Raw genomic sequence first — 54,830 nt, forward strand, 5'->3', positions numbered from 1 at the left:
AGTCCGCCGTGCAGACCCAGGTCTCGCGTCTGCGGTCGGTGGCACCGATGATCGAGACAGGACCGGCCGGGTACCGCCTCTCACTCGATCCGAACGACGTCGACCTGTGGCGAGCCCAGCTGCTCGCCGCGTCGGCATCGTCCCTGGAACCTGCGGAAGCACTCGACACGGTCGCCGACGCGGTCGCGCTGTGGCGAGGCGACCCCGGAGGTGATCTGGGCGACAGCACCGTGGCGGCCGACGTCGCGAAGGCTGCGGCAGACATCCGCGACACGCTGGACTCGATCGCTGTGGCTGCGTCGTCGGATGTCGGTGACCACGCGTCCGCGATCGAGATCGCACGCCGACGCTGGCACCGCGACCGTGCCGACGAGACCGCGGCGTCGTCGATGATGAGCGCGCTGCACGCCGCGGGTCGCACGGCCGATGCGATCGCCGTGTTCGCCGAACTCCGTGAGCTGCTGGCAGATCGGTGGGGCATAGATCCGTCGCCGGTCGTCGCGGCACTGCATGCCGATCTGCTCGGCGCGACAGTTCCGGTCGAGCCGGTCGCGCTGTCGGGCTACCCGGTGGTGGGAGTCCGTCACGCCTCCACCGAGCTCGTGGGCCGGACGGACGACATCGCGGCGGTGGAGAGCCTGCTGTCCCGGGCGCGACTGGTGACCGTCACCGGTCCCGGCGGCAGTGGCAAGACGCGCCTGGCTCACGAGATCGGTCGTCGTGCGACACAACGGGTTCCGGTTGTCGTCGTCGAGTTGGCACCTCTGCGGAGTGGAGACGACGTGGTCGCCGCCATCAGTGGAACCCTGGGACTGAACGAGGCGGACGTCGTGATGGGGTCCTTGCCCATCGGTCCTGTCCATTCCGCGCGTGACCGGCTTCGCGACGCGCTGACATCGCGTCCTCTTCTGATGATCCTGGACAACTGCGAACACGTGTCGACCGATGTTGCCGGCGTGGTGGACGAATTGATCGCCGCGAGCGATCTGGTGCGCATCCTGACCACATCTCGAACGCCGCTGGGTGTCGCTGCCGAGTCGATCTATCCTCTTCCGCCGCTGAATGTCGATGCGGGCGGGTCACCGGCCACCGATCTGTTCATCGCCCGTGCGCGGGCGGTACGACCGACCGTGGTGATCGACCCGGACAGGATCGCACGGTTGTGCACCCGTCTCGACGGTCTTCCGTTGGCCATCGAATTGGCCGCGGCGCGTGCTCGGTCGATGAGCATCGAGGAGATCGACAACGCGTTGGCCGATCGATTCTCGTTGTTGCGCAGCAAGGATCGGACTCGACCGGAGCGGCATCGGACCCTGCATGCCGTCATCGACTGGAGTTGGCAACTGCTCGACGACGGTCAGCGTCGTGCGCTCCGACGGTTGTGCCGCTTTCCTGCCGGCTTCACCTCGCATGCGGCGCGGGCGGTGGCCGAATTCGAGCCGGGCGACCGCATCGACGATGCGGTGGACGGTTTGGTGGAGCACTCGTTGCTCACGGTGGACGAGTCGGACGGGCTGAGGTTCCACATGCTCGAGACCGTCCGTGAATTCGGCGAGGAGCACCTGGCACGCGACCCCGCAGAGCGTGACGCGGTCACCGACTCGATGGTCGCGTGGGCGTCGTCCGTCGCATTACAGGCGCTCGAACTGCATCGGAACGGCAACCGTAACGCGGTCGTTCCGGCGATCGACGCCGAGCACGACAACCTGCTGGCAGTGCTTCGTGTCGCGGCGGTGGAACAACGCTGGTCCGACGTCTTCACGATGTTCCCCGCACTCGCCTACCTGTGGTCTGTGCGGGGTGCGCATTCGGAAGTCGTCAATTGGTCGGTGCGCCTTCTCGGTGCGACCGATGTCGATCCCCGCGGTGTCCCCGACGACATCGTCGTGTTCGCCTACGTCTTCATGGCGTCGCACCTGGGATACGGAGGTTCGCCCCGACAGGCGGCTCGCGCGCGCACCGCGTTGCGACGCGTTCTGCGGGCCAGGCCGGGAACGTCTCCGGCCCTGCGGTTCCCGGCGGTTTTGCTCCTGCACCGGGCCGACGGCAAGGGGCTGGCGAGGGTGCTCGCGGAGGCGGTGAGGTCTGCCGACCCGGAGATTCGAGGTACCGCGCTGATGTTGCGCGGATCGCTGCGCGAGAACCGCGGCGACCTGTACGGCGCGGAACGCGATCTTCGCGCCGCGGCGTCCATCTCGCACGATTCCGACGATCTGTGGGGCATGGCTCAGGCTGCTCAGTCACTGGGAAGTATCCACGGACAGACCGGGAGGCACGAGCAGGCCGCCGAGTTCTATCTCCACGGGGCGCAGTTGCTCTGGCGCCTCCACGCGTACGAGGAGAGTGTCCAGACGCGGACCTTCGCCGCTGCGTCTCTCGTCGCCGCGGACCGTGTCGGTGACGGGTTGGCTCTGCTGTCGGAGTTCGGGCACGGCGATCGCATCACCACGGGGCTTGCTGTGGTCGCGTCCGACGAGGCGATGAGGCATCAGACGCGAGCCACGGTTCTCGGAGCTCGGGCCGAGGCGATGCTGCGTGGAGGAGATGTGTCCACCGGTCTGGCGCTGTATCGGGACGCCGCCGAGCAGTGCCGGTCGGGGTGGGACGACATCGGAGATCCGTACGCCGTGATGTTGGCCTGCGCCTGCGTGGATGCGCATGTGCTGCACGGCGATCACGACAGGGTGGAGGATCTCGTTCGGTGGATCCGCACCCGCGTCTGTGCTCCCCGCAGTGCTCTGGCGCGAGGGGATCTTCCTCAGCTCGGTGCCGTGGCCTGCGCCGTGGGGTCGTATCTGATCGCCCGCGGGCGATCGCCCGAAGGACCGATCCTTCTGGCCGCTGCGACGTCCGTCGCGGCGCGACAAGACTTTCCGTCCATGACGCTCGCCCTGCATCTGGGACTGGCGCGCGGAGTGCTCGGCATCGACGCGGTGGAGACAGCCCTGCTGCGGCGGCCGCGCACCCGGGCCGCCGCAGCGGAGTCGATCCTGGCCGCGCTGACGGCTCAGGCCTTACGCATGTAGGTGCGCACGGTGAGTGGAGCGACGACCAGAACGATGACCGCCGCGCCCAGCAGCGACCACACCACATGGATTCCGGCGTGGCCGGTTCCGGCGAGTTCGCGCACCGCGGTGACCACCTGGGAAACTGGGTTCACGTTCACGAAGGCCTGGAGCCATCCGGGCATGGTGTCCACCGGGACGAAGGCGTTCGACAGGAAGGTCAACGGGAAGAGGATCAACATCGACACGCCCTGCACGGCGGACGCCTTGCTCATCAGGACACCCATCAAGGCGAAGATCCAGCTGATCGACCATGCGCACACGATCACCAGGCCGCCGGCGAGCGCAACTCCTACCGCACCGCCCTCGGGTCGGTAGCCCATGGCGAAACCTGTGGAGAACGTGATGACGGTGGCGATGACGTACCGGACGACATCGGCGAGCAGGGCGCCCGCCAGCGGTGAGATGCGTGCGATCGGAAGGGCTTTGAATCGGTCGAAGACGCCCTTGTCCATGTCCTCACGGAGTTGAGTGCCGGTGACGATCGACGTGGTGATGACCGTCTGGACCAGGATTCCGGGAATGATGACCGGCAGGTAGCTCGCGATGTCGCCGGAGATGGCGCCGCCGAAGATGTAGGTGAACATCAAGGTGAAGACGATCGGAACGAAGACGACGTCGAACAGTTGCTCCGGGTTGTGCTTCAGCTTGAGCAGACCTCGATACGCCATCGTGACGGTGTGGCGAGCGGACATCGAGACGGAGATACGCTCGACCGGGGCGTCGACGAAACTGGGCGCCGAGGTGGGGCTCGTCAGGGTGGTGGTCATGCGGCGTTCTCCTCGGATGTGACGGCCGCGGAGTCGGGCCGACCGGTGATGGACATGAAGACCTCGTCGAGGCTGGGTTTGGCGACGGTGATCTCGGCGACGTCGATCCCGATGTCCCGCAACGAGATCAGGATGTCCGGTGTCGCCGACGCATCTTTCATGGGCGCCGTGACGCGGCCCGATCCGGTGGCAGCGGACGCGTCGAGACCGAGGCGGGTGCTGACCAGGACACGTGCCTCCTCGGTCCGTCCGGGGTCGGCGATCGCCAGAGTCATCGTGGACGTTCCCACCGACGCCTTCAAACTGTCGGCGGTGCCGTCGGCGATGACGCGTCCCCGGTCGATGACGGCGATGCGGTCGCACAGCTGATCGGCCTCGTCGAGGTACTGGGTGGTCAGCAGGACCGTCGTGCCCTCGGACACGAGTCGGCGGATGGTGTCCCACATCTGTACGCGCGTGCGGGGGTCGAGTCCGGTGGTGGGTTCGTCCAGGAACAGCAGCGGAGGTGTCGAGATGAGGCTCGCTGCCAGGTCGAGTCGCCGCCGCATTCCTCCGGAGAAATTCTTCAACGGCTTCGACGCGGCCTCGGTGAGGGCGAACTCCTCGAGAAGGTCGTTCGCACGTCGTCGGCTCTCGGCACGGCCGAGGCCGAGCAGTCGAGAGAACACGACGAGGTTCTCCGTCGCGGTGAGGTCTTCGTCGACCGACGCGTACTGGCCCGTCACGCCGACCAGGGAACGCACGGCCGTGGGCTCCGCGACGACGTCGTGGCCGAACACCCGTGCGCTGCCGCCGTCCGGGCGCAGCAGGGTGGCGAGCATGCGGACGGTGGTGGTCTTTCCCGCTCCGTTGGGTCCGAGAACTCCGTAGACCGCGCCGCGGGGAACGGTCAGGCTGACGCCGTCCACCGCGCGCTGCCGGCCGAAGTTCTTGACGAGGTTGTCTGCTTCGATGGCTGGTTGCATGCGCTCAGCGTGCACCGCCCCGCTGTCACGGCACTGTCGTGCCGGTGTCGTATCAGATCCGTGACGGCTCTTCCCACAGGTTGATGCCGGACTCCTTGGCGTGCTCGTCGATCCGGGCCAATTCGTGGTCGTCGAAACTCAGGGTGTCCAGTGCCCCCACGTTGTCGTCGAGCTGCTCGACGGACGAGGCGCCGATGAGCACCGTCGTGACGCGTGTGTCTCGAAGTGCCCAGGCCAGCGCCATCTGCGCCAGTGACTGCCCGCGTGCCGACGCGATGTCGTTCAGCGCGTTCAGATGTCCGCGCATGTCCTCGGTCAACCAGTCGGGGTCGAGCGACTTACCCTGCGCCGCTCGGGATTCGTCGGGGATGCCTCCGAGGTACTTGCTGGTCAACATGCCCTGGGCAAGAGGCGAGAACGCGATGATGCCGACACCCAACTCGTCGACCGCGGGCAGTAGATCCGACTCGATCCAGCGGTTCAGCATGGAGTAGCTGGGCTGATGGATGAGCAACGGAACCCCGGCGTCGGACAGCAGGGCGGCCATCTGGCGAGTGCGCGCGGCCGAGTAGGAGCTGATGCCGACGTATCGGGCCTTGCCTTGCTGCACGGCGCTGATCAGCGCGCCGGCGGTCTCCTCGACCGGAGTCTCCTTGTCGGGACGGTGACTGTAGAAGATGTCGACGCTGTCGAGGCCCATCCGTTCGAGTGAACGGTCGAGCGAACTCAGCAGGTACTTCCGCGACCCGCCGAAGCCGTACGGGCCGGGCCACATGTCCCAGCCGGCCTTGGTGGAGATCACCAGTTCGTCGCGGTACGGCCCGAAGTCCTCTCGCAGGATGCGGCCGAAGTTGATCTCCGCGCTGCCGTACGGCGGGCCGTAGTTGTTGGCCAGGTCGAAGTGGGTGATGCCCAGGTCGAACGCGCGGCGCAGGACGGCGCGCTGAGTGGCCAAGGGCACGTCGTCTCCGAAGTTGTGCCAGAGCCCGAGTGAGATGGCGGGAAGCTTCAGCCCGCTCGCACCGGTGAGGCGGTACGGCATGGTGTCGTAACGATGAGCGGAGGCGACATAGGGATCCGGCATCGTCCCATCCTGCCGGATGCGTGACGGTCACCAACGCGAAACCGTGCAGCCGGGCGTGCACGTTCGCTAGCGTTTGCGTGTGAGCACTTTCGGCAACTTCCAGAACGAGATCTACCTGACCGGGCTCGGCGGACTCTCGCCCGATCTCCCCATGACGGCCGACGGTCTCGAGGACCGTGCCCGCGAGACGTTGTCCGCGGCATCCTTCGCCTACATCGCCGGAAGTGCGTCCACCGAACGCACCGCTCGGGCCAATGTCGACGCGTTCGCCGCGCACAGGATCGTTCCCCGGATGTGGCGCGGAGCCAGCGCTCCCGACGCCCGGGACCTCTCGGTCACGGTGCTCGGTACCCCCCTGGCGGCGCCGATCCTCACCGCACCGGTAGGTGTGCTCGGCATGGTGCATCCAGCGGCGGAACCTGCAGTCGGTTCTGCCGCAGCCGAACTCGGTATCGGGTCCGTCCTGTCGACGGCGTCGTCGACACCGATGGAGGACGTCGCGGCCGAGTCCGGCGACAACTGGTGGTACCAGCTGTACTGGCCGTCCGACGAGGGCGTGGCCGAATCGCTGGTCCGCCGGGCGACGGCATCCGGAGCGAAGGTCATCGTCGTCACCGCGGACACCCCCGGAATCGGATGGCGTCCTAGGGATCTGACGCTGGGCCACCTCCCGTTCCTGCGCGCCGAGGGCATCGCCAACTACCTGTCCGATCCCGTGTTCCGCTCTCGACTGGCGGCCCCACCCGAGGAGAGCGCGGAAGCTCTGCAGATCGCCGTCCTCACGTGGGTCGGCATGTTCGGCAATCACACTCTGCGCTTCGCGGACATCGCGCGAGTCAAGGAATGGACGCATCTCCCCGTCGTCGTCAAGGGCGTGTTGCACCCTGATGACGCCCGCGCTGCCGTCGACTCCGGTGCCGACGGCGTACTCGTCTCCAATCACGGTGGACGACAGGTGGACAACTCGATCGCCGCACTGGACGCGCTCGAACCTGTCGCTACCGCCGTGGGGGACAGGGCGACGGTGTTGCTGGACTCGGGCATCAGATCGGGCGCCGATGTTCTGGTCGCTCTGGCGCTCGGTGCCGACGCCGTTCTCTACGGCAGGCCCTGGGTCTACGGCCTCGGTCTGGCCGGCCGCGACGGCGTCGTGCACGCGCTGCGGTGCCTCCTCGGCGACCTGGACATCACGATGGGTCTCGCCGGGTTGGCGTCCGTCGCCGACGTCGACCGGTCCATCCTGCATCGCGCCTGACGCCGGGCCCGTGATCGTGGCGGCCGACGTCGACCGCAGCGGGCGGACCACTAGTATGTGATGCGGAAGCGTGGCAGAGCGGCCTAATGCACTCGCCTTGAAAGCGAGAGACGTGTAAAAGCGTCCGTGGGTTCAAATCCCTCCGCTTCCGCCAACGAACGAGCCCCCCACCTGCAGGTGGGGGGCTCGAGTCGTACGTGTTGCCGGTACTGCTACTTCTGCTTCGCGGCGAGTCCGCGCGCCACGATCGCTGCCTGGAGATACCGCAGTCCCGACGGGACGCTCGGATCGATGCCGGTGAGCTGCCCGATGCGCTTGAGGCGGTAGTCGACGGTGTTGGCGTGGACGAACAGATGACGCGCAGTGCGCTGCCTGTTCAGTTCGTGGCCGATGTAGGAGGTGAGCGTGTCCAGCAGTTCCGGTGCGTCGTCCAACGGTCCGAGGGCGCGCAGCAGCTGCTCCCTGCCACGACCGGGCCGTGTCAGCTGGTACTCCAGCACAAGGTCCTCGGTCCGGTACATACCGGACGGTCGACCCAACTGCCGTGTGAGGGAGAGCAGTTCGTAGACGTGCTCCGCCGCGCCGGGGATGTCCTCGCGCTCCGCCGTCGTCACGGTGGCGGTGATGGGGATTTCGCCGGCGCGGGAGAGTCGCTCGATCAGGGTGTCGATCCACTCCCGCTCGCGGGGCGCGGGCAGAAGTACCGTGCCGCCCTCGGTGCTGAGCAGAGCCAGCGGGGACTTGCCGCATGTGGTGGCCAGCTCCGCCTGGATGCGTCGGAGCTTGCGGCGCGCGGAGACCGTGCGGTCGACGACGGGATTCGACTCGTCGGGATGCTGGGGGAAGTGCAAGGCGACGACCAGGTACTCGTCGGCGAGGTCGATCCCGCACTGCTGCGCGGTGGACGTGGCGTTCTGGCCACCGCTGAGCAGTGTGGTGACCAAAGTGTGTGTCGCCGTGTGGTGTTCGGAGGCGACCGACCGGTATTCCTCGACGTAGGCGATGGAGACCTCGGTCGTGACGGCTTCCAGGAGGGTCACCAGCACGAGGGAGTTCTCGGTCAGGTTCTCCGAGTTGTGGGTCTTGGCGTCGCGGCTGACAAGAGTGAGTCCGAATCGGAAACCGTCGTGGTACGCGCGGAGGATCGACCGGAGCGGCACTCCCTCGCGAGCCCAGCGCGCTGCAGCGTCGTGGACGTTCGCCAGGTCCTTGTCGGACGGAGTCTTGCCCGACTCGAGCATGCGCACCGCCAGTCCGAGGCACTTGACCGTCACCTCGGTGACGTCGCCGTGGAGCAGTTCGCCCGGCAATGTCCCGCAGGGGGTGTTGGCCGCGAAGTGATCGACCAGGTGACGAGCCACTCCCCGGAGATCGTTCAGCGCGAGCGTGTTGCCCTTGGTACCGGCGATCAGGCCGGCCTCCACGTGGCCCGGAAGCGGACTCGGAGCTGTCTTCGGTGTGGTCATCGATCCCCCCATGACTGTGTAGTTCATGTCAGTCGTGCATGTTCTCGGGGTACCGTAACAATCATTAACGGGATTCGAGATTGTTTCGAGATACCGAACCGAGAGTGCCGGTATGAGTCGGCACATTGTTCGGTGAGGTTGCCCACCTCGTGCGCACCGACCGTGACCTGCGCTGACATCGGCGCATGACGGATGTTGAGACAAACGCACCCGCCGATTCGTCCGCAATTGTCTTGCTTCCACACAATTGAGTACCGACTGATTCATGAAATATCACAACACTGGTTTCGATCAATGAAGTGTGTTTCGGCGCTGCAAACAGTCTCGCGGTATGATTCAGGGGTTCTTGCGGACCGAACGCAGCAGCTCGACATGCTTTGTGACCGCTGACAAGACCGCAAGCAGTCGATTGGACGTGGAGTCGGCTCTGCCTACCAGCCAGTAGGTTGGTACGGGCTGCGTTCCATGGACGGTCGGTCCGACGCACCGATATTCAGCACGTGTGGCCCTCGGCCACGTTCTTTCCCGAAAGGTTCGGTCGATGCGACGTCCCGCTCTGCTCGCCGCCGGTTGTCTCACGGCGATGGCTGTCCTGGGTGCCGCACCCACCGCGACCGCCGAGCCGAGCGTTCCGGGGTCGTCCTTCCCGAGCCAGCCGGCAGCGTCGTCCGCACCGCGCATCGTCTCGGTCACGATGGAGACCGATCGTCGCGCCGTCCTGTCCGTGTTCTCCCCGGCGATGAGCCGCGAGATCCAGGTTCAGGTGCTGCTGCCCGCGGACCGGTCCGCACCCCGCCCGACGCTGTACATGCTCGACGGCGTCAGTGCCGGCGAGGAGTCGAACTACACCGAGAGCACGTGGACGCAGAAGACCGACGTCGTGTCGTTCTTCGCCGACAAGGCCGTCAACGTGGTCCTGCCCGTCGGCGGCCGAGGCAGCTACTACGCGGACTGGCAGCAGTCCGATCCGATTCTGGGACTCAACAAGTGGGAGACGTTCCTGACGTCCGAGCTCCCTCCTCTCCTCGATGCACGTTTCGACGGCAACGGGATCAACTCGCTGATGGGCTTGTCCATGGGCGCCCAGGGTGCGATGAACCTGCTGACCAAGCATCCGGATCTGTACACCGGAATAGCCGGCTTCAGCGGGTGCTACGACAATCGCTCCAACGAGACGAAGAACGCCGTGCGCGCGACCGTCGGTTCTACCGGCGGTGACGCCACCAACATGTGGGGCCCCAATTCCGACCCCGCGTGGGCGGACAACGACCCCAGCAACCATGTCGAAGCCCTGCGCGGCAAGCAGATCTACCTGTCGACGGGTAACGGCTTCCCCGGCCCCTACGAGGCGGCCGGTGGGTTCGGCGAGAGCGTCATCGAAGCTCTCACCGTCGGCGGACCGCTCGAAGCTGCTGCGAACATCTGCACCACCGGCTTCGCGGAGACACTGCGCACCGCGGGCGTCCCCGCCACCATCGTCTTCAAGCCGTACGGCACGCACTCGTGGAGATACTGGCAGGACGAGATGCACAACTCGTGGCCTGTCGTCTCCAGGGCACTGGGGCTCTAACTCCTCGCGCTGTTGGGGGTGTGTGCACCCCTTCTGGTGACCGCACACCCCTACCTGCCGGCCGTAGAGGGTGTGCGCTTGGTGCTGGGGGTGTGCACACAGGTTGCGGCAGCCATGGCTCCGCGCGGGCGCACTCAGCCGTGCGGCAGCGGGTGTGTGCACCTTTTCTGGTGACCGCACACCCTTGCCTGCCGGCCGTAAAGGGTGTGCGCTTGGCGCTGGGGGTGTGCACACGCGTTGCGGCGGCCGTGGCTTCGCGTCGGCGCACCCAAGCGTGCGGCACTGGGTGTGTGCACCCCTTCCGGTGACCACACACCCTACCCGCCGGCCGCAGAGGGTGTGCGCCCCCCGCTAAAGGTGTGCACCCCCCCAGCAGCAGCCGCGAACCCCAGCGCTACGACGTAACCGGAGCGAACTGCTCAGCGGCCGTCGAGGCGAACTCGAGGAACGCGTCGTTCTCGTGCGGGTCGCCGACGGTGATGCGCACGCCGTCGTCGCCGTAGGCACGTACGATGACGCCGGCCTCGGTCGAGGCAGCCGAGAAGTCGCCGGAGGCTGCGCCGAGCGGTATCCATACGAAGTTCGCGGACGAGTCGGGAACGTGGAACCCGAACCCGCGCAGCGTGTCTCGCAGTCGAGAACGCTCGGACGTCACCGTTGCCGTACGCGCCAGCAACTCGTCCGATGCTGCCAGGGAGGCTATGGCAGCACTCTGCGCGACACTGCTGACACTGAAAGCCGTGTGCACCTTCTTCATCGACGTGATGATCGACGGTGCTCCGACGGCATACCCCACCCGCAGTCCGGCGAGGCCGTAGGCCTTCGAGAACGTCCGCAGCACTACGACGTTGGGGCGGGTTCGACCGATCTCGACCCCGTCGATCGCGCGGTTGGTGTACTCGAAGTACGCCTCGTCGAGCACGATCAGAATGTGATCCGGAACGGCATCGAGGAAGCGGTCCAGTGCGGCTGCATCGACGACGGTGCCGGTCGGGTTGTTGGGATTGCAGACGAACATCAGCCGCGTGCGGTCGGTGACGGCGGCAGCCATCGCGTCGAGGTCGTGGACGTCATCGTCTGTCAACGGCACGCGGACGGCGGTTGCACCCGCGACGAGCGTGACGATGGGGTAGGCCTCGAAGGAGCGCCATCCGAACACGACTTCGTCGCCGGCGTTGCAGGTGATCTGGACGAGCTCCTGGCACAGGGCTACGGATCCGCATCCGGCAGCCACCGAGGCCGACGCGACACCGAGGAAGTCCGCGAGCGCCTCGACCAGCTGAGTCGACTGGTTGTCGGGATAGCGGTTCACACCGGCAGCGGCCTCCGCGATGGCGGCGACCACGCTCGGGAGGGGACCCGCGGTGGTCTCGTTGCTGGCCAGTTTGATCGCGCCGGGGAAGGAGCGCCCGGGGATGTAACCGGGGATGGCGTCGAGGTCGGGGCGGGTGCGTGCGGTCACAACCGTCGATTATGCGCCGGGGTCGGACACAGTGTGGTGTCGGCATCGGCAAGGCCCTCGCTTTAGCCATTGTCTGCCATTACCCTCTATGCATGTCGGGTCTCATCGAGGACACTGCGCCCATCCGCTCTCGCGACGAGGGGGCGGACACCACGACGCTCGATCGCGTGCCGCTCACCGCGTTCGAGCCGGACACAAGGGCCCGCGGCGGCATCGTCGTCCTGCACGAGGCCCGCACCTTCCCGCCGGCGCTCGTCGAATTCATGAAGGCCCTGGCCGCCGACGGTTGGCTCGTGGCGGCACCACACCTGTTCCATCGTGCGGCGGGGGACGACGACGTGTTCGGCACGCCGCTGTTCGAGGACTTCGATGCGACCGTCACGTGGCTGCTCGCGCGTGAGGTGCCCGCGGACTGCATCGGGGTCATCGGTTTCGACGATGCGGGCACCGCAGCTGCTCTCGTCGCCACCGACCGGACGGTGGGCGCCGCGGTGAGCGTCGCGGCCCCCGGAATCGTGGAGCCGTTGACCGCGGATGCGCGTGCCCTCATCGACGCCGCTCCCTCTCTCAAGGCGCCGTGGCTGGCTCTGTACGGCCGCGACGACGCCCGCACGCCCGTCGACCATGTCGAGAGGCTCCAGGACGCCGTAGCGAAGGCTTCGGTGGCGACACTCGTCGTCAGCTATGCGGGCGTCGAGCACCGGGCGGACGAGGAGTCGGCGCCGTACGACGGTTCAGGGAATTCGGTGGGTGACGACGCGATCGACGACGCTCAGCGACGGATCTTCGACTGGTTCGACAGTCATCTCCGATAAGACCGCCCCACCAGCTGTTTTGCGTCTACACCGGGGCGTGTGTAATCTTCCTTCTCGGCGGTTCGCAAGGACCGGTGCCCTCGAAAGAGGTCCAGGAGGCGTGCCAGAGCGGCCGAATGGGAGTCACTGCTAATGACTTGACCCTTCACCGGGTCCGGAGGTTCAAATCCTCTCGCCTCCGCCACTTTCGACTTCGGTCGGAAGACAACTGAACAGTTCTACAGCATGCGCCCGTAGCTCAACGGATAGAGCACCTGACTACGGATCAGGAGGTTAGGGGTTCGAATCCCTTCGGGCGCACCACAGAAAGCCGGTACCAGGATCACCTGGTGCCGGCTTTCTGCATGTGTGGCTCCACCTGTTCCATGTACTATGCGATAGAACATAGAGCGGGGATCCGCCCCGCGTCAGTGGGGAGTGCGTCGTGACCGATTTCCGGACCATCACCGTCGAGCAGCGCGAGCACGTCCTGCACATCGGCCTGAACAGGCCGTCGAAGCGGAACTCCTTCACCACCGACATGATCCGAGAATTGTCGACGGCCTACGGACTTCTGGAGAGGGACGACGACCTCCGTGCCGGAGTGCTCTTCGCCCACGGTGACCATTTCACCGCTGGTCTCGATCTCGTGGACGTCGCCCAGCATCTGACGGGGAACAGTCTGCCGGTAGCCGAGGGTGGGCGGGATCCGTGGCGTCTCGACGGGACGTGGACCACTCCGGTGGTGACGGCGGTGCACGGGTGGTGCATGACCCTGGGCATCGAACTGCTGCTGGCGTCGGATATCCGAGTGGCTGCAACGGGGACCCGCTTCTCACAGATGGAAGTTCAGCGTGGCATCTATCCGTTCGGCGGTGCGACGCTACGATTTCCTCGCGAGACCGGCTGGGGAAATGCCATGCGGTGGATGCTCACCGGCGACGAGTTCGACGCGGAGGAGGCCCGTCGCATCGGGCTCGTGCAGGAGGTCTGCGCGGATCCCGCGGCGGCGATCGATCGCGCGATCGAGCTCGCACACCGCATCGCGGAGACTGCCGCGCCACTCGGTGTGCGGGCGACGCTCGAGTCCGCTCACCGCAGCCTGATCGAAGGGGATGCCGCGGCGGCCGCGCACCTGCTTCCGGGCATCCGCACACTGTTCTCGACGTCCGACGCGGCCGAAGGGATGGCATCGTTCGTCGAGCGTCGGCGGGCGACCTTCACCGGCAGCTGACATGCACGCACACACTACGAACGGAGCCCCGATGACGATGTCGGACGAACGCAGACTCATGGCCCTCGCGGCAGTGGCCGGTATCGCGCAGAACGCGATCGCCCTGCCCTATGTCCGGAAGCACGGGACACGATCGGCCGCCGACTTCTTCGTCGGGAAGATCTGGTCCACCGTGCCCGGACGGTTTGCGATGGTCGACCTGATCCTGGTGGTCGTCGCTTTCCACGTCTGGGCACTGCCGGAGGCGCGGCGACTCGGCATCGTCCGATGGTGGCTGCTCACCGTGGTCCTGACCTTCGGGGTGGGCATCGGCTCCGCCATTCCTTTCTTCCTCGCCGTCCGCGCTCGGACGGTCCGGCTCGCGGGCTGACGTCTCAGCGCACTACGCGCGCTCCTGCAGTGCCGCGGTGACCGACGCGAACATGGTGGTCTTGATCGCGCCGAGAGTGCCGCGATCCTTGCCGGCGATCGGAACGATCCGAGCGATCGCGTCCGACACCACCTCGCCGTCCGGTGCGGTGGCGTCGACGAGTCGGGCGGACAGTGCGTCGGCGCCGCCGTAGCGACGGCCCGTCGTCATCGCCACCAGGGCATCCTGCGGAGACAACTTGGCCTGGATCAACGCGGCCATGCCGGGTGTGAAAGGGATATTGATATCCACCTCCGGGAAGCAGTAGAAGCCCCGGTCCTCGCGCATGACGCGGAAGTCGTGGGCCAGCGCGAACATCGCGCCGGCGCCGAAGGTGTGACCGTTGACGGCGGCGACGGTGGGCAGCGGGAACGTCAGGATCCGTGCGAACAGGTCCTGCACTCGTCCGACATACCAGTCGGCGCGCGTCCCGTTGGCCATCAGCCAGTCCAGGTCGAGCCCGTTGGAGTAGAACTTTCCCGTTCCTACGGTGACGAGCCCGCGGGCGTCGGCTTCCACGCGGTCGAGGTGGGTGCCGACGGTGTCGAGCCACTCCGGCGAGAAGCGGTTCTCGTCGTTGCCGAGAGTGAGAACGGCGATGTCGTCGCGAATGTCCAGGGTGGCGGTCATGGTGAAGCCTTTCCTCGTGAGCGACCGGTGTCGGCCGCAGGTGGTGGGAGAGTCAGGACGCCGCGAACGGCGGCAGCGAGCCGCGCGCGAACGGCTGTGTCCGGAGTTCGGTTGCCGCGCAACAGGAGTGCGGTGGGGAGCTCTACGACGCAATCCTTGATCACGGCGACCGCCTCGCGGTCGACCCGTCCCCACAGCGCATCGGACAACCGCAGGAAGAGGTCGAGGAGGGTGGCGTCGAGGGTGCGGAGATCGTCGGCCGTGTCCGCCGGGATGTCGTCGCTACCCAGGAGGTCGCGGCGGGAGACGGCCAGCAGGAAGCGGCCCGCCATCGGTGCGTCGAGCAGGAAGACAGCCGGAGCATCCGCTGCCGCGACCACTGCGTCGACCGCGGCGTCGTGTCCGGGAGTGCGGTCCAGAGCCGCGTCGACAGCCTCACGCTGCAGGGTGAGCATCCGGCGGGCGTCGCGCACCCACACCCGTCCGAGCAGCCCCGCCCGCGAGCCGAAGGCGTGATAGAAGGCGCCGTTGGAGATCGCGGTCCGCTCGGAGACCGCGCGAACGGTGACGGAGGCAGCGCCGGACTCGACGGCCAGTATTTCGGCCGCGTCCATCACCGCGTCGAGGTCGTGCTGGCGAGGGCGGGGCATGTCGTCACCCTAACAGAGCACTTGCTCTATTAGGGGTTCAGCTACACCCCTCGCTGCGGGGCACTCATGTCTCCGGTGGTCGGAGCGCCGTCCGCGAGTGCGTACTGCAGCAGGACGGTGCCGCCGGGACTCGCCTGCGGAGGCGCCGTCAGTGTCAGATTCGACGGCACGGTGCCCGCGTCGAACACCTTCTTGCCGACACCCAGCAGGATCGGATGAACCCAGAGGTCGAGACGGTCGAACAACCGCTCCCGCACCAGCGTCTGCACCAGGTCCAGGCTGCCCACGACCTTGATGTCGTGATGCCGCTGTCGGATCTCGCGCACGGCGGTCGGCAGATCAGGGCCCAGTACCGAGGATCCGGCCCAGTCGAGCGTGCGCCGGTCGCGCGAGGCGACGTACTTGGGAATTTTGTTGAAGAGTTTCGCTATACCGTCGTCCGGCCCGCCCTGTTGGTGAGGCCAGTACGCAGCGAAGATGTCGTAGGTCCGTCTCCCGAGCAGCAGCGCATCGGTGCCTCGGTAGGCCGCGTCGACCTGTGCTCCGGTGACGTCGTCGATCAGGGGCGCCTGCCAGCCGCCGAACGGGAACCCTTCGGGGTCCTCGTCGGGCCCGCCCGGCGCCTGTCCGACGAGATCGAGCGTCGCGAACATCTCGATCGTGATCGTGCCCATGGTGTTCTCCTCGCGTCACGTGTGTGACGGTATGGACCACCGCACGGTCAGGAAGTCATCGCTGGACGCTGTCGAGGTTCACACGCTCCTCGCCGCCAGGCCACCGTCGACGGGAAGGCAGACCCCGTTGATGTAGGCCGCGTCGTCCGAGGCGAGGAAGACGGCCGCGTTGGCCACGTCCTGTGGCGTGCCCATCCGTCCGGTCGGGCTCGCGGCATGGCGGGCGGCGAGTGCGGTCTCGCGAGACGCGTCGTCCACCAGGGTGTGCGAGACCAGGGGTGTGTCGATCAGCCCCGGCAGGATCGCGTTGACCCGGACACCGAACGCGGCGTACTCCAGCGCCAATGCCACGGTCAGCTGATTCACCCCGGCCTTTCCGGCGGCGTAGGCGGGATAGGAGTACCCGGTGTATCGGACGCTCGCCAGCGAGGAGACGTTCACAATCGCCCCGTGCCCCTCCGAGAGCATCCACGGAATCGTGTACTTGCAGGTGAGGAACACCCCGGTGAGATTGAGCGACAGCGCGGCGTTCCACCGGTCGAGGCTCAGGTCGGTGACCTGTCCGGTGGTCACCGACCCGACGTTGTTGTGCAGGATCGTGGGCGGTCCGACGGAGTGTGCGGCGGCGTCGACGGCGTCGCGTACGCCGTCCTCGTCCGTGATGTCCGCGGCGATTGCCATCGCTCGTCCGCCGGCTTTCACGATCTCCTTTGTCGTCAGCTCGGCCTGGGCGGGATCCCGGTCGATTGCTACCACCGTCGCCCCGGCCCTGGCATAGGCGAGTGCGGCGGCGCGGCCGTTGCTCATGGCCGTACCACTGGACCCAGCGCCGAACACGAGCACGACACGGCCCGACAGTGACGGTGGCATGGCGGCTCCGGATTCCGAGAACGAACGTGACGTCTCGATGGTCGTCGAGTGGTAGGCCCTCGAACCAGGGCGCCGCGTCGAGCGTCGGCGTGAAACTTCCACCATCTGTAGGAAGAACTGCGAGGCTGACATCCATGACGGGCACCCCGAGCGTCGATGCTCGCCTCCTGGAGCTGATCGACGCTCTCGCCGAACATCTCGGCCGGTCGGTCGTGGTCGACGACCCGGCGATCCGGTTGATCTGTGCGAGCAGACATTTCGGCGACGAGGACGCTGTGCGCGTCCGCGCGGTGCTGCAACGCGACGCCGGTGCCGACGTCGGCCGCTACGTTCTGTCGCGCGGCGCAGGGCGGTGGCACGGGGCGCACGTCCTCGAGGCGAGCCCGGACCTGGGCCTGACCGCGCGGCTGTGTGTGCCGCTGCACGGGCCGGGGTGGTTACTCGGTTTCCTCATGGTCATCGATGCCGACGGTTCTCTCACTCCGGAGGAGATCCGGCACATCGAGAAGGTGAGCCGGGACGTCGCATCCGTGATGCATGCGGGCTCCATCGCATCCGGCGAGGCCTCCGTCGAGCGGACGGCAGCGTTGCGCGATCTCCTCGGCAACGACGAGGCCGCTCGGCGCGCCGCCGAGGCGTGGTTCGTGAGGAACGGGGGGCCGGCGGGGTCGGCGTGCGTGACCGCGGTGTCGTTCGTCGTCACCGCGCTGGGCACACCGGACGCCTCGGTCGCGACGGCGCTTCAGGTGGCCGTCGACATGGCGGCACGGACACGCGGCGCCACGGCGCAGCACCTGGTGGACGAAGACCGCGCGCTCCTTCTGCTCACGTCGGATGTGGTTCCGACTCGTGCGGGAATCCTCGAGCACGTCCGCCGGGTGGCGGAGGGCCTCGATCGGGTGCTGGGGGCCGGCTCCTATCGCTGCGCCGTCGGTATCGGCACCTCGACCGAGGGGCGCACCGGCGCGTGGCGTGCTTGCCACCGCGCGGACATCGCGTCACGAGCCCCGTCCGGCGACATCGTCTTCTGGGACGACCTCGGAGTCGACGCGGTGCTTCTCGAGCTCCCCGCCGAGGTGATGGTCCCGGAATCCGTCCCGTTACCGCTGCGCCGCCTCATGGAGAGGGACCCGTCGGGACGGCTGACGTCGACGCTGCGGTCGTTCCTCGACCACGGTGGCTCCGTCGCGAGGACGGCTGCCGAGCTCCACATGCATCGGACGTCGCTGTACTACCGGTTGGACCGCATACGGGAGATCACGTCACTCGATCTCGACTCGGGACGGGACCGGCTGCAGCTTCATCTGGGGCTGCACCTGCATGACCTGACCTCGCAGTTCCGACAGAACGAGGATCGAGGCACCGCGCATCCCGACGGACCGAGGTGGTGACACAGGTCACCACGGCGCGACACTCGCTCAGTCGGTGTCTCCGCCGGCACCGACCCGAGGAGCCGCAACCATGATGGTCACCACCAGCGACGGGTGTCCGCTCGACGTCAGAGACAGCGGTCCCGGATCGACCGGTGACACCCTGGTGCTGATGCACGGATGGTCGCAGTCACGGGCGATGTTCGACCGCGTTATCCCCTTGCTCGCTCCCACTCATCGGGTGGTGTCCTTCGACCTCCGCGGCCACGGGGGGTCGGGCAAGCCGGCTACGGGCGCGCGTGTCGCGCGGCTGGCAGCCGATCTGCACGAGGTACTCGACGCTCTCGACGTGGATCGAGCATGCCTGGTCGGGCATTCGTTGGGCGCCTCGGTCGCCTGGAGCTACCTGGACACCCATGGATCGTCCCGCGTCGACTCTCTCGTCGTCGTGGATCAGCCGAGCGCCTGCGCCGTCCTGCCGTGGATGACGGCCGAGGACGGCAGGGATGCGGGTGCGATCCTGGACGTCGCCGGTGCCGATGCTTTCGTGGCGTCGCTGACCTCTCCCGAGAGCGACGCGATCCGCCACGCGTTCCTGGTGTCGATGCTCTCTCCGGATATCGGCGCCGATGACGTGGAGTGGCTCTACCGCGAGAACCTTCGGATGCCGGCCGCGTGGGGTGCGCGGCTCCTGTTCGATCACATCATGCAGGACTGGCGAGACGTGTTGCCCGGCATCGACGTCCCCACTCTCGTGATCGGCGGCGAGGTCAGTCACGTGTCGACGGCGTCGCAGGCCTGGACTGCCGACCGCATTCCCGGTGCCGAACTTCGCGTCTTCACCAGAGCCGAAGGGGGCAGCCACTTCCCGTTCTTCGAGAATGCCGCATCCTTCGCCCCCGTGCTTCTCGACTTCCTCGCTGCACACCGTGTTCCGTCGGGTGCTCAGCGCACCGCCGCAGCCGTCTGACCGAGCACCTCGACCAGTCCCTCCAGATCCGGCTCGTCGTCGGTCGGGTGTGCGACGACGGACGTGATTCCCATCTGCCCCAACCTGGTCACCTCGCGGGCCACGTCCGCCGCGCTGCCCGTAACCGCGAGTTCGTGCGCATCGGACTTGCCCCAGCGCGCGACCTCGTCGCGAATGCGGTCATCGGCACCGGCGCCCACAGCCACAAGTCGAGGAGCGATGATCCGGTGGTCCTCCGAGCGTCGTGCCGCGATCACCTCGGCGCACGACGCGACCAGCTCGTCGTCCGACATCGCGGCCGCGAACAAGGTGCCGTCAGAGTGAGATGCCGCGTAGCGCAGCGTCTTCGGGCCGGTGCCGCCGAGAAAGAACGGTTCGTCCGGCGCCGGCCACTGCAGCCGCACGGCATCGAGCGTGATGTACCGGCCGTCGACGGTGACCTCGTCGCCGCGGAGTAGAGCGCGCAAGGCTGTCGAGTACTCGTCGAGCAGGGTCATGGGAGACGCGACGCGGGCGCCGGTCTGCCCCATCCAGCGCTGCACCCCGTGTCCGACACCGGCGAGGAACCGACCGGGGAACAGTCGGTGCAGCGACGAGACCTCCATGGCGCACAGCGCCACATTACGCAGTGGCGCGGGCATGAGTCCGAGACCGACCTGTATGTGGTCGGTACTGGCGAGAACTGCTGCCGCGGTGGTCAGTCCGCCGTGGCTGAAGCAGTCCTCCCACAGCCAGAATTCGTCCAATCCGGCCGCGTCGGCAGCGCGGGCGACGTCGATCAGCCGAGTCGGGTCGTGTGCAGGGGTGAAGGCGATGCCGAGCCGCGGAGTGGTCACGAGACACGCTCCGGACGGTGGAAGCGTGACCAGTTGTCGTGCAGCACAGCGCGACACCACTCGTCACCGAGCCCTAGTCCGACGACACTCTCGAGAGCGTGGGCATAGGGATACGGAATATTGGGGAAGTCGCTGCCGAACACGATCTTGTGCTGAAGATCCTTCAGGCGAGGCAGCGCGTCCCGTGGGTACGGAGCGACGTCCTCCATGAAGTCCGTGAACACCATCGTGGTGTCCAAACCGACGTTGTCGTAGGTCTCGGCGAGGGTGAGGAACGCGTCGTACTCGGGCATGCCCATGTGCGCGATCAGGAGTGTCAGTGTCGGGAATCGTTGCAGCAGAGCGCCGATAGGCGTCGGACCGGTGTAGGGGCCTGCTTCCGGGCCCGACCCGCAATGGATCACGACGGGCACCCGTGCATCGTCGAGCAGGGCCCAGACCTCGTCGAGGTGCGGGTCGAGCACATCGAAGGCTCCCACCTGGACATGGCATTTGACGACGCCGACACCGTTTTCGATAGCCGCGCGGATGTACGCGCCGGCGCCGGGTTCGGCGTAGAAGGTCGCCGTGCGGACGCAGTCGGGCGTACGGTCCGCGAACTCGCTCGCCCATGTGTTGAGCCACTGCGCCATGCCCGGCTTGTGGGGGTAGAGCAAGGAGGTGAAGGTGCCGACGCGGTACTCGCGCAGGAGGTCGGTACGCGCGTCCTCGTCCACGCGGTACTCGATCGGCCAGGCCCTGCCCAACCGCTCGTCGACGGTGTCGAAGTAGTTCCAGACCTTCGCCAGAACCTGGTGGGGCATGAAGTGGGTGTGGACGTCGACGATCGACGCGAGCTCGAGGTCGTCGAGCACACGGTGGACGTTGCGGATGTCGTCGTCACGGTTCTGCACGCACTCGATCCTCGCACCCCGTGCCGGTGCGCCGGCGGAGATGTCGAATCCTTGACTTACAGACAAACCATGTCTGTAATAGCTGCATGACGGGATCACTGCAGGGACGAGTCGTTGCCATCACTGGTGGCGCGCGCGGAATCGGGCTCGCCACGGCGCGAGCCCTCGTCGACGCCGGCGCGAAGGTGGCCATCGGCGATGTGGACGCGCGGGCCCTGGTCAGCGCAGCAGAGTCCGCGAAAGTCCACGCACACACGACGCTCGACGTGACCGATCCAGCGTCGTTCGACGCCTTCCTCGATCTGGTCGAGCGTGAACTCGGACCCGTCGACGTGGTCGTCAACAATGCGGGCATCATGCCCGTCGGAGCGCTGACGGACGAAACCGATGTGGTCGCCCGGCGGATCATGGACGTCAACGTGCACGGTGTCATCACCGGGACGAAAGCCGCGCTGCGCCGGATGGTGCCGATCAGACGCGGACACGTCATCAACATCGCCTCGATGGCGGGGGAGACGGTGGCACCCGGCCTGGCGACCTACTGCGCGAGCAAGTCGGCAGTCATCGCGTTCACCGAAGCGGCTCGGTTGGAGTACCGGTCGTCGGGTGTCGAGTTCTCCCTCGTGCTTCCGTGGTTCGTGAACACCGAACTCGCGTCCGGGACACGCAGTGTGCCGTTCATGAAGAAGGCCGAGCCCGAGGACATCGCGCAGGCGGTGGTCCGGTTGATCCAGCGCCCGCGGCCGAAGGTTCGCATTCCTGCCATGGCCGGCGCCATCGTCGTCAGTCAGCGGTTCATGCCGCGTCGACTCGGCGAATTCGTCAGTCGCAGTTTCGGTTCGGAGCAGATCTTCCTGGCCGACGTCGATACCGAACGTCGTCGCGCGTACGAGGACAGGGCGCGTGGGCAGGTCGCGGTTCCGGATCCTCGCGCCTAGCGCTGCACGCTCGTCAGCACAGCCGCGACCAGGTCGTCGACGTACGCATCGTCATCGGTCGGAATCGATGCGTCGTGGGCGAACAGGACACGGCTGAGGACTGCGCCCGTGAGCATTTCGAGAAGCAGTGTGGTGCGAGTGCTCTCGGGCAGTTCGCCGCGGGCAACCGCTCGACGCACGATCTCCCGTGCTGCCGTGAACCGGCTGGTGCTGATGGTGGCGGTCAGCGCTTCGAGCAGATCGGGATAGACGCGCGCGTCCAGGGCGACACGGACCGCGATGAGACCCGAGGAGTCCCGGTAGCCCGTGAGTAGCTGCCGGGCCAGCTCGGCCAGGTCCGTCGTCAGTGAGCCGGTGTCGATGGGATCGACCAGCGGCAGTACCGCTTCCAGGGCGCCGGTGAGCAGATCTTCCTTCGTGGGCCAGCGTCGGTAGATGGCGGCGCGTCCGACCCCGCCGGTCTTGGCGACGGCATCGATGGTGAACCCGGCCCACCCCGTCCGCCAGTACACGTCGACGACGGCGCCGTAGACCCGCGATTCCATGGACGGATCGCGGGGCCGCCCACGTCGGACCGATTCTCCGCTCGTCTCCATGACACCAGCTTATTACAGACAAATGGTGTCTGTAATAAGCTGTCTCCATGTCACACGCAACAGAGCGCATTCCGGTCGTCGTGGGCGTCGGCGACGTCGTATCCGGAAGCGCCGGCACGTCTGCCGACCCGGTCGAACCACTCGACCTGGTGCTCCGTGCAGTCGAGGCGGCGATCGCGGACACGGGCGTATCGACACTGACCGCGCATATCGATGCCATCCACGCCGTCCGGACGACGAGTTGGAACTACGAGGACCTGCCCGCGCTGGTCGCCGACCGTCTGGGTGTCGAGGCGTCGAGGCGGTCGACCAGTTCGATCGGTGGGCACCATCCTGCGCGCCTGATGGATCAGGTGGGCCACGACATTGCCGAGGGGCTGACCACTGCCGCGCTGGTGATCGGCAGTGAAACCCAGGCGTCGGTGCGCGCGTTGACCAAATCGGGTACGAACCCAGCGGACATCGGATGGCGCACCGCGCCGGGTGGCCCGCCGACCTTCAGTCCCGACGACCTCGGCAGCGCCGAGATGCAGCGCGCAGCGATTCTTGCGCCTGTTCAGATCTACCCCCTCTTCGACACTGCTCGAGCTCACCGACTCGGCGTTCGCCCGACCGAATCCCTGCGCGCGTCGGCAGAGTTGTACTCCCGCTTCTCGTCCATCGCTGCTCAGCACCCGGTTGCCTGGAGCCCGGTCGAGCGCACCCCGGACAGCATCTCCACCGTCGACTCGACGAATCGCGCGGTGTCAGACTGCTATCCACTCGCCATGAACGCCATGCCGTTCGTGGATCAGGCAGCCGCCGTCCTGGTCTGCTCGTTGGCAGCGGCGCGCGATGCGGGCGTGCCGGACGATCGCATCGTCTACCTGTGGGGCGGTGCCGGTGCGTCGGACACCCCGGACCTACTCGCGCGCAGCACGTTCGATCACTCACCCGCACTCCGTGAGGCGGTGCGCACCACGTTGTCGGCGGCGGGCGTGACCGGTGCGGACCTGACCGTCGTCGACGCCTACAGTTGCTTCCCCGTCGTGCCGATGCTGTTGATCGACGAACTGGGACTGTCGCCCGACTCGACACCGACGGTGCTCGGCGGGCATTCGTTCTTCGGCGGTCCTCTCAGCAACTATTCGCTGCACGCCGTCGCCGAGTCGACCAGGCTGCTGCGTACGGCACGCGGGAGTGGGTCTCCGGCACTCGCGATGGTCCATGCCAACGGGGGTTATCTCACGCACCAGCACACGATCCTGTTGTCGACGGCGGCACACGAGGACGGGTACATCGGGAATCCCGACGCGGTCTCCCTGTCGACGGATCCGGTGTCCGTCGTGCACGGCTACGACGGACCGGCGGTCGTCGAGACGGCCACCGTCATGTTCGGCCGCGACGGGGCGCCCGACCAGGCGCTGATCGTGGCCAGAACACCTGCGGGAGAACGCGTCGCGGGTCATGCCGGCGCCGATGTCGCAGCCGCTCTCCATGCCGCGACGACCGAGTCCGACACGTCCGTCGTCGGTCTCGCGATCGACGTGATCGACCACGACGGAACTCTGACCGTCACGATGAACCGAACCGACAAGGACGTACCGCTATGACCGATCAGGATGCCGTCCTCACCGAAGTACGCGATCACGTTCTGCTGGTGACGATCAACCGCCCGAAAGCCGCGAACAGCGTGAACGCCGAGGTGCATACCCTTCTCGGGGAAGCGTGGGAACGAGCGGACGGGGACGACACCATCCGTGCAGTCGTCCTCACGGCGACAGGGGATTCGACGTTCTGCGGAGGGGCTGACCTCAAGGCCCTCGGAACGCGTGGGCCCGACGGAGTCACGCCTGCCGAGACGGCGTACTGGGGCTTCGCCGGCATCACGAGGCACCCCATCTCGACGCCCGTCATCGTCGCAGTCACGGGAAATGCGCTCGGCGGCGGCACCGAGATCGCTCTGTCCGGAGACCTGGTGATCGCCTCCACCACAGCGCGATTCGGGCTCCCCGAGGTACATCGGGGGTTGATAGCCGGCGCGGGCGGGCTGTTCCGGCTCGTCGACGCCATTCCGCGGGCGATCGCGATGGAGCTGATCCTCACCGGTGAGCCCATGACCGCGCAGGATGCGGCCCGATGGGGATTGGTGAATCACGTCGTGGAGCCGGAACGCGTCCTCGACACCGCCCTGGAGCTGGCCGAGAAGATCAGTGCAGGAGCGCCCCTCGCCGTCAAGGCCAGCAAGGTGATCGCACGCGGCATCGAGGACGGCCGCATCGCGTCCGAATCAGCAGCGTGGGCGGAGACGGACCGGGCACTGGCGCGGCTCTCCACCTCGTCCGACACGGTCGAGGGGATCATGGCGTTCATGGAGAAACGCGCGCCCCGGTGGACGGGACTCTGACCCGCGCGGTCGCGCTGGGATCCTTCGGTCTATACGCCCTGTACGACGCGATACTCGCCGCGTGAACGGTCAGGCCTTCCACTCGTCGGTGCGCTCGGGGGTGGCCTGTGCCAGTGCCTCGACAGCCGCATCGGTGCCGAAGTCCTTGCCGTACACCGGTGTTCCGGGCTGCTGACGCCAGGAGTCGGCAAGCGAGCCGGTGTCGACGACGTCGAAGCCGATCTCGTCGATGACCTCGGACACAAGCTTCTTGGCGTCGGCGTCGTCCCCGGCGATGGGGAGTGCGATGCGTCCGTCGGTACCGGCCGGAACACCCTTGTTCAGAAGGTGCTTCCACCAGATGCCGTTGAACGCCTTGACTACCGGCTCGCCGAGCACCTCCGACACCCACACGCTTTCCGGCGTTCCGGATTCGATCGCGTCGATCTTTCCGTCACGTTGCTGCGGGTAGTAGTTGTTGGTCTCGATGACCGGCGCTCCGGGCTTGCGCGCGGACAGGATGCCCGACGCCAGGTCGGGAGTGTTCTTCTGCGGGATGCTGACGATGACCAGGTCGGCGTCGGTCGCGGCGTCCTTGGCCCAGACGGCGGTAGCTCCCGTCTCGGATGCCAGATCGGCGAGGGTCTCGGGATCGCGCGAGTTGGACACGGCGACCTCGTGGCCGACAGCGCGCAGTCGCCGCGTCAGGGTGCCGCCGATGTCTCCTGCTCCGATGATGCCGATCTTCACGTCATTCTCCTTCGGTCGTACGACGAGCGTCTCGCTCGGCCAACCCCGTCGGATCCCGGATCATTCCCCCGGTGGGTCAGGGTGCGCCGAAACCCGCCTCGCTCAGCACTTTCTGTCCGTCGGCGCCGGCCACGAAGTCCACGAAATCGCTCGCGAGGTCCGGTGTGCGAGAGTCGGTCAACGTGGAGATCGGGTAGGTGTTCACCGCGCCGGACGATTCCGGGAAGGCCACCGTGTCGACGGCATCTCCGGCGCCGGAGGCGTCCGTGACGTAGACGAGTCCGGCGTCGGCCTGCCCGGACGTGACCTTGCCCAGCACGTCCGTCACCGACGACTCCTCGCTGACGGGCGCGAGCGTCACCCCGGTGGCGCCCTCCAGCTTCTCGGTGGCGGCTCCGCACGGCACCTGCGGTGCGCACACGACGGTGTCGGTACCGGGTCTCGCCAGATCGGCGAACGATGTGATGCCCGCCGGATTGCCGGGAGGAGTGACGATGGTGAGGGTGTTCGTCGCGAAGGTCACCGGGTTTCCGTCGATCAGATCCGCGTCGACTGCCCTCTGCATGGTGGCGGCGTCGGCCGAGGCGAACACGTCGCCGCGCGCACCTTGCGTGAGTTGGGACAGCAGGTCCGACGAGCCCGCGAAGGTGAACGTGACGGTGGTGCCCGGATGCGACTGCTCGAACTGCGTCCCCAGCTCGGTGAACGTCGTCTTCAGCGACGCGGCGGCGAACACCGTGACGGTGTCTCCGGCGTCGGGAGACGAGCATGCCGACATCGCCACGACCAACGCCGCCGTCCCGCAGACGAGCACGGATGTTCTGGGCATGATGCGCTCCTTCTGACCGCAGGTGCGGTTCGGAAGCGACGATATAGCAGCGGCTGCGGATACGGCGGTCAGGCGTCGTCGAATGCAGTGACGATCAGGTGCTGCGTTCGGCGGCCCAGAGGAATCTCGGCGTCCGGACGGTGACGGGGAGCGGCGTCGGCGCCGAACAACGCGACGATGCTCTCGGTGGGAACGGACGATCCCGTGTCGTCGAGGAAACGCAGTGCGACGACGGCCGTCGCGTGAACCCGACCGTCGACGTCGAAGATCTGCTCCAGGTAGGCGTTCTTCGCATCCACGCCGAGGAATCGCGTCGACACCGAGAATTTGGTCCACAGCGTCAGGGACCGCACGTAGGTGATCGTCTGCGACGCGACGACGGGATGCCACCCCTTGCCCCGCAGCGTCCGCCACAACCCGCCGCGGACGAACATGTCCACTCGGCCGGCGTCGAGTATCGACAGGTAGCGACCGTTGTTCATGTGCATCAACACGTCCAGGTCGGACGGCGCGACTCGGAACCAGGTGCGGGTGGGTTCGACGCGCACGGGACCGTGTCCGGTGCGCCACGGCGCCATCTGTCGAAGAAGGCGGAGCGACATCAGCATGGCGTCACTATGACGGTTCCGTAGCCTCGCGCAGTCGTCAGGGTTCGGTCGGCATCGACGTGAGGTGCGCGAGGAGCGGTGCGGCGCGGGTGAGCAGGGCTGCGTCCTCCGGAGACATGGCGGCGAGTCGGCGTCCGATCGCGTCGATCCACACGTCGTCGATCATCTCGCCGTGCCGCCGTGCCGTAGCGGTGGAATGCAGCCGACTCGACCGTCTGTCACCGGGATCGGTGTCCCGCGCGAGCAGTCCCTTGTCGATCAGACGTCGCACCGTCGTGCTGACGTTGCTGCTGTGCAAGCCCAGCATGCGGGCGACGTCCGAGACGGTGGTCCCCTCATGGCCCACCACCACCCGCAGAACTTCGAGTTCGGAATGAGGGAGAGCGGGCAGGCCGGATTGACGCTCACCGAATCGTCGGAGCGACCAGACGAGGGCGCGAACCTCGCGAGCGATGTCGATCACATCGGACTCGCTCACTGGACTTCCGGGCTCCATGGCTGCCATTCTACTCATGTGAGTATGTATAAAGTTATATCTAATACGGAGGCCCTCCGATGAGCGTCGACACGCGGTCCGACGACACCGTCGACTCCACCGCAGCACGTCCCGTCTCGTCCGGCGTGATCGCGATGCTGGCACTTCTGGCAGCCGTCGCTCCGCTGTCCATCGACATGTACCTCCCGGCGTTCCCCCGCATGGCGGAGGAGTTCGGTGTCAGCGCCTCGGCTATCCAGCTGACTCTCACCACGTTCCTGGTGGGACTGGCCGTCGGAAACCTGGTGATCGGGCCGCTGTCCGATCGCTTCGGCAGGCGGCCCCTGCTGCTGATCGGCACCTTCGTCTCCATCATCGCCACGATCCTGTGCGCGTGGTCCCCGACGGTGGAGTTGCTCACCGTGTTCCGATTCGTGCAGGGCTTCACCGGTGCCGCCGGCGTCGTTCTCTCCCGCGCCGTCATCAGTGACCGTGCACGCGGCGCGGCGGCAGCGAAGCTGTTCAGCCTGCTCGTCCTGGTGAACGGCGTCGCTCCCGTCATCGCTCCGCTGCTCGGCGGTGCCGTCATCGGCCTGACCGGGTGGCGCGGCGTGTTCTGGGTTCTCGCCGCGGTGTCCGTCCTCATGTTCGTCGGTGTGCTCGCCCTGCTGCCGGAGAGTCACCCGGCGGAGCTCCGCAGCACCGGCGGCGTGTCCACCATGATGCGGGATGCTCGGGAGGTGTTGTCCAACAGGCGTTTCCTCGGCTTCGCCGGTGCGTTCGCCTTCGGATTCGGCGTCATGTTCGCGTACATCTCGGCGTCGCCGTTCGTACTCCAGGAGGTCCACGGCTTGTCGACGACGTGGTACTCCATCGCCTTCACCGCCAACGCTCTCGGCATCGTGGTGACCAGCGGAGCCAACGCGAAACTCGTCGATCGAGTACGTCCGGAAACGCTGCTGCGAGTCGGCCTCGTCGCCATGGTGACGTTCTCCGCGCTCCTGGTCGTCGACGCCGTCGTCGGGCCCTACCTGTGGGCGACGCTCGTCCTGCTGTGGTTCGCGGTGGCCAGCCTCGGTTTCATCATCGCCAACGCCACCACGCTCGCTCTCGGCGAAGCCCGTCGAGCAGCCGGGACCGGCTCCGCTGTCATGGGGGCGGCCCAGTTCGGACTCGCCGCCGTCATCTCGCCGCTGGTGGGCCTCGGCGGCGAGGACACCGCGGTGCCCATGGCCGTCGCGATGCTGGTCAGTGCGGTCGTCGGGCTCGGCGCGGTGCTGGTCGGGACTCGTACGGTCACACCGGCACAGTGACGACGAAGGCGGTGCCGTCGTACACGACGTCACCGCCGTGCGCCCGCGCGAACGTGCGCGCGATCGTCAGTCCGAGCCCCGATCCTTCGGTGGAACGGGCGTCGTCGAGTCGGACCATCCTGTCGAAGATGCGGTCGGCCTCGTGCTCGGCGATGCCCCGTCCCTGATCCTGCACCGTCACGATCGCGGTGTCGGCCGACCTGGTGACGGTGAGGGTGACCGTACCGTCGGGCGGTCCGTAGCGAAGGGCATTGTCGGTGAGGTTGGCCAGGATTCGAGCGAACCGTGCACCGTCGACCCGCGCCACGACACTCTCGCCGTCGACCACCACGGTCGCGTCGGGAGCGATCACTCGCACGCGGTCCGCATCCGCCCGGACCAACGCGAGAAGATCCTGAGGCCGACGGTCCAGGTCGACGTCGTCATCGGTGCGCGCCGACATCAGAAGGTCGTCGATCAGCCGGGACGCGCGTCGCGACTCCCGGATCATCGACGCCAACAGTCGTTCCCGCACATCACGGTCCGTGTCGACGCCGCCACGTAGAAGAGTCTCCGCCGCGGCCGAGATGCCCGCCACCGGTGTCCTCAGATCGTGCGCCGCATCGTCGACGAACTGCCGCGTGCGATCCGCCGCAGCACGTTCCCGCGCTTCGGCGCCTTCGAGCTCGTCGAGCATCTCGTCGAAAGCCGTTGCGGTCTCGCCGAGTTCGGTGTCGGAACGAGTCGGAGCGAGTCGATCGCCTCGGTTACCTCTGGTGATGGACCGGGCCAGCGACGTCATGCTGCGCAGCGGCCGCAGCGACGCACCCACAACCACCGCCATGAGCAGAGCCGCGACCGCGGTCGCGACGAGAACCAGGGGAATCAGCACGATCAGCAACTGACGCTGCACGGCGTCGATCGACGACGTGTCGACCGCAACGGTCAACACCGATCCGTCTGTCAGCGTCGTCGTCGACACTCGCGTCGGCCTCGTCTCTTCCGGGCCGGGTGGGGGACCCGGCGGCGGGCCGCCCCCCGGGGTCGCCGGCGGGCGCAGTGCGGGCGGCGGTGTCGTCGCTCGGAGCGCGAGGTCGCCGACGATGCGACCGTCCGTCGTCACCAGTTGCGCCGCCACGTTCTCTCCCTGTGTGGCGGAGACGATCTCGGTGGGATCGGCACCGTTGTCCAGCAGCTGTTGAGCGGTGGCGGTGCGGCCGGCGAGGCTGTCCCCCGCGGACGCCTCGAGTTGCCGTTGCAGCAGAAATGTCGTGGCGACCACGATGCCGACCAGTAGAACGAGCACCACCGACATCACGGACAGAAGCAATCGCAGTCGTAGCGATCCGGTGCGCAGACCCCGCCGGGGTGAGGTCGTCATGTCGCCGGGCTCACGGTGTCGGCGGCCAACACGTAGCCGATGCCGCGACGGGTGTGCAGGATGCGCGGGCCGAACTCCTCGAGCTTGCGCCGCAGCGCGCTGATGTGGACCTCGACAAGGTTCTCGTCGTACGCGTCATAGCCCCACACCTGTGTCAGGATCTGGGTCTTGGATACCGTCCTACCTCGTTGAGCAGCGAGGTAGGACAACAGCTTCCACTCCGTCGCGGTCAGATTCAGGTGGTGACCCGAGCGTGTCGCGTCGCCGGACTCGGTGTCCACCGACACGTCTCCGCACTCGATCGACGTGGCGACCGCGCCGTGTCGACGGAGCACGGCGGTGACGCGGGCGAGGAGTTCCGCCATGGCGAACGGCTTCACCAGATAGTCGTCCGCGCCGGCGGTCAGACCGGCGACACGATCGGAGATCGAGTCCCGTGCGGTCAACATCAACACCGCAGCATCGCCGGACCGCCGCACGACGCGCAGCAGCTCGAGCCCGTCGCGACCCGGAAGCATGATGTCCAGAACGACGAGGTGAGGACGGTGATCCGTCAGCGCACGTTCGAGTGTCGACCCGTCCGGCGCGGAACGGACATCGGCGCCCATGTCCGCGATGGCCGTGGACACGGACAGCCGCAACGTCTCGTTGTCCTCGACCACGATAATTCGCGGGGTCAGTGCCGGTCGCCGTTCGTTCACGACACCACTATGCGGGTCCGCGCCTGAAGACTTGCTGAAGACGAGCCTGCGAACCGCGCGACTTCAGGAAGGCTTCAGGTCCACGCCCGACTGTCGACATCACGAGCGGCGCCACCCCGGTGCCGACGACAGAGGGGACGAAGATGTCGACACGAAAGATGCGCGTCAGGACCGGCCGACTGGTTGCCGGAGCTGTACTGGCCGGTGGGCTCCTGCTCGGGGCGGTGGGCACCGCCTCCGCCGACGGTCCGGGTGAAGCCCCGCCGGTGTCGGAAAGTGCTGCGCCCGACGCGCCTGCACCCGACGCTGCCCCGGACGCCACCTGCGATCCTGCGGCTGCTCCCACTCCGCCTGCTGATGCTCCGACTCCGCCTGCTGATGCGCCGACGCCGCCTGAGGGTGCGCCGACTCCGCCTGCTGATGCGCCTGCGCCGCCCGAGGGTGCGCCGACTCCGCCTGCTGATGCGCCTGCGCCGGCCGAAGGTGCGCCGACGCCGCCTGCACCCGGATGCGGTCCTGAGGGTGGCCCGGCCGGCCATGGTCCCGCAGGCCCCGGTCCCGCGGGTCACGGTCCTGCAGGTCACGGCCCCGAGGGCGCCGGTCCGGCAGGCAAGGCACCTGAGGGTGCTCCGGCAGCGGCGGAATGCGCACCCCCGACGCCCTGATCGCCGGAACTGCGGTGGGTGTGCACACCCTTTCCAGCGCGCCACACCTTCTGCAGCTGGCCGTAGTGGGTGTGCGCTCCAGGGTGGGGGTGTGCACACACATTGCAGCACGGGAGGATCTCGGCAAGCTCCAGCAACCGCGCTGCTCACGGGCGGTGTGTGCACACCCTTTCCAGCGCGCCACACCCTCTGCGGCAGGCCGTAGGGGGTGTGCGCTTCACGGTGGGGGTGTGCACACCAATTGCAGCACGGGAGGATCTCGGCAAACTCCGGCCTGCGCGCTGCTCACGGGTGGCGTGTGCACACCCCTTCCAGCGCTCCGCACCCTCTGCAGCTGGCCGCAGGGGTGTTCGCCCAGCGGTGGGGGTGTGCACCCCCTCCTCCCGCGCACCGCAAATAGTGAGTCATCTAACAGTAAGCACTCTAACTATCAGCGTAGAGTGGACCTCGTGACCACCACCGACCCGCTCGCGCTCGACCGCCAGGTGTGTTTCGCCCTGGCCGTCACCAATCGAGCGGTGCTGTCCGTCTACCGGCCGCTCCTCGAGCCGCTGGGACTGACGCACCCTCAATACCTCGTCATGCTCGCGTTGTGGGAGCGGGCGCCGATGTCGGCGGGGGAGATCGCGTCGGCTCTGCAACTCGAGCCTGCCTCGCTGACGCCGCTGTTGAAGCGGCTCGATGCGGACGGTCTGCTCACTCGCCGCCGGAGCGACACCGACGAGCGTCGGTTGGTGATCGCCCTGACCGACAAGGGAACGGCCCTGCGACGTTCAGCGGAGTCGATACCGGGAAAGGTCATAGAGGCACTCGGGGCAGACGTGTCCGAACTGGAACGGTTGCACGAGGTGCTGAGCAGCATCAACACCGCCGCTATCGCAGCCGGCGCGTTGTCGACAGCCGAGGGAGGCGCACGATGAATCGGACTCGACCCGGGCCGCTGCAGTGGATCGGCTACTCGTTCGGACGGACTCTGCCGCCGACGATGCAGGCATGGGTGCGTAACGATCTGATCGGCGACAGGGCGGTGCCGCGGCATCTTCTGCGCAGCATGATCCCCTTCCTGCCCATCTTCGTCGCCTTCCTGCTGTTCCCGGGTGAGCTGTGGCTGCGCGGCGCGATGATCCTGCTCGCGGTGCTGCTGGCACTCTTCTACGCCGCGGCGTACATGGAGCCCAACAGGCGTCGCCGTCTGGCCGCGCACGGGCTGTCACCCGATCTGCAGAACCCCAAGAAGGTGGCGCGCGAGGAAGCCGAACGCCGGGCGTACGAACGGTGGCACCCCGGCCGCTAGATAGGCTTCATCACGTGCGCCTGTGGCCCCGAAGTCTCCGCGAGGGGTCCGACCCCGATCCGCGATTCACCCTTGCCAACGAGCGCACGTACCTGGCGTGGGTCAGAACGTCGCTGGGCCTCGTTGCTACCGCTGCAGCGCTGGAAGCCTTCGGCGGGGATCTCCTGTCTCCGACCCTGCGGAGAGTTCTGGTGCTCGGTCTCCTGGGCGTGGCCGCGCTGCTGGTGATCGGTGCATTCGGACGCTGGATCCGTATCGAATCCGCGATGCGTCGCGGTGAGTCACTTCCCCTCCCGGCCGCGGCTGCCGTGTTGGCGGGTGGACTGGTGGTCGCCATCGTGGCCTTTGCCGTCGGGCTGAGGATGTGACGGCGCCCGGTCTCGCCGCCGAGCGCACCACCCTGGCCCGCGTCCGGACGGCGCTGTCGGTCACCATGACCGCGTTGATCGTCTCTCGCGCGGTCCGTGACGATGCCGTTCTCGTCGTTGTCGCCTTGGCGTGTGCTGCAGCATCACTCGCTGTCGTCGTGTGGCCGCGCGCCGCGCACCGAGTGCCTCTCGTCGCGCCCTGCGCAGTGACTGTCGTGCTCGCCGCAGTCGTGGCTGCATCGGTTCTGCGTGGGTGAGTCGCGTCCCTGCGGGTATACGCGACCGGTGAAAGAACTGTCGCCATGCTGACGGCCGCGCTCTTCGGAATCGGCACCGCTCTGCCGCTGGTCGTGGGCGCTGCCATCGGCCTTCGCTGGACGCTCCCGAAACGAGTGTTGGCTGCGCTCATGGCATTCGGTGCCGGAACCATGATCGCCGCGGTGTCGTCCGAACTGTTCGAACCGGCGTTCCGGCAGGCGGGGATCGTCGTCGCGGGAATTGCTCTCTTCCTCGGCGCCGGCGTCTACGTGGTGGCGAACCACCTGATCGAGAACAAGCTGGGTCCTGCCGCGATCGGGTGGGCGCTGATGCTCGGAACGATTCTCGACGGCGTACCGGAGAACACCGCGCTGGGTGTGTCGCTGACGGGCGGAGGCGGACTGGTTCTGCTGGTGGCCGTCGCGGTAGGCAACGTGCCCGAGGCGGTCGGCGGCGCCTCCCTCATGCGTGACCGACACAATTTCTCGGCGGCCCGGGCGATGGCGTTGTGGACTGCGACGGCGGTGGTCCTGGTCGCTGTGACCGTCCTCGGATACGGCGTGTCCGACGCTATTCCGGATGTCGGGATCTCGACGGTGCAGGCCTTCGCCGGCGGCGCGACGCTGGCAGTGCTCGCGGACTCACTGATGCCGGAGGCCTACAAGGACGGCGGGTGGTGGGTCGGCATGTCGACGGCACTGGGCTTCCTCGTCGCCTTCGCCCTCGGCGGATGAGTGTGACCGGCATCACCTGATTATGGCGTGCGCTTTCCGTGTCGACTCTCGTCTCACCTTTCAGAACGCGGCAGTCACCCGCTACCGCTCAGAACGAAAGGATTCATCATGGGAATCGTCGACAAGGCAAAGAACGCAGCAGAAGACGCCATCGGCAAGGCCAAGGAAGTTATCGGTGACGCCACCGACAACAAGGACCTCGAGGCCGAGGGCAAGAAGGACCAGGGTTCGGCCGGCGTGAAGAAGGTCGGCGAGAACGTCAAGGACACCTTCAAGTAAGCAGTACTCCACTCGCACCCGGGCGGCGCCGGACCCACAAGGGTCCATCGCCGCCCGTGGTGTGTCCGGACCATGTCCGGACGTCCCGAACGGACCACGCGGACATGTTTCGCGGAGGCCCGAGCGGCCGATTCCTCACTCGATCACCGGCAGGGACCGGTGACGTCCTCGAAAGGCACGACCATGACCGACACCACCACCACGCACCCCCACACCGGACGTCGACGCGCAGGCGGATTCTTCTCCAAGCTCTCGCTGCTCGTCGCGCTGATCCTCACTGTGGCCTTGGTCATCTTCATCCTGCAGAACACCATTCACACCACCATCAACTTCTTGGGGTGGAACTTCGACCTGGCACAGGGTGTCGCGCTGCTCGGCGCGGCTGTCGTCGGTGCGATCATCGCGTTCGCGATCTCCGGAGCACTGCGGGTCCGACGCGCCGTCAAGTAGTCACCCGGCGTCGACATGCGGAGGTCGCGCGCGCTCCTCGAGGAGCGCGCGGACCGCTGCGGACGGCATGGGCCGCGCCAGGTGATAGCCCTGCGCCAGGCGCCCGCCGCTCGTCCGGAATGCTTCGGCCTGCTCGGCTGTCTCCACCCCTTCACCGACGAGTTCGACTCCGAAAGCGTCTCCCAGCATGACGATCGCGGACACGATGGCGTGCGGTCGTCGACCCGGTAGCGCGCTGATGTAGGACCCGTCGATCTTCAGGCAGTCGAAGATCGGGTACCGGTCGAGATAGGCGATCGAGCTGTGACCGGTCCCGAGATCGTCGAGGGCCAGTGTCACGCCCATGTCGTGGAGTTTGCTCAGAGTGCGTGCCACTCGCGTGTTTTCCTGGACCCACACCGTTTCGGTGATCTCCAACCCCAGCCGCGTCGCCGGCAACCCCGTCCGTTCCAGCACTCGGGTGACCGACTCGGCGAAGTCGGGATCGTTGAGCTGGTGCGCGCTCACGTTCACGCGCACCGTGATGTGGTCCGGCCAGTCCAGCGCATCACGGCACGCGGTGTCGAGCGCCCAGTCGCCGAGTGTGCCCACCAACCCGGTCCGTTCGCCTACCGCGACGAATTCGCTGGGCGGTACGGCGCCCAGCGTCGGATGGTCCCAGCGCGCCAGGGCCTCCACGGAGACGACGGCGTCCTTCTCCAGGTCGAAGATCGGTTGATACTCGACCCGCAAGCTGTTGTCCGCGAGCGATTGTCGGAGATCCGCCGCGAGGCGGAACACCCTGTCCGCCTCGTACTTGTCCTGGATGTCGAAGACATCGATCGTTCCCGGTGCCGTCGCTTTCGCGCGGTACATCGCGAGGTCGGCCCGGCGCACCATCTCCTCCGCGGAGGTATCCGGATGCTGCAGAAGCGCGATGCCGATGCTGGCGCTGAACGCCATCGTCTGATCGTCACGGGTATCCACCGTCGACAGTGCCCGTGAGATGCGTTGTGCACGTCGGCGCGCATCGTCCTCGTCCACGACGTGTTCGCAGACCACCAGGAACTCGTCGCCGCCCAGTCGCGCGACGGTGTCACCGCCCGGAACCACGTGTTCCAACTTGCGCGACAGCGAGATCAGCGCGGCATCACCGTGAGAGTGGCCCAAGCTGTCGTTGACGGTCTTGAAGTCGTCCAGATCTGCGAGTATCACCGCCACCGTGGTGTCCGAATCCCTCACGTGCGCAGTGGCTTCCTCGATCCGTCGGTACGCCAGGGTTCGATTGCCCAACCCGGTCAAGGGATCGTGCAACGATCTGTAGCGCAATTCCTGTTCGAGTTCGATGCGCCGGATGGCGGCGGCGAGGATGTCGGCGGCCGTCTGCAGAAATCGCAGGTCTCTTACCGAGAAGTCACGCGGTGATGCGCTGTGGACCGTCAGAACGCCGGGGAGTGAGGCCGAGTGGAAAGGGACGCAGACGGCGCTGGCGAGTCCGCGGGACTCCATCGTGGACGTGTCGAATCGTCGTTCCTCAGCGGCATCGGGGCACACGACCAGCTCACCGGTACTCACTGCGAGACCGGGAGCGGAGCGGGTGCCGAGACCGAAGCGGGTGGGTGGCTCGCTGACGCCGCTGTATCCGACGACGTCGAGTGCGGTCCCGGCCTCGTTCAGGCGGGCGACGGACGAACACTCCGTTCCCATCAGGGCCGTGGCCGCACCGGTTGTCACCGCGAGAATCGTGTTCAGATCACCGTCCACGGCCCGCCGACCCAGTTCGCTGATGGCGCTCTGCTCGCGGATGCGGTTGGCCGCCGACGCGAGGTCGGGGGTCGGCGCGCAATCGTCGTCCTCGGAGGTGCCGCGGCGTTGCATGACGGCGGCGACCAACGGCTCGGAGGCGTCGTCCCGAGGAACGACGAACGTGGAGATCGAGACCGGAATCGGGTCACCGGTGTCGAGTCGGCGCAGTTCGCCGAGTCCCCGCCACAGTCCTGTCTCCTGGAGGGACCGTTCGACGTCGGGTGCGGTGAGCAAGCCGACGTCGGAGAAGAAGTTCCACGTGGACAGGCGCCGCACCGCGTCGAGACCGGCTGCGCCCACCATCGCGATGCCCGCCGGATTCATGTACAGCACTCTGCCGCGGGGGTCCGACACCGCGACCAGATCGGGCGCAGCGTCGAGCACGGCCGGCAATCCGGTCACGCCCAGACCTTCGACAGTCACCGATCACCTCCTGACATGAGTCGACCGGCGCCCTCCGGTCCCCGCGGGGTATCCAGAAAACGCCGGTCGAATCAGTCGGCGATCAGGTGATCGTCAGTCGCGAGGAGGAACCTGAGCCTCGACGCCGCCACCGTTGTGCTCGGGGCCCGATGCCGGGTGCCCCGCGGGAACGCGATTGCGGAATCGTGCTGCCTCGCTGGGCTGCGACGAGGAACCGCCGACGCGCTCGCCGCGGTACGGTCCGGGCTTCGGGGCCATTTTTCCGCCGGGGAAGGCGAGCCGAATGATGGTGCGCTGCACCGATCCCCACTGCTTGATGAAGGGCCCCGTGTTGTACGGAAGCTGGTAGCGCTCGCAGATGTCCTTGATCTTCGGCGCGACTTCCTTGTACCGGGTGCTGGGCATGTCCGGGTACAGGTGGTGCTCGACCTGATAGCTGAGGTTGCCACTCATCAGGTGGAACAGCGAAGAACCCTCGATGTTGGCCGCACCCACGAGCTGACGGACGTACCAGCCGCCGCGGGACTCGTTCTCCGTCTCTTCCTTGCTGAAGGTGTAGGCCTGGTCCGGGAAGTGACCGCAGAAGATGATTGCGTTACTCCAGACGTTGCGGATGATGTTGGCGACGAAGTCTGCCGTCAGCGTGGCGACGAAGGTGCGTTCGATGCCGGCGCCGTGCTTGTCCAGAACCTTGGCCACGGAGTTGGTCGCCTTCGACGAGCTCAGTGAGCGCAACCGCGCTCCCAGCTTCGACTTGCCGGCGCCGGACACGCGTCCACCTGACGCGACCTGCACAGCACCGTAGGCGAGAGCACTGACCGCGGGCCAGCCGATGTAGTCCTTGACGATCTGACGCCGCGCCTTGGTGCCGATGCCACGAAGATCGTGGAGCAGGTCCTTCACGGGCTTCTCGCCCCGTCGGATCGCTTCGATGTCGAGATCGTGGAGAGCGACGCCCCACTCGAAGAACGCCGTGAGCAGCAGGTTGTAGAAAGGCTGCGCGAGGTAGACCGGCGACCAGGGCTGGTTGGGATCGATGCGCATGATCTCGTAGCCGAGATCCTTGTCCTTGCCGCGGATGTTCGTGTACGTGTGGTGCACGAAGTTGTGGGAGTGCTTCCACGCCTCGGCGGTGGATGCCGTGTCCCAGTCCCACACGGAGGAGTGGATGTCCGGGTCGTTCATCCAGTCCCACTGGCCGTGCATGACGTTGTGGCCGATCTCCATGTTCTCGAGAATCTTGGCTACACCGAGGCATGCAGTGCCCGCGAGCCATGCCGTACGACTCGTCGAGCCGAACAGGATGACGCGGCCGGCGACAGCGAGTTGACGCTGAGCCGCGATGACCGTGGTGATGTAGTTGCGATCGCGTTCACCGAGGTCTGCGTAGACCTCGTCGTGAATGGCGTCGAATTCCTTGGCGAGCGCTTCGATGGTCTCATCGCTCAGATGAGCGAGCGGATGCTCGACGGAAAATTCCCGTTTGCCGGTATCGATACTCATGACGAACCCTCCCTGGTACTGCAGTGTTGTGAATCGGTCTCGTCAGAGATCGATTTCGACATCTCCCTCGGCGGTGTTCACGCAGATGCGAACCGCCTGCCCCGTAGGTTCGGAGATTTCCCCGTTACGTAGGTCTCTCAAACGTCCCTTTTTCAAGGTACCTGTGCAGGTATGGCAGATACCGATCCTGCACCCGAACTTGAGATCGAGTCCCGCTTCCTCCCCGGCCGCGAGAATCGGTGTACCTCCGTCACATTCGACTTCGGTGTTGCTTCTGACGAAGCGGACTGTGCCGCCTTCTCCTTCTTCGTCACCACCACCGATGACGGGTTGGAAACTTTCGTAATGGAATTTCTCCGGGTCACCCTCGGATTTCCAGTAGTCCCGCAGATCGTCCAGGAGATCGCCGGGGCCGGAGCAGAATGCCTCCCGCTCGCGCCAATCGGGGCACAATTCGTCCAGATCAGTGGCCTTCATTCGGCCTCGCTCCTCGGTCACCCGGAGGTCGAGCCGGAGCGTCGAATGCTTGCGATCGAGACGCTCGAGGGTCTCGGAGAACATCGTCTGGTCGCGGCTGTGCACGGAATGGATGACGACGACGTCGTGCATGGCGCCCATGTGGTCGAGTTCTCGCAGCATGCTCATGATCGGCGTGATGCCACTGCCCGCGCTGATGTAGAGCAGCTTGGCCGGCACGGGATCGGGCAGGGTGAAGACGCCCTCGATCTCGCTCAGTCGCACGATGTCGCCCGCCTTGATGCCCTGAACCAGGTACGGGGACACGGTGCCCTCGGGAACCAGCTTGGGGCTGACGGAGATCAGGCCGTGATCGCCGTGCGGGTCCGAGGTGATCGAGTACGCGCGCCAGTGATAGCGGCCGTCGATGACCACACCCAGTCGGAGGTACTGGCCGGGCTCGTGCCCACCCCAGTCGTATCCCGGTCTGATGAACACCGAGACCGCGTCGGTGCCCTCTCTCTCGACCCGGTCGACCTTCCCGCGAAGCTCCTGGGTGGTCCACAACGGATTGATCATCTCGAAGTAGTCGTCCGGACGAAGCGGGTTCGACAGGTGTTTGAATACCTTGAGCATGGTTCGGCGAAGCACCGATACCTGGGGTCGTGCGCCACGTTCTGCCACGCCGCACACGCTATCGCCACAGCACGGATCTACGATCGCAAACGACCGATTGTGGGCAGAAATGCGTGCCGGACACGATGTCGGTCATCGCGAACAAAGAACGACCGTTGTGGTTTGAACGAGCACGTCCCGGTTCCGGCGGCGTGCGAGCTGAGTGTGAGGGGCTTGCGCAGTGCCGATCGTGGACAACGCCGTGTACGTACATGGGGCCCGAGCCGACGAACCGGAGAGCCTCGACCGGACCTACGAGCTCCTGCGCGCGTGCGGCGGGATGGCCTGGATCGGTTTGTACCGGCCCGACAAGACCGAGATCGAGTCGGTGGCCACCGAATTCGACCTGCACCGGCTCGCGGTGGAGGACACGGTGTCCGCGCATCAGCGACCGAAGCTCGAACGCTACGGCGACCAACTGTTCGTGGTGCTGCACCCCGCGCGGTACATCGACGAGACCGAGAAGGTCGAGTTCGGCGAGCTGCACGTGTTCTGCGGTCGCGACTTCGTCGTCACCATCCGTCACGCAGAATCGCCGGACCTCGGCGTGGTCCGCAAGCGACTCGAGAACACGCCGAAACTACTCGAACTGGGAACCGAGGCCGTTCTCTACGCCATTCTCGACCAGGTGGTCGACGAGTACGAACCGGTCGTCGCGGGCCTCGAGAACGACATCGACGAAATCGACGACCAGTTGTTCACCGGTGATCCCGACGTATCCCGGCGCATCTACGAACTCTCGCGCGAGGTCATCGAGTTCCAGCGCGCCACGCATCCCCTGGTGTCGATGATCGAAGCGCTCGGCCGAGGGTCCGAGAAGTACAACGTCGACATCGAGCTGCGGCGCAACCTTCGCGACGTCCTGGACCACGCGATCCGGATCACCGAGCGAGTCGACTCGTTCCGTGCGAACCTGCAGAACGCGCTGTCGGTGCACACGACCCTGGTCGGACAGCGTCAGAACGACGAGATGCGCGCGATGACGCAGGTGAGTCTCGAACAGAACGAGCAGGTCAAGCGCATCTCGTCCTGGGGCGCCATCCTCTTCGCACCCACGCTGATCGCCGGTATCTACGGCATGAACTTCGAGCACATGCCGGAGTTGGGATGGACGTTCGGTTATCCCGCGGCCGTCAGCGCGATGCTGCTCGCGTCGTGTGCGCTGTACGTGGTCTTCCGCAAGCAGAAGTGGCTGTAGCGCACGGCTCAGCGCAACCGACCCGGTGCGAGGTCGTCCGCGGAGACGCCGCGGTCGGTGACGTCGGCCGGTAGCGGCTCGCGGCGTATCAGTGCGGCGCCGACCCGGGCGAGCGCCGCGCACGTCTGGATGCCGTATCCGCCCTGCCCGGCGCACCAGAAGAACCCCTCCGAACGGTCGTCGAAGCCGACGACGGGGGTGCGGTCGGGCACGAACGAGCGCAGGCCCGCCCACGACGACATGACGCGTCGGCCGGTGACGACGGTGGCCTCGGCGATCTCGTCCAGGGCGCGCGCGATCTCGAGGTCGTCCGCCGCAGCGTCGCTCGGGGGACATGGAGTCTCGTCGGCGGGTGAACAGAGCAACCGGGTGCCCTCCGGCTTGATGTAGAACGCCTCGTCCATGTCGCTGATCAGCGGGTGTCGACCTGCTGCGATGCCCTCCGGTGCGTTCATGACGAAGATGGTCCGGCGTCGCGGTTCCAGGCCGATCGGTCGTACACCGGCGAGCTCGGCGAGCGTGTCGGCCCACGCCCCGGCCGCGTCGACCAGCGTCGACGCCGTGACCGTCTCTCCGTCGGACATGTCCACCGACCATCGGCCGGCAACGCGCCGAACGCTCGTCACCCGGGATCCGGTCCGGACCGACGTCCCGCGGTCCCGTGCTCCGCGGAGAAAACCCTGATGGAGGGCGTCGACATCCATGTCGAGAGCACCGGGCTCCAGGATGGCCGCGTCGACCGCATCCCGACGCAACAGCGGCGCGCACTCGACGGTCTCCGCCGCGTCGAGCAGTCGTGCGTCCGGCGACAGGTCACGTAACGAGTCGAACGCTGCGGTCAGTGCGTCGGCGCGACCCGGTGCAGCGAACTGCACGAACGGCCGCGGAGTCATGATCGTGGATCGGACCATGTCCGGGGGGTCGAGCAGGAACGCCCGGCTGGCGGTCGTCAACCCCCGGATGACGTGGTTGCCGTAGGTCTCGAGGAACATGGCGGCCGAGCGGCCCGTCGAATGCACGGCCAACGACGACTCCGCCTCGACGACGCAGACGGAACGATCCGAGGACAGCTCGTAGGCGAGGGAAACCCCGGCGATACCGCCTCCGACCACGAGAACATCGACATCGCTGCTCATGACCGCCGATCCTAGGCCGCGATCCGTGTGGGAAAGGTGCCGTAGGGGTACCCCCGGCTCCACATACTCGAGGAGAAACAATGAATACAGCTGTCTGGATCGTCATCGCCGTCGTGGTGGTGCTGCTGATCGTCGCTATTGCTGTCGCCCTGTCGAAGAAGAGCAAGCAGAAGCGCGTCGAGAAGGCCGGTGAGATCCGCGAGCGTGCCGCAGAGCGCAGTGCCCACGTCGAGCATTCCGAGGCGCTGGCGCAGAAGTCCGAGGCGGATGCGCGTCGGGCGCAGGCCGAAGCCGATGCGAAGGCAGCCGAGGCGAAGCTGGCGCAGCAGCGCGCGCACGAGCACCAGGGTGCCGCGGCAGGCCAGCGCGACGAGCTCGATCGCGAATGGGAGCGGGCGAACAAGCTCGACCCGACCGTTCACGACGACGGAACTCCCCGTGGTGGCGACCGCGCAGCAACCGACGGCCGCGACGCCGGACGTCAGGATCAGGTGCGTCAGGATCAGGTCCGTCAGGATCAGGTCCGTCAGGATCCTCAGGGACGTCACGAGCGCTGACGTACCGCCTCTACGACTCGCTCGGAGGCGATGACCGGGTCCTCGTGTTCCCAGATGCGCACGACGGTCCAGCCGGCCTCGGCGAGACGTCGATCGGTGTCACGGTCTCGCGCGACGTTGGCGGCCAGTTTGTCCGCCCACCACTGGGCGTTGTTCTTCGGATGCGTCGCGTGTTGCGGGCAGCTGTGCCAGAAGCATCCGTCGACGTAGACGGCGACGAGCCGGCGTGGGAACACCACGTCGGCTCGTCGTCTCATACCCGGTAGCGGCGCCTTGTCGACGAAGTAGCGCAAGCCGACACGGTGGAGTTCCCGACGCAGCGCCACCTCCGGCTTGGTGTCGCGGCGGCGCTGCTTGGCCATCCGTGCACTGGTCGCGGCATCCGTTCTCGGCATCAGTCGTCGTCGTCCGGTTCCGACCAGCTGGGCGCGAACCTGTTGCGCCGCTCCACTTCTGCGTGCACCACCTCGACGAAGTCGTCGAAGCTCAGCGTGTTCCTGTCCGACGGCCTGCCGTTGCGCGGGGGCGAGTCGTCGACGTCGAAGAACCGCACCTCACCGCGGTACGGCCCGTCGGGTTCGTAGAGGCCGATGAACACCTTCTCGAACAAGTCGTATCGCGTGTCCTCCGCCCCCAGGTCGACCCACGCCTTGCTCGGTCCGCCGAGCACCGCGCGCTTGCCGCGTCCGGATCGTTTGGACAGCGTCGTGACGTGGTGTGCGAACGAACTCTTGCCGGTGTCGCTGCTCTTTTCGGGGTCACCGTCCTCGCACGTCGCCCACGGTTCGAACATCACTCCCACGAGCACGCTGTACGGCTGACGTTGGTGCAGCACCATCGCTTCGCCGCGGAGCTCGTGGTCGTTGCGGACGATGTTCTTGGTCCACCTCCCCAAGCGTCCGGAGGTGGGGCTGTAGTCCTGGAAGCTGTACGTCTTGATGGACACACACAGGATCAATCCGAGCGTCGGGTCCAGAGCTTTGACGTCCAGGCGCTTGCGCCCCTTCGCGACGTCGACCTGCGCCTCCTGGCCGACTCCGTGGACATCGGGTGTGATCGACGGGTACCGAGGACGGAGTGCATCCGCCACCACCTGCGCCAGATTGTTGGACAGCCGTTGGGCGTAGTTCTTCTTCTCCCCGCGATCGGCATCCGGCGCCGGTCGATCACCGGCGAAGTCGAGGGCGAACGTCAACGGATACATCAGGCGACTCGAACCGGTTCGGGTACCGGAGTCGGTTCGGTCATCCGGTGCAGATGCGACTCGACGGTATCGAGGAAGCCCGGAGCGAAGCGCAGGCGACCGGACCGGGCGCGCTTGAGAAAACCGGCAGTTGCCCTGGCGGACAACAGCTTCGACTCGGTGAGGAAGCCGCTCAGATCCTCGTACGGATGCTGGACCGGCCAGGTGCTGGTGGCGACGCGGAAGGTACGACGGTCCTTTCCCCATGCAGCCGAGGGCCAACTCTGACCCGGTGCCAGCTCGACGTCTGCCGACCCGTCGTACGGGCGGGGAGCATCGAGTTGCTCGCCGACCCACGACGCCATCCGCACGCTGACCGCATTGCCCACCAGCTTCCACCGGTGGCCCGCCCGGACACCCGGCACGTCCGTCGCGGGCGTCGTCCATCCGGCGTCGAAGCCCTGGAGGCGCTCGACGTCGGTGATGCCGGGTGTCACCACCTCACCCGACGGCAATCGCACCGCGGGTGGGCTGGCGATACCCAGAGTCGAGCCGCCCTTGAGTGTGGGCACCGCGTTCACGGCCCAGCCGAGTCCGCGGACTCCCTCGGTCCAGTAGAAGCCGCACGGGAGCACGTCGGCATCACCGGGCTCCGGCATGCCGGCATCCGGCCCGAACAGCACCTCGCGAGGATCGTCGGTCCGCGATGCGAGCATGACGACGCGCTGCCGCCGTTGGGGCAGGCCGAAGGACCGTGCGTCGACCACGCGGTAGGCCCACATGTAGCCGAGGTCCTCGAGCGCATGGGTGATGTGGCGCATCGCCGCTCCGCGGCCGAGTTGGAGCATGAACGGCACGTTCTCGATCAGAAGCCACCGCGGACCGCGCTTCCGAGCCACCAAACGGAAGACCTCGTCCACCAGACCCGACCGTGTTCCGGTGATGCCGGCGGTCCGGCCCGCCTGCGAGAGATCCTGGCAGGGGAAGCCCGCCGCGACGAGTTCGGTGGCGGGGGGCAGGGCGCGGAGCGTGGTGACATCCGTGTGGAGAGGGACGTCGGGAAAGCGCGACCGCAGTACCGCGCCGGCTCCCGCGTCGATCTCGCACAGCATCGACGTCGACCACCCGTGTCGGGACAAGCCCAGCTCGAGCCCGCCGATACCGGCGAACAAGCCGACCATCCCACGTTCCGACACGACCACGAACTCCTCACGACGTAAACTCGATCCGACTTCGAGTGAGGCTACTCGAGAACACCGACACGGCCTTTCGAGCCGCGCCCGTGGTGGTGTGAGCGATTCCGGACCGACGCCGTCGCGTGCGCGGCCTCACGCCTCCTGTCGCCGGCGCTCGGGAGAACCGGCTGTTCGCGGAGGTTTCGTCCCACGTCGGCGGGGCACCCCTCGGGCTGCGAGAGACGGCGATTCACAGGCAATTCGTCCGGCTCCGACACCAGCTGTGCGCTCGTGATCTACCGTGAACGCGTGACCACTCCCACTACCGATTCCCTGGCGTCCGCCGACGTGACGGGTTCGTCCTGGCCGGCCGTTCTCACATGGCGCGCGCACCAGGCGCCCCGGATGGAGTCGGTGCGCGTCCAGCTCAACGGAAAGCGCATCAAGGCAGCAGGCCGCATCATCGGTGGTGCATGTGACGAGCACCCTGCGTTCTCGGCGTCGTACGACCTGGTCACCGACGAGAACGGCGTCACCAAGCGGTTGTCCGTTCGTTCCGCCGTCGCCTCGGGTGAGAAGCAGATCTCGATCAGCCGCGATTCGGAGGGCTACTGGCTCGTCGACGACGGATCCCCGTTGCGCAATTCCTTCAACGGCGCCCTCGACGTCGAACTGGTGTGGAGCCCGTTCTTCAACACCCTCGCCATCCGGCGTCTCGGCCTCAACACCACGCCGTCCGATCAAGAGGTTCCCGTCGTCTACGTCGGCCTTCCGGTCCTGACAGCGCGCGCCGAAACGTTGTCCTACAGCCAGGGGCCCAGCGAGTTCCGCGTCGTCTCGCCCGTGGGTACGTCCGAGGTCAGTGTCGACGCCGAGGGCTTCGTCGCCGACTACCGGGGACTGGCCGAGCGCATCTGATCCTCCGTCAGACGGAGTCGGGAAGCCTCTGCACGACGCCACCGCTGCGGGCCGCGTCCCACATCTCGGTCAGCCATCCCGGGGCACCGACCACGACGTCGGTGATCTCCCACCACTGCAACTGCGCGTCGTAGTCACGGCGGGCGGCATGGCCCGCTGTCACCACTTCCTCGGTCGACGACGTGGCGCTCAGCGCTGTCCGCGCTCGTTGCAGTCGATCGATCGCGTCGTCGAGTGCCTCCACCAGAGCCGGCGCGTTGGCATCACACATGGCGCTGACCAGGGCGGGGGCTGTGCCGGCGACCCGAGTTCCGTCCCGGAATGAACCGGCGGCCAGACGTAGAGCCAGCTCCCCGCCATCGGCGCCCACCGCGGCGAGTGTCTCGGCGAGCACGTGCGGGAGGTGTGACACGCGTGCGACGGCTCGATCGTGTTCCTCGGATCGGGACGCGACCACGACCGACCCGCAGGCCAACGCGAGGCCGGCGACGGTGAGCCAGACGTGCGGGTCCGTGCCCTCGTCGACGGTCACGACCCACACGGCATTACGGAACAGGTCGACCTCCGCGGCTATCCATCCCGATTCCGACGTTCCGGCCATCGGATGTCCGCCCACGAACCGCGCCGAGAGGCCGTGTCGGGCCACCGCGGCGGCGACCTCGGCCTTGACGCTGACCACATCCGTCAGCGCGCACGCCGGGGCGTGCTCGGCGATCGCGTCGAGAACCGTGTCCACGGCGAACATCGGGACCGCGACGACGACGAGAGCGTCGTCGGCCGCAGCGCGCTGCAAGGCGGACGTGATGTCCGTCGTCACGTCGTATCCGTCGGCGCGCGCGAGATCCACGGCCGAGGCGGACCGGTTCCATCCCCAGGCCGGGCGGCCCGCGGCGACGACCGCCTGGAGCAACGATCCGCCGATGAGGCCGAGGCCGAGGACGCACACGGGACGATCGAGAGTGTTCATCGGGAGAAGGTTTGCACATGTCGGGGGAGGTCCGCGCCGTCGGCACCGCATGTGGGACTACGGTTGCGCGCATGACTGCTCAGCGCGGAGGTGGCAACTCGTCCAAGGGTAGAGGTGACACCGCCTCCGACGACTACGACGACCTCGAAGGTTTCGCCATCGCGGTCGTGCGCGAAGAAGGTAAGTGGACGTGCCGGCCACTGTCCTCCGAGGCCCTCGGCAGTTTGAGCGTGGCGGACACGGAACTGCGTGAACTACGCAGTGCCGGTGCCGTATTCGGCCTGCTCGACGTGGACGACGAGTTCTTCGTGGTCATCCGGCCGTCGCCGTCGGGAACGCGTGTCCTGCTCTCGGACGCCACCGCCGCCATCGACTACGACATCGCCGCCGATGTCCTGGACCGCCTGAACGTCGACATCCCGGACCTCGACCCCGACGAGCTCGACGATGTCGAGCCGTGGGAGGAGGGTGACTCGGATCTTCTCAGTGATCTGGGTCTGCCCGAGCCGGTACTGGGCGTCATCCTCGCCGAGTCCGATCTCTACCCCGACGAGCAGCTCGGCATGATCGCGGCCCGTCTGGGATTTGCCGCCGAGTTCGCCGCGGTGCTCGACAAACTCCCGCGCTGAGATGTTGCCGCTCGCTCGGCACCGCTTCTGGATGAGCAGGGCCCTCGAGGTCGCCGCCGGCACACCGCCCGGAGACGTTCCCGTCGGCGCCGTCGTGGTGGCGCCGGACGGGGTGGAACTGGCGTCGGCGGTCAACGAGCGCGAACACCGCGGCGATCCCACCGCGCACGCCGAGGTGCTGGCCCTTCGCGCTGCGGCGGCTCGGCACGGGGACGGATGGCGGCTGGGTGGCTGCACGCTGGTCGTCACCCTCGAACCCTGCACGATGTGCGCAGGCGCAGCCGTGTTGTCCCGAGTGTCGGGCCTGGTGTTCGGCGCCTGGGAACCCAAGACCGGTGCCGTCGGCTCACTGTGGGACGTGGTGCGCGATCAGCGACTCACGCACCGTCCCCAGGTCGTCGGGGGAGTTCTCGAGGACGAGTGCGGCGGTCTGATCCGGCAGTTCTTTCGAACCACTCGCGACGTTTGATCCAACCCTACGCCGGGGTATTACTCGCCGGTAGGACACCAGACGCACCGTAGCGTCGCCCGCCTCGCCGAAATGGAGGGGTGGATGACACGTTCTTCCGTTTCGAAGGAGTACTTCATGGGACTCGACGACAAGATCGGCAACAAGGCAGAAGACCTCAAGGGCAAGGGCAAGGAAGCCGCGGGCAACGCCACCGGCGACCAGGACCTGCAGGCCGAGGGCAAGGGCGACCAGACGTCCGCAGCCTTCAAGGACGGCGCCGAGAAGGTCAAGGACGCAGCGTCCAACATCAAGGACAAGCTCACCGGACACTGATCCACGGCGAGGACGCCTTCTGACGTCGCGATTTCGGATCTGCGCCACCCTTCCGGTAACCTAACCGGCGGTGGCGTGTCCGAGCGGCCTAAGGAGCGCGCCTCGAAAGCGCGTGACGGGTAACCCCCGTCCGAGAGTTCAAATCTCTCCGCCACCGCCAAGAGCCCCCCACTGTTCCGACAGCTGGGGGGCTTTGTCGTTCCCGTCTCGTAAGGTCGGCGGTGAGGTACATCACTGATTCACGAGGGAGTAACAGAACATGAACGAGATGCAGGACCGCACACTCGGACGCACCGGCCGTCAGGTCTCGTGCGTCGGTCTCGGAACGTGGCAGCTGGGTGCGGACTGGGGCGATGTGTCCGAAGCCGACGCCACAGCGGTTCTCGATGCTGCCGTCGACAGTGGCATCACCTTCTTCGACACGGCCGACGTGTACGGCGACGGGCGCAGTGAGCGGGTGATCGGCGCGTTCCTGGCCGACCGCGGACTCCGCGATGCCGTCACGGTCGCGACGAAGATGGGTCGACGCGTCGACCAGGTCCCCGAGAACTACACGCTCGACAACTTTCGCGGCTGGGTGGACCGGTCCCGCAGCAATCTCGGCGTCGACTCGCTCGAGTTGGTGCAGCTGCACTGCCCGCCCAGTGCGGTGTACGCGGACGACGAGGTCTTCGACGCCCTCGACACGCTCGTCGGGGAGAAGTCGATCCAGAACTACGGCGTGAGCGTCGAGACGGTCGACCAGGCGCTGGCGGCGATCCGCCGACCGAACGTCGCCACCGTCCAGATCATCGTCAACGCGTTCCGACTGAAGCCGATCGAGGAGGTGCTGTCCGTCGCCGCGGAGGCCGGTGTCGGCATCATTGCGCGCGTCCCGCTGGCGTCGGGTCTGCTGTCGGGGAAGTACAACGAGACGACGACGTTCGCCGAGAACGATCACCGCAACTTCAACCGCAACGGCGAGGCCTTCGACGTCGGCGAGACGTTCTCGGGTGTGCCGTTCGATACCGGCCTGACGGCGGCGCGCGAGTTCTCCGCGCTGGTCGCCGAGCAGGCTCCCGCCGGCACGACGCCCGCCGCCGCGGCGATCGCCTGGCTGTGGCAGCACCCGCAGATCTCGACGGTCATCCCGGGAGCTCGGAACGTCGAGCAGGCTCGCGCCAACGCCGATGCCGGACGTGTCGACCCGTTGGGGGAGAAGTTCGACGAGGGTGTGCGTGCGATCTACGACCGGCACCTGCGGAGCGTCATCCACTCGAAGTGGTGATGTCGGTCGGGCTCATTCACAGGTGATTCCCAGCCGTAGCGGTGGCCGGGCGTTGAAGCGACAACTAAAGTTTTCCCCATGAAGAAGAAGTGGTGGATTGCCGCAGCAGTCGTCGTGGTGCTCGCGATCGTCGCCCTGGTCGTCGGACCTCGCATCTACTCCTCGTTGGAGAGCAGCGACCCGGCGGCGTCGGTCTCCACCAGCGGAGCGGTGGCCGCCACCGGCGATCTGGACGGTCGGTGGACGGTCACGCCGGGTGACGACGCCAACCGGACGTCCGCGGGATACACGGTCGCGGAGGTGCTCAACGGCACGGACGTGACCGTCGTCGGCACCACGCCGGACGTCAGTGGATCGGCGACCATCGCCGATCAGCAGCTCACGGCGGGCGAGATCGTCGTACAGACGGCCACGATCACCACCGACAGCGACCGCCGGGACAACCAGTTCCGCGGAAACATCTTCGACGTGGCAGCCAATCCCACAGCCACGTTCACCGTCACCTCACCCGTCGACCTGTCCTCGGTGCCCACGGACGGAACCACCGCGACAGTGACGATGGACGGCACCCTCACTCTGAAGGGTCAGACCCGCGACGTCAGCGTGGACACGCAGGTCCTGCGCTCGGGTGAGACCATCGTGGCGTCGGGAAGCATTCCGGCGACATGGGCCGACTACGGCATCGAGCCGCCGTCGCTCGGGTTCGTGACGGTCGATCCGGCCGGTTCCGTCGACTTCCTGGTCACGCTCGCCGCGGCCTGACGCTCCGGCGCCCAGCCGGGAGGGCCGAAGACGTATCCGAGTTTCTGTCGCAGAGTCGCCGCCGTTCGCACATCCCGTGCGATGGCGGCGTACTCGTGTGTCTGGAGCTTCAGGATGTCGAAAGTGTTCACCGGCGTCGTCAAGCCGTAGTGGGGACGAAAGGTCTCGGGCGCGTACGTCCCGAACATCCGGTCCCAGACGATCAGGATTCCCGCGTAGTTCTTGTCGAGGTATTCCTTGTCGTTCCCGTGGTGCACGCGGTGGTGGGACGGGGTGTTGAAGACGAATTCGAACCACCGTGGCATGCGGTCGATGCGTTCGGTGTGCACCCAGAACTGGTAGACGAGGTTGATGGCGAAGCCCGTGAACACCATCCACGGCGGGATGCCGAGGAGAGGCAGGGGCAGCCACATGACGATCTCGCCGCTGTTGTTCCACTTCTGCCGTAGGGCGGTACTGAAGTTGAAGTACTCACTGGAGTGATGGGCCTGATGCGTCGCCCAGATGACGCGCGTGCGGTGCGCGATGCGGTGATACCAGTAGAAGAGCACGTCGACACCGAGTAGCAGGACGACCCACGTGTACCACTGGTCGGACGGTAGGTGCCACGGCGCGACATACGCGTAGATGACCGAATATCCCAGTAGAGCAACGGTTTTCCACACCGTCGTGGTGACGATGGAGACCAGGCCCATCGAGATGGACGCGCGGGCGTCGGCGCGGAGGTAGGTCCCTCGCGCTGGCCTGTCGGCTGCGTCGGTCGGCTCCGAGGCGCCTCGACGTTCCAGGACCACGGCCGCGGTCCACTCCAGCGCCAGCAGGCCGAGGAAGGCGGGCACCGCCAGGGCCACCGGATCCCGGAGAGGACCCGGAAGGGAGTTCCACAGGTCTGCGATCACCGCAACACTCTACGTGATCGCGGTCACATCATCGCGGGTTGTTCAGCCTCGGTAGGTGCGCACCAGCGGGCAGTCGAACGGATCGCGGTGCGAGAGCCCGACCGCGTTGAGGTAGCGGACGACGATGCCGTATGACCGGACCAGCGAGGTCTCGGTGTAGGTCACGCCGTGCTTCTCGCAATGCGCCCGGACCATCGGCCGGACCTTCTTCAGGTTGGGCCGCGGCATGCTCGGGAACAGGTGATGCTCGATCTGGTAGTTCAGACCGCCCATCATGAAGTCGGTGACCGGTCCGCCGTCGACGTTGCGCGACATCAAGACCTGGCGCCGCAGGAAGTCGACCTTCGCGCCGGCGGGTACCAGCGGCATGCCCTTGTGGTTGGGCGCGAACGATCCACCCAGCAGGACGCCGAAGACGCCGAGGTGTACGAGGATGAATCCGATGGCCAGGCCGGCGGGCATGGCCAGGAACGGCAGCACGAATCCGACGGTGAGCCGCACTGCGATCAAGCCGAGTTCTAGCTTGCGGTGCTTGATCTCCTTGGACCCCAGCAACGTTCGCACGCTCGCGATATGAAGCACCGCGCCTTCGAGAGTCAGGAGCGGGAAGAAGAGCCATCCCTGACGCCGAGTCAGTGCGCCGTAGATGCCGGTTCTCCCGGCGGCGTACTCGGGCACGAAGGCGATCGGCCCGTTGCCGATGTCGGGGTCCTTGCCGATCTGGTTCGGTGCGTTGTGGTGCTTGCTGTGCTTGCCCTGCCACCAGTGCAAGGACAGCCCGGCGAACGTTCCCGACAGGATCCGCGCCGTCCACTCGTTGGCTTTGGACGAGTCGAACATCTGACGGTGTGCTCCGTCGTGGCCGAGGAAGCCGAACTGAGTGCTGACGAGAGCCAGGACGACCGCGAGGCCGAGCTGCCACCAGGAGTCGCCGAGAAGGAAGGCGCCGACCCAGACCGCGAAGAAGGCGAAGACGGTCGCGACGATGCGCGAGATGTAGAAACCCCGGCGTCGCTCCATCAGGCCGGAGGCGCGCACCGCGACGGACAGCTCGGTGTACGAGCTGATGAACTTGTCGCGGGGCCGTTCGGAGGTGACGGACACTGGCTACCTCGGTTTCCTGTGGACTCTTCGTTCCACGGCTGTCGGTCACTGGCAGTCGGGTGCGCACACGAAGTAAGAGGTCACGCCTGCGTCACAAGTGTGGCACAGGGAGGCCACGGCGTCGACAGTCCGACGATCCAGTTTCCGGCTCTGCAGTGCACAGTTCACCAGTCCGTTCCCCATGTGCGTGTCGCGAGGCGGGTGGTGTCGACGTCGTGGAGTAGGGTGCAACATAGGTACAGCGAAGAGTCCGCGGTCGATCCTGCGACTCCCGTAGTCGGATTACCCGACACTGTGACCACCCCCTCCGCACTTCTTGTCGCGGGGGACTCTGTTCGACGATCTGCTCGTCCGCCCTCCATAGAAGGGGTTTTTCATGGAACCCGTCTCACTTTTCCTCGCACCCGTCACCGCCGACTCCGAGCCCGTCGAGGCTCCCGCGACGTCGGCCGCGCGTGACGCCGCCAATGCCACTGCACCCGTCTACGGGCAGCTCTTCTCCGAGAAGTCCTGACCGCGGGCGCACTGCCGACACTGGCTCGACATGACCGACACACACGACTCGCCGCGGGGTTCCGCGGTCACCACGTCGGTGGCACGCCGGATCACGCCGGGTCGTGAGCAGGACTTCGTCGCGTGGACCGACGCAGGTATCAGCGTCCTCCGCACGTTCGACGGCTTCCTCGGAGGCGGATGGCTGCGCTCGTCCGCGGACCCGTACGAGTACTACGTGCTCTACCGCTTCGATTCGGACGCACACCTGCAGGAATGGCTGTCCTCGCCTTTTCGCAGGGCGTGGGTTGCCCGCGGCGTGGGCGTCGCCGACGACCATGTGACGCATCGCCTCACGGGTGTCGAAGGGTGGTTCGAACCGCAGTCGACCTTGACCGACGCCGTGCGAGTGGTGGGTGCTCCGCCGCCGCGCTGGAAGCAGGCGATCGTCATCTGGTCGGCGTTCTTCCCCCTGTCGCTTGTCATGAACTTTCTTGTGTCCGAGTATCTTTCGCTCGGTCTCGTCGTCAGAACTCTCCTGATCACCCTCGTCAGCACCCCTGTCATGGTGTACGTGCTTCTTCCGTTCATCACGGCCCGCGTGAAGCGATGGCTCACTCCCTGATCGACTGAAACCTGCACTCTGCGTGGTGAGCGTCACAAAAGTGCACGTCACTGCAAACTTGCCGACTCGCGCAACTTCCGTACTGTGGATCCCGTGAGTTCCGGACTACGTGACCGCAAGAAAGCGGAGACCCGTGCAGCGTTGAGTGCTGCCGCCATCCGCCTCGGTCGGCAACAGGGTTTCGACACCGTGACCGCGGAGGCGATCGCCCGCGACGCGGGGGTGTCGACGCGCACGTTCCACAACTACTTCTCCAGCAAGGAAGAAGCGGCGCTGTACTACCTCGAGCAGGCAGCGTTCGAGTGGGTGGACCTCATCGAGCACCGTCCGCAGGACGAGGACTTCTGGGATACGGTGCGCGTCATCGTCTTCCAGATCGTCGACGATCCGGAACGAGAGCTCACCGAGACCGTCGCGATCGCACGGTTCGTCGAGGAGTCGCCGGCGCTGTTGGCGAAGAAACTCGAGTTCGACCGATCGCTCTCGGCAGCGTTCAAGAAGGCCGTCGCTCGGCGCACCGGGCTCGATCCCGACCGCGACCTGTACCCCTCGCTGGTGCAGGCCGCAGTGGGTGCCATCGTCAGCGCCGCACTCGCCTTCTTCGCGGAGGCATCCGAGAAGGGTTCCACCACAGCGGAATCCGCCGGTGAGGTGGTTCGTCTCGCGATGCAACAGCTCGAATGCGGACTCCGGCAACCGCTCACCGGCTCCACCCCGCTCCCGCCCGACTGATCACGCACCCGCCCGTCACCAGCACGAACACCGAACGAGGAGAACTTCCATGGCCACCTTCCTGTATCGCATAGGACGGTTCTCGTACCGTCGGAAAGGCATCGTGCTGCCGATCTGGCTCGCGATCCTGGTTCTGGCGGGAATCGGTGCAGCCACGCTGTCCGGTCCGACGAGCACCTCGTTCTCCATTCCTGGCACCCCCGCTCAGGCGGCGCTGGATCTGCAGAAGGAGCGCTTCGGAGGTGGTGAGGATCCGCTGACGTCGGCGTCCGCGCAGTACGTGTTCCAAGCGCCTGCCGGCACCACGCTGGATGCTCCCCAGAACACCGCGGCCATCGACAGCGTCATCGCGAACATCCGCGGGATCGCCGCGGTGAAGGACACGGCGAAGGCCGATCCCGACGCCGGACCAGTGCCCGAGGGTGCCATGCCGCTCCTCGATCCGATCGCCGGTAACCAGGCGATCGTCGATCAGTACGCGGAGGCCGGTCTCGCGCCGGACGTCGCTGCCGCGAATGCCGCTGCGGTGTCCCCGCTCTCGCCGGACAAGACCATCGGAATCCTGCAGGTTCCGCTGTCCGGCACCGTCACCGACGTCACCGCCGACGTG

Annotated in this window: 58 protein-coding genes, 4 tRNA genes and 1 pseudogene (2 of these 63 cut by a window edge); 35 read left to right on the forward strand and 28 right to left on the reverse strand. The window is 66.7% G+C overall.

Features of this window, described 5'->3' with window-relative positions:
- A protein-coding gene (locus AC0IX4_RS00210) for an AfsR/SARP family transcriptional regulator (protein WP_471827640.1) crosses the window boundary here: on the forward strand, positions 1–3,026 show its 3' portion. It extends 223 nt beyond the left edge of the window; the window shows 3,026 of its 3,249 coding nt (coding positions 224–3,249); its start codon lies beyond the left edge, outside the window; its stop codon occupies positions 3,024–3,026.
- Here the strand turns inward: AC0IX4_RS00210 and AC0IX4_RS00215 are convergent.
- The 3 genes and pseudogenes from AC0IX4_RS00215 to mgrA form a co-directional block, all read right to left on the reverse strand.
- A complete protein-coding gene (locus AC0IX4_RS00215; RefSeq protein WP_471827642.1) occupies positions 3,008–3,835 on the reverse strand; it encodes an ABC transporter permease in 828 nt (275 codons plus the stop codon). The two genes, AC0IX4_RS00210 and AC0IX4_RS00215, sit on opposite strands and share 19 nt — an antisense overlap.
- Positions 3,832–4,746: pseudogene (locus AC0IX4_RS00220) on the reverse strand (ATP-binding cassette domain-containing protein); the annotation flags it as partial. The gene AC0IX4_RS00215 and the pseudogene AC0IX4_RS00220, both read right to left, overlap by 4 nt.
- Before the next feature lie 106 nt (positions 4,747–4,852).
- A complete protein-coding gene (gene mgrA / locus AC0IX4_RS00225) occupies positions 4,853–5,884 on the reverse strand; it encodes an L-glyceraldehyde 3-phosphate reductase (RefSeq protein ID WP_471827644.1) in 1,032 nt (343 codons plus the stop codon).
- A 79-nt stretch (positions 5,885–5,963) separates the two neighbouring features.
- Between mgrA and AC0IX4_RS00230 the strand changes: the two genes are divergently transcribed.
- Both AC0IX4_RS00230 and AC0IX4_RS00235 read left to right on the forward strand, forming a co-directional pair.
- Positions 5,964–7,139 carry an alpha-hydroxy-acid oxidizing protein gene (locus tag AC0IX4_RS00230; protein WP_471827645.1) on the forward strand — a complete coding sequence of 392 codons (1,176 nt, stop codon included), beginning with the start codon at positions 5,964–5,966 and terminating at the stop codon, positions 7,137–7,139.
- Between the two features lie 64 nt (positions 7,140–7,203).
- A tRNA-Ser gene (locus tag AC0IX4_RS00235) sits at positions 7,204–7,293 on the forward strand.
- Between the two features lie 58 nt (positions 7,294–7,351).
- Here the strand turns inward: AC0IX4_RS00235 and AC0IX4_RS00240 are convergent.
- Positions 7,352–8,605, reverse strand: a complete 1,254-nt coding sequence (locus tag AC0IX4_RS00240; RefSeq protein ID WP_471827646.1) for a PucR family transcriptional regulator — start codon at positions 8,603–8,605, stop codon at positions 7,352–7,354.
- Positions 8,606–9,146: 541 nt separating this feature from the next.
- Between AC0IX4_RS00240 and AC0IX4_RS00245 the strand changes: the two genes are divergently transcribed.
- Positions 9,147–10,175 carry an alpha/beta hydrolase gene (locus tag AC0IX4_RS00245; protein ID WP_471827647.1) on the forward strand — a complete coding sequence of 343 codons (1,029 nt, stop codon included), beginning with the start codon at positions 9,147–9,149 and terminating at the stop codon, positions 10,173–10,175.
- Between the two features lie 394 nt (positions 10,176–10,569).
- Here AC0IX4_RS00245 and hisC read toward each other — a convergent pair whose 3' ends face one another.
- Entirely contained in the window at positions 10,570–11,637 is a 1,068-nt protein-coding gene (hisC, locus tag AC0IX4_RS00250) for a histidinol-phosphate transaminase (protein ID WP_471827648.1), read from the reverse strand.
- A gap of 92 nt (positions 11,638–11,729) precedes the next feature.
- On the opposite strand from hisC, the gene AC0IX4_RS00255 reads away from it, so the two are divergent.
- The 5 genes from AC0IX4_RS00255 (at position 11,730) to AC0IX4_RS00275 (ending at position 14,035) form a co-directional block, all read left to right on the forward strand.
- On the forward strand, positions 11,730–12,452 hold the full coding sequence (locus AC0IX4_RS00255; protein ID WP_471827649.1) for a dienelactone hydrolase family protein: 723 nt from the start codon (positions 11,730–11,732) through the stop codon (positions 12,450–12,452).
- A 94-nt stretch (positions 12,453–12,546) separates the two neighbouring features.
- A tRNA-Ser gene (locus tag AC0IX4_RS00260) sits at positions 12,547–12,636 on the forward strand.
- A 43-nt stretch (positions 12,637–12,679) separates the two neighbouring features.
- A tRNA-Arg gene (locus AC0IX4_RS00265) sits at positions 12,680–12,755 on the forward strand.
- A 121-nt stretch (positions 12,756–12,876) separates the two neighbouring features.
- Positions 12,877–13,665, forward strand: coding sequence for a crotonase/enoyl-CoA hydratase family protein (locus AC0IX4_RS00270; RefSeq protein WP_471827650.1), 789 nt, complete (start codon positions 12,877–12,879; stop codon positions 13,663–13,665).
- A 31-nt stretch (positions 13,666–13,696) separates the two neighbouring features.
- Complete coding sequence (locus AC0IX4_RS00275) at positions 13,697–14,035, forward strand: DUF2834 domain-containing protein (RefSeq protein WP_042575116.1); 339 nt, start codon at positions 13,697–13,699, stop codon at positions 14,033–14,035.
- Positions 14,036–14,047: 12 nt separating this feature from the next.
- On the opposite strand, the gene AC0IX4_RS00280 is transcribed toward AC0IX4_RS00275, so the two are convergent.
- The 4 genes from AC0IX4_RS00280 to AC0IX4_RS00295 all read right to left on the reverse strand — a co-directional run bounded on the left by AC0IX4_RS00280 (position 14,048) and on the right by AC0IX4_RS00295 (position 16,898).
- Positions 14,048–14,704 (reverse strand): enoyl-CoA hydratase/isomerase family protein, encoded by a 657-nt coding sequence (locus tag AC0IX4_RS00280; RefSeq protein ID WP_471827651.1) that lies wholly within the window; start codon positions 14,702–14,704, stop codon positions 14,048–14,050.
- The gene (locus AC0IX4_RS00285) at positions 14,701–15,354 is read right to left on the reverse strand and encodes a TetR/AcrR family transcriptional regulator (protein ID WP_471827652.1); all 654 of its coding nucleotides are present in this window, start codon (positions 15,352–15,354) and stop codon (positions 14,701–14,703) included. The genes AC0IX4_RS00280 and AC0IX4_RS00285 overlap by 4 nt, the downstream gene beginning before the upstream one ends.
- 41 nt (positions 15,355–15,395) lie before the next feature.
- Positions 15,396–16,028, reverse strand: coding sequence for a dihydrofolate reductase family protein (locus AC0IX4_RS00290; protein WP_471827653.1), 633 nt, complete (start codon positions 16,026–16,028; stop codon positions 15,396–15,398).
- Between the two features lie 78 nt (positions 16,029–16,106).
- Entirely contained in the window at positions 16,107–16,898 is a 792-nt protein-coding gene (locus AC0IX4_RS00295; RefSeq protein WP_471827654.1) for an SDR family NAD(P)-dependent oxidoreductase, read from the reverse strand.
- Between the two features lie 134 nt (positions 16,899–17,032).
- Between AC0IX4_RS00295 and AC0IX4_RS00300 the strand changes: the two genes are divergently transcribed.
- Complete coding sequence (locus AC0IX4_RS00300; protein ID WP_471827655.1) at positions 17,033–18,289, forward strand: PucR family transcriptional regulator; 1,257 nt, start codon at positions 17,033–17,035, stop codon at positions 18,287–18,289.
- A 70-nt stretch (positions 18,290–18,359) separates the two neighbouring features.
- Positions 18,360–19,238 (forward strand): alpha/beta fold hydrolase, encoded by an 879-nt coding sequence (locus AC0IX4_RS00305; RefSeq protein ID WP_471827656.1) that lies wholly within the window; start codon positions 18,360–18,362, stop codon positions 19,236–19,238.
- On the opposite strand, the gene AC0IX4_RS00310 is transcribed toward AC0IX4_RS00305, so the two are convergent.
- The gene (locus AC0IX4_RS00310) at positions 19,214–20,074 is read right to left on the reverse strand and encodes an LLM class flavin-dependent oxidoreductase (protein ID WP_471827657.1); all 861 of its coding nucleotides are present in this window, start codon (positions 20,072–20,074) and stop codon (positions 19,214–19,216) included. The genes AC0IX4_RS00305 and AC0IX4_RS00310 overlap by 25 nt on opposite strands.
- A complete protein-coding gene (locus AC0IX4_RS00315; protein ID WP_471827658.1) occupies positions 20,071–20,967 on the reverse strand; it encodes an amidohydrolase family protein in 897 nt (298 codons plus the stop codon). Before AC0IX4_RS00315 ends, AC0IX4_RS00310 begins: the two co-directional genes overlap by 4 nt.
- 86 nt (positions 20,968–21,053) lie before the next feature.
- On the opposite strand from AC0IX4_RS00315, the gene AC0IX4_RS00320 reads away from it, so the two are divergent.
- Entirely contained in the window at positions 21,054–21,905 is an 852-nt protein-coding gene (locus AC0IX4_RS00320) for an SDR family oxidoreductase (protein WP_471827659.1), read from the forward strand.
- On the opposite strand, the gene AC0IX4_RS00325 is transcribed toward AC0IX4_RS00320, so the two are convergent.
- A complete protein-coding gene (locus AC0IX4_RS00325) occupies positions 21,902–22,501 on the reverse strand; it encodes a TetR/AcrR family transcriptional regulator (RefSeq protein WP_042575063.1) in 600 nt (199 codons plus the stop codon). The genes AC0IX4_RS00320 and AC0IX4_RS00325 overlap by 4 nt on opposite strands.
- A 47-nt stretch (positions 22,502–22,548) precedes the next feature.
- Here AC0IX4_RS00325 and AC0IX4_RS00330 point away from each other — a divergent pair, with 47 nt between their 5' ends.
- Positions 22,549–24,093, forward strand: a complete 1,545-nt coding sequence (locus AC0IX4_RS00330) for an acetyl-CoA acetyltransferase (protein WP_471827660.1) — start codon at positions 22,549–22,551, stop codon at positions 24,091–24,093.
- Positions 24,090–24,887, forward strand: coding sequence for an enoyl-CoA hydratase-related protein (locus tag AC0IX4_RS00335; protein ID WP_471827661.1), 798 nt, complete (start codon positions 24,090–24,092; stop codon positions 24,885–24,887). Before AC0IX4_RS00330 ends, AC0IX4_RS00335 begins: the two co-directional genes overlap by 4 nt.
- A gap of 69 nt (positions 24,888–24,956) precedes the next feature.
- On the opposite strand, the gene AC0IX4_RS00340 is transcribed toward AC0IX4_RS00335, so the two are convergent.
- The 4 genes from AC0IX4_RS00340 to AC0IX4_RS00355 form a co-directional block, all read right to left on the reverse strand.
- On the reverse strand, positions 24,957–25,616 hold the full coding sequence (locus AC0IX4_RS00340; RefSeq protein WP_042575060.1) for an NADPH-dependent F420 reductase: 660 nt from the start codon (positions 25,614–25,616) through the stop codon (positions 24,957–24,959).
- 76 nt (positions 25,617–25,692) lie between these two features.
- The gene (modA, locus tag AC0IX4_RS00345; RefSeq protein WP_471828316.1) at positions 25,693–26,394 is read right to left on the reverse strand and encodes a molybdate ABC transporter substrate-binding protein; all 702 of its coding nucleotides are present in this window, start codon (positions 26,392–26,394) and stop codon (positions 25,693–25,695) included.
- A 119-nt stretch (positions 26,395–26,513) separates the two neighbouring features.
- Positions 26,514–27,053 (reverse strand): thioesterase family protein, encoded by a 540-nt coding sequence (locus AC0IX4_RS00350; protein ID WP_471827662.1) that lies wholly within the window; start codon positions 27,051–27,053, stop codon positions 26,514–26,516.
- A gap of 37 nt (positions 27,054–27,090) precedes the next feature.
- Positions 27,091–27,531: a MarR family winged helix-turn-helix transcriptional regulator gene (locus tag AC0IX4_RS00355; RefSeq protein WP_471827663.1), complete on the reverse strand. Its 441-nt coding sequence runs from the start codon at positions 27,529–27,531 to the stop codon at positions 27,091–27,093.
- A gap of 77 nt (positions 27,532–27,608) precedes the next feature.
- Here AC0IX4_RS00355 and AC0IX4_RS00360 point away from each other — a divergent pair, with 77 nt between their 5' ends.
- A complete protein-coding gene (locus AC0IX4_RS00360; RefSeq protein ID WP_471827664.1) occupies positions 27,609–28,841 on the forward strand; it encodes a multidrug effflux MFS transporter in 1,233 nt (410 codons plus the stop codon).
- Here AC0IX4_RS00360 and AC0IX4_RS00365 read toward each other — a convergent pair.
- Complete coding sequence (locus tag AC0IX4_RS00365; protein ID WP_471827665.1) at positions 28,825–30,201, reverse strand: sensor histidine kinase; 1,377 nt, start codon at positions 30,199–30,201, stop codon at positions 28,825–28,827. The two genes, AC0IX4_RS00360 and AC0IX4_RS00365, sit on opposite strands and share 17 nt — an antisense overlap.
- Positions 30,198–30,902, reverse strand: coding sequence for a response regulator transcription factor (locus AC0IX4_RS00370; RefSeq protein WP_471827666.1), 705 nt, complete (start codon positions 30,900–30,902; stop codon positions 30,198–30,200). The genes AC0IX4_RS00365 and AC0IX4_RS00370 overlap by 4 nt, the downstream gene beginning before the upstream one ends.
- Positions 30,903–32,016: 1,114 nt before the next feature.
- Here AC0IX4_RS00370 and AC0IX4_RS00375 point away from each other — a divergent pair.
- From AC0IX4_RS00375 to AC0IX4_RS00405, 7 genes are all read left to right on the forward strand, one after another.
- A complete protein-coding gene (locus AC0IX4_RS00375) occupies positions 32,017–32,487 on the forward strand; it encodes a MarR family winged helix-turn-helix transcriptional regulator (RefSeq protein WP_471827667.1) in 471 nt (156 codons plus the stop codon).
- Positions 32,484–32,861, forward strand: coding sequence for a DUF5313 family protein (locus AC0IX4_RS00380; protein WP_471827668.1), 378 nt, complete (start codon positions 32,484–32,486; stop codon positions 32,859–32,861). Before AC0IX4_RS00375 ends, AC0IX4_RS00380 begins: the two co-directional genes overlap by 4 nt.
- A 14-nt stretch (positions 32,862–32,875) precedes the next feature.
- The gene (locus AC0IX4_RS00385) at positions 32,876–33,229 is read left to right on the forward strand and encodes a YidH family protein (RefSeq protein WP_471827669.1); all 354 of its coding nucleotides are present in this window, start codon (positions 32,876–32,878) and stop codon (positions 33,227–33,229) included.
- Positions 33,226–33,486 carry a hypothetical protein gene (locus AC0IX4_RS00390; RefSeq protein WP_056072214.1) on the forward strand — a complete coding sequence of 87 codons (261 nt, stop codon included), beginning with the start codon at positions 33,226–33,228 and terminating at the stop codon, positions 33,484–33,486. Before AC0IX4_RS00385 ends, AC0IX4_RS00390 begins: the two co-directional genes overlap by 4 nt.
- 45 nt (positions 33,487–33,531) lie before the next feature.
- Positions 33,532–34,221 carry a ZIP family metal transporter gene (locus AC0IX4_RS00395; protein ID WP_056072211.1) on the forward strand — a complete coding sequence of 230 codons (690 nt, stop codon included), beginning with the start codon at positions 33,532–33,534 and terminating at the stop codon, positions 34,219–34,221.
- Positions 34,222–34,329: 108 nt separating this feature from the next.
- Positions 34,330–34,500: a CsbD family protein gene (locus tag AC0IX4_RS00400; RefSeq protein ID WP_056072208.1), complete on the forward strand. Its 171-nt coding sequence runs from the start codon at positions 34,330–34,332 to the stop codon at positions 34,498–34,500.
- 183 nt (positions 34,501–34,683) lie between these two features.
- The gene (locus AC0IX4_RS00405) at positions 34,684–34,950 is read left to right on the forward strand and encodes a lipopolysaccharide assembly protein LapA domain-containing protein (RefSeq protein ID WP_056072985.1); all 267 of its coding nucleotides are present in this window, start codon (positions 34,684–34,686) and stop codon (positions 34,948–34,950) included.
- Here the strand turns inward: AC0IX4_RS00405 and AC0IX4_RS00410 are convergent, their stop codons facing one another.
- From AC0IX4_RS00410 to AC0IX4_RS00420, 3 genes are all read right to left on the reverse strand, one after another.
- The gene (locus AC0IX4_RS00410; protein WP_471827670.1) at positions 34,951–37,158 is read right to left on the reverse strand and encodes an EAL domain-containing protein; all 2,208 of its coding nucleotides are present in this window, start codon (positions 37,156–37,158) and stop codon (positions 34,951–34,953) included. It abuts the gene before it with no gap.
- Positions 37,159–37,251: 93 nt separating this feature from the next.
- Complete coding sequence (locus AC0IX4_RS00415; protein WP_056072203.1) at positions 37,252–38,661, reverse strand: fatty acid desaturase family protein; 1,410 nt, start codon at positions 38,659–38,661, stop codon at positions 37,252–37,254.
- A gap of 42 nt (positions 38,662–38,703) precedes the next feature.
- Positions 38,704–39,801, reverse strand: coding sequence for a ferredoxin reductase (locus AC0IX4_RS00420; protein WP_056072198.1), 1,098 nt, complete (start codon positions 39,799–39,801; stop codon positions 38,704–38,706).
- A 172-nt stretch (positions 39,802–39,973) separates the two neighbouring features.
- On the opposite strand from AC0IX4_RS00420, the gene AC0IX4_RS00425 reads away from it, so the two are divergent.
- Positions 39,974–40,990 carry a magnesium and cobalt transport protein CorA gene (locus tag AC0IX4_RS00425; RefSeq protein WP_042575050.1) on the forward strand — a complete coding sequence of 339 codons (1,017 nt, stop codon included), beginning with the start codon at positions 39,974–39,976 and terminating at the stop codon, positions 40,988–40,990.
- Between the two features lie 8 nt (positions 40,991–40,998).
- On the opposite strand, the gene AC0IX4_RS00430 is transcribed toward AC0IX4_RS00425, so the two are convergent.
- Positions 40,999–42,126 carry an NAD(P)/FAD-dependent oxidoreductase gene (locus AC0IX4_RS00430; RefSeq protein WP_056072195.1) on the reverse strand — a complete coding sequence of 376 codons (1,128 nt, stop codon included), beginning with the start codon at positions 42,124–42,126 and terminating at the stop codon, positions 40,999–41,001.
- A gap of 80 nt (positions 42,127–42,206) precedes the next feature.
- On the opposite strand from AC0IX4_RS00430, the gene AC0IX4_RS00435 reads away from it, so the two are divergent.
- Positions 42,207–42,683 carry a hypothetical protein gene (locus tag AC0IX4_RS00435; RefSeq protein WP_056072192.1) on the forward strand — a complete coding sequence of 159 codons (477 nt, stop codon included), beginning with the start codon at positions 42,207–42,209 and terminating at the stop codon, positions 42,681–42,683.
- Here the strand turns inward: AC0IX4_RS00435 and AC0IX4_RS00440 are convergent.
- The 3 genes from AC0IX4_RS00440 to AC0IX4_RS00450 are packed head-to-tail and all read right to left on the reverse strand — an operon-like array spanning position 42,671 to position 45,047.
- Positions 42,671–43,078, reverse strand: coding sequence for a very short patch repair endonuclease (locus AC0IX4_RS00440; protein ID WP_042575048.1), 408 nt, complete (start codon positions 43,076–43,078; stop codon positions 42,671–42,673). The genes AC0IX4_RS00435 and AC0IX4_RS00440 overlap by 13 nt on opposite strands.
- Positions 43,078–43,887, reverse strand: a complete 810-nt coding sequence (locus AC0IX4_RS00445) for a hypothetical protein (RefSeq protein ID WP_056072189.1) — start codon at positions 43,885–43,887, stop codon at positions 43,078–43,080. Before AC0IX4_RS00445 ends, AC0IX4_RS00440 begins: the two co-directional genes overlap by 1 nt.
- Entirely contained in the window at positions 43,887–45,047 is a 1,161-nt protein-coding gene (locus AC0IX4_RS00450; protein WP_056072982.1) for a DNA cytosine methyltransferase, read from the reverse strand. The genes AC0IX4_RS00445 and AC0IX4_RS00450 overlap by 1 nt, the downstream gene beginning before the upstream one ends.
- Before the next feature lie 303 nt (positions 45,048–45,350).
- Between AC0IX4_RS00450 and AC0IX4_RS00455 the strand changes: the two genes are divergently transcribed.
- On the forward strand, positions 45,351–45,959 hold the full coding sequence (locus AC0IX4_RS00455) for a putative glycolipid-binding domain-containing protein (protein WP_268793320.1): 609 nt from the start codon (positions 45,351–45,353) through the stop codon (positions 45,957–45,959).
- A 7-nt stretch (positions 45,960–45,966) separates the two neighbouring features.
- On the opposite strand, the gene AC0IX4_RS00460 is transcribed toward AC0IX4_RS00455, so the two are convergent.
- Complete coding sequence (locus AC0IX4_RS00460; protein ID WP_471827671.1) at positions 45,967–46,926, reverse strand: prephenate dehydrogenase; 960 nt, start codon at positions 46,924–46,926, stop codon at positions 45,967–45,969.
- A 71-nt stretch (positions 46,927–46,997) separates the two neighbouring features.
- Between AC0IX4_RS00460 and AC0IX4_RS00465 the strand changes: the two genes are divergently transcribed.
- The 6 genes from AC0IX4_RS00465 to AC0IX4_RS00490 all read left to right on the forward strand — a co-directional run bounded on the left by AC0IX4_RS00465 (position 46,998) and on the right by AC0IX4_RS00490 (position 50,368).
- The gene (locus tag AC0IX4_RS00465; protein WP_056072183.1) at positions 46,998–47,555 is read left to right on the forward strand and encodes a tRNA adenosine deaminase-associated protein; all 558 of its coding nucleotides are present in this window, start codon (positions 46,998–47,000) and stop codon (positions 47,553–47,555) included.
- Between the two features lie 31 nt (positions 47,556–47,586).
- The gene (locus tag AC0IX4_RS00470) at positions 47,587–48,024 is read left to right on the forward strand and encodes a nucleoside deaminase (RefSeq protein ID WP_471827672.1); all 438 of its coding nucleotides are present in this window, start codon (positions 47,587–47,589) and stop codon (positions 48,022–48,024) included.
- 117 nt (positions 48,025–48,141) lie between these two features.
- Positions 48,142–48,339, forward strand: coding sequence for a CsbD family protein (locus AC0IX4_RS00475; RefSeq protein WP_042575044.1), 198 nt, complete (start codon positions 48,142–48,144; stop codon positions 48,337–48,339).
- Positions 48,340–48,408: 69 nt separating this feature from the next.
- Positions 48,409–48,499, forward strand: a tRNA-Ser gene (locus AC0IX4_RS00480).
- 99 nt (positions 48,500–48,598) lie between these two features.
- The gene (locus AC0IX4_RS00485; RefSeq protein WP_471827674.1) at positions 48,599–49,606 is read left to right on the forward strand and encodes an aldo/keto reductase; all 1,008 of its coding nucleotides are present in this window, start codon (positions 48,599–48,601) and stop codon (positions 49,604–49,606) included.
- A gap of 78 nt (positions 49,607–49,684) precedes the next feature.
- Positions 49,685–50,368 carry a YceI family protein gene (locus AC0IX4_RS00490; RefSeq protein ID WP_056072180.1) on the forward strand — a complete coding sequence of 228 codons (684 nt, stop codon included), beginning with the start codon at positions 49,685–49,687 and terminating at the stop codon, positions 50,366–50,368.
- On the opposite strand, the gene AC0IX4_RS00495 is transcribed toward AC0IX4_RS00490, so the two are convergent.
- Together AC0IX4_RS00495 and AC0IX4_RS00500 are read right to left on the reverse strand one after the other, a co-directional pair.
- On the reverse strand, positions 50,281–51,267 hold the full coding sequence (locus tag AC0IX4_RS00495; RefSeq protein ID WP_471827675.1) for a sterol desaturase family protein: 987 nt from the start codon (positions 51,265–51,267) through the stop codon (positions 50,281–50,283). The genes AC0IX4_RS00490 and AC0IX4_RS00495 overlap by 88 nt on opposite strands.
- A 42-nt stretch (positions 51,268–51,309) precedes the next feature.
- Positions 51,310–52,371, reverse strand: a complete 1,062-nt coding sequence (locus AC0IX4_RS00500; RefSeq protein ID WP_471827676.1) for a fatty acid desaturase family protein — start codon at positions 52,369–52,371, stop codon at positions 51,310–51,312.
- A gap of 376 nt (positions 52,372–52,747) precedes the next feature.
- On the opposite strand from AC0IX4_RS00500, the gene AC0IX4_RS00505 reads away from it, so the two are divergent.
- The 4 genes from AC0IX4_RS00505 to AC0IX4_RS00520 form a co-directional block, all read left to right on the forward strand.
- Positions 52,748–52,885, forward strand: coding sequence for a hypothetical protein (locus AC0IX4_RS00505; RefSeq protein WP_156148910.1), 138 nt, complete (start codon positions 52,748–52,750; stop codon positions 52,883–52,885).
- A 30-nt stretch (positions 52,886–52,915) separates the two neighbouring features.
- A complete protein-coding gene (locus AC0IX4_RS00510; RefSeq protein ID WP_042575040.1) occupies positions 52,916–53,488 on the forward strand; it encodes an antibiotic biosynthesis monooxygenase in 573 nt (190 codons plus the stop codon).
- Positions 53,489–53,581: 93 nt separating this feature from the next.
- On the forward strand, positions 53,582–54,220 hold the full coding sequence (locus tag AC0IX4_RS00515; protein ID WP_471827677.1) for a TetR/AcrR family transcriptional regulator: 639 nt from the start codon (positions 53,582–53,584) through the stop codon (positions 54,218–54,220).
- A 49-nt stretch (positions 54,221–54,269) separates the two neighbouring features.
- Positions 54,270–54,830 carry the beginning of an MMPL family transporter gene (locus AC0IX4_RS00520; RefSeq protein WP_471827678.1) on the forward strand. It continues 1,755 nt past the right edge of the window, so the window shows 561 of its 2,316 coding nt (coding positions 1–561); the start codon lies at positions 54,270–54,272; its stop codon lies off the right edge, out of view.

Source organism: Rhodococcus sp. AC861 (genome assembly GCF_979256035.1).

What these genes read in the sequence shown, in the direction of transcription:
- AC0IX4_RS00415 (WP_056072203.1), bottom strand. Translation starts at nt 38,661, where the DNA reads ATGAGTATCGATACCGGCAAACGGGAATTTTCCGTCGAGCATCCGCTC.
- AC0IX4_RS00465 (WP_056072183.1), top strand. Translation starts at nt 46,998, where the DNA reads ATGACTGCTCAGCGCGGAGGTGGCAACTCGTCCAAGGGTAGAGGTGAC.
- AC0IX4_RS00450 (WP_056072982.1), bottom strand. Translation starts at nt 45,047, where the DNA reads ATGGTCGGCTTGTTCGCCGGTATCGGCGGGCTCGAGCTGGGCTTGTCC.
- AC0IX4_RS00380 (WP_471827668.1), top strand. Translation starts at nt 32,484, where the DNA reads ATGAATCGGACTCGACCCGGGCCGCTGCAGTGGATCGGCTACTCGTTC.
- AC0IX4_RS00395 (WP_056072211.1), top strand. Translation starts at nt 33,532, where the DNA reads ATGCTGACGGCCGCGCTCTTCGGAATCGGCACCGCTCTGCCGCTGGTC.
- AC0IX4_RS00485 (WP_471827674.1), top strand. Translation starts at nt 48,599, where the DNA reads ATGAACGAGATGCAGGACCGCACACTCGGACGCACCGGCCGTCAGGTC.
- AC0IX4_RS00280 (WP_471827651.1), bottom strand. Translation starts at nt 14,704, where the DNA reads ATGACCGCCACCCTGGACATTCGCGACGACATCGCCGTTCTCACTCTC.
- modA (WP_471828316.1), bottom strand. Translation starts at nt 26,394, where the DNA reads ATGTCGGCATGCTCGTCTCCCGACGCCGGAGACACCGTCACGGTGTTC.
- AC0IX4_RS00490 (WP_056072180.1), top strand. Translation starts at nt 49,685, where the DNA reads ATGAAGAAGAAGTGGTGGATTGCCGCAGCAGTCGTCGTGGTGCTCGCG.
- AC0IX4_RS00275 (WP_042575116.1), top strand. Translation starts at nt 13,697, where the DNA reads ATGACGATGTCGGACGAACGCAGACTCATGGCCCTCGCGGCAGTGGCC.
- AC0IX4_RS00320 (WP_471827659.1), top strand. Translation starts at nt 21,054, where the DNA reads ATGACGGGATCACTGCAGGGACGAGTCGTTGCCATCACTGGTGGCGCG.
- AC0IX4_RS00350 (WP_471827662.1), bottom strand. Translation starts at nt 27,053, where the DNA reads ATGCTGATGTCGCTCCGCCTTCTTCGACAGATGGCGCCGTGGCGCACC.
- AC0IX4_RS00240 (WP_471827646.1), bottom strand. Translation starts at nt 8,605, where the DNA reads ATGACCACACCGAAGACAGCTCCGAGTCCGCTTCCGGGCCACGTGGAG.
- AC0IX4_RS00295 (WP_471827654.1), bottom strand. Translation starts at nt 16,898, where the DNA reads ATGCCACCGTCACTGTCGGGCCGTGTCGTGCTCGTGTTCGGCGCTGGG.
- AC0IX4_RS00305 (WP_471827656.1), top strand. Translation starts at nt 18,360, where the DNA reads ATGATGGTCACCACCAGCGACGGGTGTCCGCTCGACGTCAGAGACAGC.
- AC0IX4_RS00405 (WP_056072985.1), top strand. Translation starts at nt 34,684, where the DNA reads ATGACCGACACCACCACCACGCACCCCCACACCGGACGTCGACGCGCA.
- AC0IX4_RS00330 (WP_471827660.1), top strand. Translation starts at nt 22,549, where the DNA reads ATGTCACACGCAACAGAGCGCATTCCGGTCGTCGTGGGCGTCGGCGAC.
- AC0IX4_RS00475 (WP_042575044.1), top strand. Translation starts at nt 48,142, where the DNA reads ATGGGACTCGACGACAAGATCGGCAACAAGGCAGAAGACCTCAAGGGC.
- AC0IX4_RS00335 (WP_471827661.1), top strand. Translation starts at nt 24,090, where the DNA reads ATGACCGATCAGGATGCCGTCCTCACCGAAGTACGCGATCACGTTCTG.
- AC0IX4_RS00245 (WP_471827647.1), top strand. Translation starts at nt 9,147, where the DNA reads ATGCGACGTCCCGCTCTGCTCGCCGCCGGTTGTCTCACGGCGATGGCT.
- AC0IX4_RS00360 (WP_471827664.1), top strand. Translation starts at nt 27,609, where the DNA reads ATGAGCGTCGACACGCGGTCCGACGACACCGTCGACTCCACCGCAGCA.
- AC0IX4_RS00285 (WP_471827652.1), bottom strand. Translation starts at nt 15,354, where the DNA reads ATGCCCCGCCCTCGCCAGCACGACCTCGACGCGGTGATGGACGCGGCC.
- AC0IX4_RS00290 (WP_471827653.1), bottom strand. Translation starts at nt 16,028, where the DNA reads ATGGGCACGATCACGATCGAGATGTTCGCGACGCTCGATCTCGTCGGA.
- AC0IX4_RS00510 (WP_042575040.1), top strand. Translation starts at nt 52,916, where the DNA reads ATGACCGACACACACGACTCGCCGCGGGGTTCCGCGGTCACCACGTCG.
- AC0IX4_RS00440 (WP_042575048.1), bottom strand. Translation starts at nt 43,078, where the DNA reads ATGCCGAGAACGGATGCCGCGACCAGTGCACGGATGGCCAAGCAGCGC.
- AC0IX4_RS00215 (WP_471827642.1), bottom strand. Translation starts at nt 3,835, where the DNA reads ATGACCACCACCCTGACGAGCCCCACCTCGGCGCCCAGTTTCGTCGAC.
- AC0IX4_RS00445 (WP_056072189.1), bottom strand. Translation starts at nt 43,887, where the DNA reads ATGTATCCGTTGACGTTCGCCCTCGACTTCGCCGGTGATCGACCGGCG.
- AC0IX4_RS00255 (WP_471827649.1), top strand. Translation starts at nt 11,730, where the DNA reads ATGTCGGGTCTCATCGAGGACACTGCGCCCATCCGCTCTCGCGACGAG.
- AC0IX4_RS00365 (WP_471827665.1), bottom strand. Translation starts at nt 30,201, where the DNA reads ATGACGACCTCACCCCGGCGGGGTCTGCGCACCGGATCGCTACGACTG.
- AC0IX4_RS00325 (WP_042575063.1), bottom strand. Translation starts at nt 22,501, where the DNA reads ATGGAGACGAGCGGAGAATCGGTCCGACGTGGGCGGCCCCGCGATCCG.
- mgrA (WP_471827644.1), bottom strand. Translation starts at nt 5,884, where the DNA reads ATGCCGGATCCCTATGTCGCCTCCGCTCATCGTTACGACACCATGCCG.
- AC0IX4_RS00505 (WP_156148910.1), top strand. Translation starts at nt 52,748, where the DNA reads ATGGAACCCGTCTCACTTTTCCTCGCACCCGTCACCGCCGACTCCGAG.
- AC0IX4_RS00470 (WP_471827672.1), top strand. Translation starts at nt 47,587, where the DNA reads ATGAGCAGGGCCCTCGAGGTCGCCGCCGGCACACCGCCCGGAGACGTT.
- AC0IX4_RS00300 (WP_471827655.1), top strand. Translation starts at nt 17,033, where the DNA reads ATGACGGGCACCCCGAGCGTCGATGCTCGCCTCCTGGAGCTGATCGAC.
- AC0IX4_RS00430 (WP_056072195.1), bottom strand. Translation starts at nt 42,126, where the DNA reads ATGAGCAGCGATGTCGATGTTCTCGTGGTCGGAGGCGGTATCGCCGGG.
- AC0IX4_RS00435 (WP_056072192.1), top strand. Translation starts at nt 42,207, where the DNA reads ATGAATACAGCTGTCTGGATCGTCATCGCCGTCGTGGTGGTGCTGCTG.
- AC0IX4_RS00460 (WP_471827671.1), bottom strand. Translation starts at nt 46,926, where the DNA reads ATGAACACTCTCGATCGTCCCGTGTGCGTCCTCGGCCTCGGCCTCATC.
- AC0IX4_RS00400 (WP_056072208.1), top strand. Translation starts at nt 34,330, where the DNA reads ATGGGAATCGTCGACAAGGCAAAGAACGCAGCAGAAGACGCCATCGGC.